The sequence below is a fragment of the Halomonas sp. genome, from assembly GCF_029263665.1.
Classification (GTDB): domain Bacteria; phylum Pseudomonadota; class Gammaproteobacteria; order Pseudomonadales; family Halomonadaceae; genus Halomonas.
Window position 1 is genome coordinate 230,687 of the sequence record NZ_JAJUFQ010000004.1, and the last position, 57,671, is coordinate 288,357.

The 57,671-nt window shown below is 55.1% G+C and carries 55 protein-coding genes (2 of these 55 running past the window's edge); 29 read left to right on the forward strand and 26 right to left on the reverse strand.

Annotation, left to right across the window (positions count from 1 at the left end; translation table 11 throughout):
- From Q1K07_RS05865 to Q1K07_RS05880, 4 genes are all read left to right on the forward strand, one after another.
- Positions 1-863, forward strand: partial view of a Na+/H+ antiporter NhaC family protein gene (locus Q1K07_RS05865; protein WP_300309172.1) — the 3' portion only. 517 nt of this gene lie to the left of the window's left edge; the window shows 863 of its 1,380 coding nt (coding positions 518-1,380); its start codon lies off the left edge, out of view; the stop codon is at positions 861-863.
- A 68-nt stretch (positions 864-931) separates the two neighbouring features.
- Positions 932-2,347, forward strand: coding sequence for an FAD-dependent oxidoreductase (locus Q1K07_RS05870; RefSeq protein WP_300309173.1), 1,416 nt, complete (start codon positions 932-934; stop codon positions 2,345-2,347).
- A gap of 70 nt (positions 2,348-2,417) precedes the next feature.
- The gene (locus Q1K07_RS05875; RefSeq protein WP_300309174.1) at positions 2,418-3,449 is read left to right on the forward strand and encodes a histone deacetylase family protein; all 1,032 of its coding nucleotides are present in this window, start codon (positions 2,418-2,420) and stop codon (positions 3,447-3,449) included.
- 209 nt (positions 3,450-3,658) lie between these two features.
- Complete coding sequence (locus tag Q1K07_RS05880; RefSeq protein ID WP_300309175.1) at positions 3,659-5,020, forward strand: APC family permease; 1,362 nt, start codon at positions 3,659-3,661, stop codon at positions 5,018-5,020.
- A gap of 79 nt (positions 5,021-5,099) precedes the next feature.
- Here Q1K07_RS05880 and madM read toward each other — a convergent pair whose 3' ends face one another.
- The 6 genes from madM to Q1K07_RS05910 form a co-directional block, all read right to left on the reverse strand.
- Positions 5,100-5,864 carry a malonate transporter subunit MadM gene (gene madM / locus Q1K07_RS05885; RefSeq protein WP_240349306.1) on the reverse strand — a complete coding sequence of 255 codons (765 nt, stop codon included), beginning with the start codon at positions 5,862-5,864 and terminating at the stop codon, positions 5,100-5,102.
- Positions 5,861-6,262 carry a malonate transporter subunit MadL gene (gene madL / locus Q1K07_RS05890; protein WP_300309176.1) on the reverse strand — a complete coding sequence of 134 codons (402 nt, stop codon included), beginning with the start codon at positions 6,260-6,262 and terminating at the stop codon, positions 5,861-5,863. The genes madM and madL overlap by 4 nt, the downstream gene beginning before the upstream one ends.
- Before the next feature lie 259 nt (positions 6,263-6,521).
- On the reverse strand, positions 6,522-8,060 hold the full coding sequence (locus tag Q1K07_RS05895) for a malonyl-CoA synthase (protein WP_300309177.1): 1,539 nt from the start codon (positions 8,058-8,060) through the stop codon (positions 6,522-6,524).
- 134 nt (positions 8,061-8,194) lie between these two features.
- The gene (locus Q1K07_RS05900; protein ID WP_300309178.1) at positions 8,195-9,553 is read right to left on the reverse strand and encodes a malonyl-CoA decarboxylase; all 1,359 of its coding nucleotides are present in this window, start codon (positions 9,551-9,553) and stop codon (positions 8,195-8,197) included.
- 231 nt (positions 9,554-9,784) lie between these two features.
- Positions 9,785-12,880, reverse strand: coding sequence for a MexW/MexI family multidrug efflux RND transporter permease subunit (locus Q1K07_RS05905; RefSeq protein WP_300309179.1), 3,096 nt, complete (start codon positions 12,878-12,880; stop codon positions 9,785-9,787).
- Entirely contained in the window at positions 12,877-14,007 is a 1,131-nt protein-coding gene (locus Q1K07_RS05910) for an efflux RND transporter periplasmic adaptor subunit (RefSeq protein ID WP_300309180.1), read from the reverse strand. The genes Q1K07_RS05905 and Q1K07_RS05910 overlap by 4 nt, the downstream gene beginning before the upstream one ends.
- Positions 14,008-14,152: 145 nt before the next feature.
- Here Q1K07_RS05910 and soxR point away from each other — a divergent pair, with 145 nt between their 5' ends.
- Positions 14,153-14,617, forward strand: a complete 465-nt coding sequence (gene soxR, locus Q1K07_RS05915; protein WP_366945030.1) for a redox-sensitive transcriptional activator SoxR — start codon at positions 14,153-14,155, stop codon at positions 14,615-14,617.
- Between the two features lie 768 nt (positions 14,618-15,385).
- Positions 15,386-16,945, forward strand: coding sequence for a hypothetical protein (locus Q1K07_RS05920; RefSeq protein WP_300309181.1), 1,560 nt, complete (start codon positions 15,386-15,388; stop codon positions 16,943-16,945).
- A 209-nt stretch (positions 16,946-17,154) separates the two neighbouring features.
- Here Q1K07_RS05920 and Q1K07_RS05930 read toward each other — a convergent pair whose 3' ends face one another.
- The 3 genes from Q1K07_RS05930 to Q1K07_RS05940 all read right to left on the reverse strand — a co-directional run bounded on the left by Q1K07_RS05930 (position 17,155) and on the right by Q1K07_RS05940 (position 18,851).
- Positions 17,155-17,733 (reverse strand): SCO family protein, encoded by a 579-nt coding sequence (locus Q1K07_RS05930; protein ID WP_300309182.1) that lies wholly within the window; start codon positions 17,731-17,733, stop codon positions 17,155-17,157.
- 24 nt (positions 17,734-17,757) lie between these two features.
- Positions 17,758-18,198: a copper chaperone PCu(A)C gene (locus tag Q1K07_RS05935; RefSeq protein WP_300309183.1), complete on the reverse strand. Its 441-nt coding sequence runs from the start codon at positions 18,196-18,198 to the stop codon at positions 17,758-17,760.
- Positions 18,199-18,509: 311 nt separating this feature from the next.
- Positions 18,510-18,851 carry a hypothetical protein gene (locus tag Q1K07_RS05940; RefSeq protein WP_300309184.1) on the reverse strand — a complete coding sequence of 114 codons (342 nt, stop codon included), beginning with the start codon at positions 18,849-18,851 and terminating at the stop codon, positions 18,510-18,512.
- Between the two features lie 353 nt (positions 18,852-19,204).
- On the opposite strand from Q1K07_RS05940, the gene Q1K07_RS05945 reads away from it, so the two are divergent.
- Positions 19,205-20,548 carry a hypothetical protein gene (locus Q1K07_RS05945; RefSeq protein WP_300309185.1) on the forward strand — a complete coding sequence of 448 codons (1,344 nt, stop codon included), beginning with the start codon at positions 19,205-19,207 and terminating at the stop codon, positions 20,546-20,548.
- A 60-nt stretch (positions 20,549-20,608) separates the two neighbouring features.
- Here Q1K07_RS05945 and Q1K07_RS05950 read toward each other — a convergent pair whose 3' ends face one another.
- From Q1K07_RS05950 to Q1K07_RS05970, 5 genes are all read right to left on the reverse strand, one after another.
- Positions 20,609-21,562 carry a spore coat U domain-containing protein gene (locus tag Q1K07_RS05950; RefSeq protein WP_300309186.1) on the reverse strand — a complete coding sequence of 318 codons (954 nt, stop codon included), beginning with the start codon at positions 21,560-21,562 and terminating at the stop codon, positions 20,609-20,611.
- A gap of 8 nt (positions 21,563-21,570) precedes the next feature.
- Entirely contained in the window at positions 21,571-24,009 is a 2,439-nt protein-coding gene (locus Q1K07_RS05955) for a fimbria/pilus outer membrane usher protein (RefSeq protein WP_300309187.1), read from the reverse strand.
- Positions 23,981-24,706: a molecular chaperone gene (locus Q1K07_RS05960; RefSeq protein ID WP_300309188.1), complete on the reverse strand. Its 726-nt coding sequence runs from the start codon at positions 24,704-24,706 to the stop codon at positions 23,981-23,983. The genes Q1K07_RS05955 and Q1K07_RS05960 overlap by 29 nt, the downstream gene beginning before the upstream one ends.
- 39 nt (positions 24,707-24,745) lie before the next feature.
- Positions 24,746-25,258, reverse strand: a complete 513-nt coding sequence (locus Q1K07_RS05965) for a spore coat U domain-containing protein (RefSeq protein WP_300309189.1) — start codon at positions 25,256-25,258, stop codon at positions 24,746-24,748.
- Between the two features lie 421 nt (positions 25,259-25,679).
- A complete protein-coding gene (locus tag Q1K07_RS05970) occupies positions 25,680-26,126 on the reverse strand; it encodes a helix-turn-helix domain-containing protein (RefSeq protein WP_300309190.1) in 447 nt (148 codons plus the stop codon).
- Positions 26,127-26,284: 158 nt separating this feature from the next.
- On the opposite strand from Q1K07_RS05970, the gene Q1K07_RS05975 reads away from it, so the two are divergent.
- Both Q1K07_RS05975 and Q1K07_RS05980 read left to right on the forward strand, forming a co-directional pair.
- A complete protein-coding gene (locus Q1K07_RS05975; protein ID WP_300309191.1) occupies positions 26,285-27,529 on the forward strand; it encodes an MFS transporter in 1,245 nt (414 codons plus the stop codon).
- A 398-nt stretch (positions 27,530-27,927) separates the two neighbouring features.
- Entirely contained in the window at positions 27,928-28,188 is a 261-nt protein-coding gene (locus tag Q1K07_RS05980; protein ID WP_300309192.1) for a hypothetical protein, read from the forward strand.
- 166 nt (positions 28,189-28,354) lie between these two features.
- Here Q1K07_RS05980 and Q1K07_RS05985 read toward each other — a convergent pair whose 3' ends face one another.
- The 6 genes from Q1K07_RS05985 to Q1K07_RS06010 form a co-directional block, all read right to left on the reverse strand.
- Positions 28,355-28,732 carry a VOC family protein gene (locus tag Q1K07_RS05985; RefSeq protein ID WP_300309193.1) on the reverse strand — a complete coding sequence of 126 codons (378 nt, stop codon included), beginning with the start codon at positions 28,730-28,732 and terminating at the stop codon, positions 28,355-28,357.
- A 42-nt stretch (positions 28,733-28,774) separates the two neighbouring features.
- The gene (locus tag Q1K07_RS05990; protein ID WP_300309194.1) at positions 28,775-30,082 is read right to left on the reverse strand and encodes a TRAP transporter large permease subunit; all 1,308 of its coding nucleotides are present in this window, start codon (positions 30,080-30,082) and stop codon (positions 28,775-28,777) included.
- Positions 30,082-30,624, reverse strand: a complete 543-nt coding sequence (locus Q1K07_RS05995) for a TRAP transporter small permease (protein WP_300309195.1) — start codon at positions 30,622-30,624, stop codon at positions 30,082-30,084. The genes Q1K07_RS05990 and Q1K07_RS05995 overlap by 1 nt, the downstream gene beginning before the upstream one ends.
- 68 nt (positions 30,625-30,692) lie before the next feature.
- Positions 30,693-31,742 (reverse strand): TRAP transporter substrate-binding protein, encoded by a 1,050-nt coding sequence (locus tag Q1K07_RS06000; protein ID WP_300309196.1) that lies wholly within the window; start codon positions 31,740-31,742, stop codon positions 30,693-30,695.
- 37 nt (positions 31,743-31,779) lie between these two features.
- A complete protein-coding gene (locus Q1K07_RS06005; RefSeq protein WP_300309197.1) occupies positions 31,780-33,312 on the reverse strand; it encodes an AMP-binding protein in 1,533 nt (510 codons plus the stop codon).
- A gap of 118 nt (positions 33,313-33,430) precedes the next feature.
- The gene (locus Q1K07_RS06010; protein ID WP_300309198.1) at positions 33,431-34,192 is read right to left on the reverse strand and encodes an enoyl-CoA hydratase/isomerase family protein; all 762 of its coding nucleotides are present in this window, start codon (positions 34,190-34,192) and stop codon (positions 33,431-33,433) included.
- Between the two features lie 170 nt (positions 34,193-34,362).
- Between Q1K07_RS06010 and Q1K07_RS06015 the strand changes: the two genes are divergently transcribed.
- Entirely contained in the window at positions 34,363-35,160 is a 798-nt protein-coding gene (locus Q1K07_RS06015) for an IclR family transcriptional regulator (protein WP_300309199.1), read from the forward strand.
- A gap of 111 nt (positions 35,161-35,271) precedes the next feature.
- On the opposite strand, the gene Q1K07_RS06020 is transcribed toward Q1K07_RS06015, so the two are convergent.
- Complete coding sequence (locus Q1K07_RS06020; protein ID WP_300309200.1) at positions 35,272-36,288, reverse strand: hypothetical protein; 1,017 nt, start codon at positions 36,286-36,288, stop codon at positions 35,272-35,274.
- Positions 36,289-36,409: 121 nt separating this feature from the next.
- Positions 36,410-36,817 carry a VOC family protein gene (locus Q1K07_RS06025; RefSeq protein WP_300309201.1) on the reverse strand — a complete coding sequence of 136 codons (408 nt, stop codon included), beginning with the start codon at positions 36,815-36,817 and terminating at the stop codon, positions 36,410-36,412.
- Between the two features lie 710 nt (positions 36,818-37,527).
- Here Q1K07_RS06025 and katG point away from each other — a divergent pair.
- A complete protein-coding gene (gene katG, locus Q1K07_RS06030) occupies positions 37,528-39,645 on the forward strand; it encodes a catalase/peroxidase HPI (RefSeq protein ID WP_300309267.1) in 2,118 nt (705 codons plus the stop codon).
- 207 nt (positions 39,646-39,852) lie between these two features.
- Here katG and Q1K07_RS06035 read toward each other — a convergent pair whose 3' ends face one another.
- A complete protein-coding gene (locus Q1K07_RS06035; RefSeq protein WP_300309202.1) occupies positions 39,853-40,266 on the reverse strand; it encodes an EVE domain-containing protein in 414 nt (137 codons plus the stop codon).
- Between the two features lie 458 nt (positions 40,267-40,724).
- A complete protein-coding gene (locus tag Q1K07_RS06040; protein WP_300309203.1) occupies positions 40,725-40,979 on the reverse strand; it encodes a DNA-binding protein in 255 nt (84 codons plus the stop codon).
- A gap of 447 nt (positions 40,980-41,426) precedes the next feature.
- Here Q1K07_RS06040 and Q1K07_RS06045 point away from each other — a divergent pair, with 447 nt between their 5' ends.
- The 6 genes from Q1K07_RS06045 to Q1K07_RS06070 all read left to right on the forward strand — a co-directional run bounded on the left by Q1K07_RS06045 (position 41,427) and on the right by Q1K07_RS06070 (position 48,048).
- Positions 41,427-42,467 (forward strand): calcium/sodium antiporter, encoded by a 1,041-nt coding sequence (locus Q1K07_RS06045; protein ID WP_300309204.1) that lies wholly within the window; start codon positions 41,427-41,429, stop codon positions 42,465-42,467.
- 268 nt (positions 42,468-42,735) lie between these two features.
- A complete protein-coding gene (locus Q1K07_RS06050) occupies positions 42,736-43,116 on the forward strand; it encodes a hypothetical protein (protein WP_300309205.1) in 381 nt (126 codons plus the stop codon).
- A gap of 509 nt (positions 43,117-43,625) precedes the next feature.
- Positions 43,626-43,931, forward strand: a complete 306-nt coding sequence (locus tag Q1K07_RS06055) for a right-handed parallel beta-helix repeat-containing protein (protein WP_300309268.1) — start codon at positions 43,626-43,628, stop codon at positions 43,929-43,931.
- A gap of 1 nt (position 43,932) precedes the next feature.
- A complete protein-coding gene (locus tag Q1K07_RS06060) occupies positions 43,933-44,163 on the forward strand; it encodes a hypothetical protein (RefSeq protein WP_300309206.1) in 231 nt (76 codons plus the stop codon).
- A 305-nt stretch (positions 44,164-44,468) separates the two neighbouring features.
- A complete protein-coding gene (locus tag Q1K07_RS06065; protein ID WP_300309207.1) occupies positions 44,469-47,111 on the forward strand; it encodes a T6SS effector BTH_I2691 family protein in 2,643 nt (880 codons plus the stop codon).
- 10 nt (positions 47,112-47,121) lie between these two features.
- Complete coding sequence (locus Q1K07_RS06070; RefSeq protein ID WP_300309208.1) at positions 47,122-48,048, forward strand: DUF6708 domain-containing protein; 927 nt, start codon at positions 47,122-47,124, stop codon at positions 48,046-48,048.
- A 37-nt stretch (positions 48,049-48,085) separates the two neighbouring features.
- On the opposite strand, the gene Q1K07_RS06075 is transcribed toward Q1K07_RS06070, so the two are convergent.
- Together Q1K07_RS06075 and Q1K07_RS06080 are read right to left on the reverse strand one after the other, a co-directional pair.
- Positions 48,086-49,162 (reverse strand): phage portal protein, encoded by a 1,077-nt coding sequence (locus Q1K07_RS06075; RefSeq protein ID WP_300309209.1) that lies wholly within the window; start codon positions 49,160-49,162, stop codon positions 48,086-48,088.
- Positions 49,159-50,928, reverse strand: coding sequence for a terminase family protein (locus Q1K07_RS06080; RefSeq protein ID WP_300309210.1), 1,770 nt, complete (start codon positions 50,926-50,928; stop codon positions 49,159-49,161). The genes Q1K07_RS06075 and Q1K07_RS06080 overlap by 4 nt, the downstream gene beginning before the upstream one ends.
- 156 nt (positions 50,929-51,084) lie before the next feature.
- On the opposite strand from Q1K07_RS06080, the gene Q1K07_RS06085 reads away from it, so the two are divergent.
- From Q1K07_RS06085 to Q1K07_RS06140, 12 genes are all read left to right on the forward strand, one after another.
- A complete protein-coding gene (locus Q1K07_RS06085; RefSeq protein ID WP_300309211.1) occupies positions 51,085-51,906 on the forward strand; it encodes a GPO family capsid scaffolding protein in 822 nt (273 codons plus the stop codon).
- 15 nt (positions 51,907-51,921) lie between these two features.
- Positions 51,922-52,944 carry a phage major capsid protein, P2 family gene (locus Q1K07_RS06090; protein WP_300309212.1) on the forward strand — a complete coding sequence of 341 codons (1,023 nt, stop codon included), beginning with the start codon at positions 51,922-51,924 and terminating at the stop codon, positions 52,942-52,944.
- Between the two features lie 12 nt (positions 52,945-52,956).
- On the forward strand, positions 52,957-53,637 hold the full coding sequence (gene gpM / locus Q1K07_RS06095; protein WP_300309213.1) for a phage terminase small subunit: 681 nt from the start codon (positions 52,957-52,959) through the stop codon (positions 53,635-53,637).
- Between the two features lie 98 nt (positions 53,638-53,735).
- Entirely contained in the window at positions 53,736-54,206 is a 471-nt protein-coding gene (locus tag Q1K07_RS06100; RefSeq protein ID WP_300309214.1) for a head completion/stabilization protein, read from the forward strand.
- Positions 54,206-54,418 carry a tail protein X gene (locus Q1K07_RS06105; protein WP_300309215.1) on the forward strand — a complete coding sequence of 71 codons (213 nt, stop codon included), beginning with the start codon at positions 54,206-54,208 and terminating at the stop codon, positions 54,416-54,418. Before Q1K07_RS06100 ends, Q1K07_RS06105 begins: the two co-directional genes overlap by 1 nt.
- 40 nt (positions 54,419-54,458) lie before the next feature.
- Positions 54,459-54,806, forward strand: a complete 348-nt coding sequence (locus tag Q1K07_RS06110) for a putative holin (RefSeq protein ID WP_300309216.1) — start codon at positions 54,459-54,461, stop codon at positions 54,804-54,806.
- Positions 54,803-55,093 (forward strand): phage holin family protein, encoded by a 291-nt coding sequence (locus tag Q1K07_RS06115; RefSeq protein ID WP_300309217.1) that lies wholly within the window; start codon positions 54,803-54,805, stop codon positions 55,091-55,093. The genes Q1K07_RS06110 and Q1K07_RS06115 overlap by 4 nt, the downstream gene beginning before the upstream one ends.
- 1 nt (position 55,094) lies before the next feature.
- Positions 55,095-55,673, forward strand: a complete 579-nt coding sequence (locus Q1K07_RS06120) for an N-acetylmuramoyl-L-alanine amidase (RefSeq protein ID WP_300309218.1) — start codon at positions 55,095-55,097, stop codon at positions 55,671-55,673.
- On the forward strand, positions 55,670-56,041 hold the full coding sequence (locus Q1K07_RS06125; protein ID WP_300309219.1) for a hypothetical protein: 372 nt from the start codon (positions 55,670-55,672) through the stop codon (positions 56,039-56,041). Before Q1K07_RS06120 ends, Q1K07_RS06125 begins: the two co-directional genes overlap by 4 nt.
- A 117-nt stretch (positions 56,042-56,158) precedes the next feature.
- Positions 56,159-56,647, forward strand: a complete 489-nt coding sequence (locus tag Q1K07_RS06130; protein WP_300309220.1) for a phage tail protein — start codon at positions 56,159-56,161, stop codon at positions 56,645-56,647.
- A complete protein-coding gene (locus Q1K07_RS06135) occupies positions 56,640-57,098 on the forward strand; it encodes a phage virion morphogenesis protein (protein ID WP_300309221.1) in 459 nt (152 codons plus the stop codon). The genes Q1K07_RS06130 and Q1K07_RS06135 overlap by 8 nt, the downstream gene beginning before the upstream one ends.
- 61 nt (positions 57,099-57,159) lie before the next feature.
- Positions 57,160-57,671, forward strand: the 5' portion of a protein-coding gene (locus Q1K07_RS06140; RefSeq protein WP_300309222.1) for a phage baseplate assembly protein V. 40 nt of this gene lie beyond the right edge of the window; the window shows 512 of its 552 coding nt (coding positions 1-512); it begins with the start codon at positions 57,160-57,162; its stop codon lies beyond the right edge, outside the window.

Below are 57,671 nucleotides of genomic sequence, written 5' to 3' on the forward strand. Positions count from 1 at the left end.
TGATCGAAAAGAATGGCCTGGCACCGGATGGCGCTGGCGTGCTGGCCTATATTCAGGCCATCCCCTTCATGTTCTATCCTTGGCTGGCTGTCGCCCTGGTCCCCTTGGTCGCCTATGGCAAGATACCGCTGCTGGGCCCCATGAAGCACGCTGAGCTGCGCGCCCAGAACGAGGGCAAGTGCGTACCTCCCGGGGCCAAGCATATCGACGACGAGATTGCTCATCTGCAGGCCAGTGACACCACCGAAAGCAGCATCTGGATGTTCCTGTTGCCGATGATGTCGCTGGCCTTCTTCACCTGGTGGTTCGATCTCGACTTCCTGATGGGCATCTTCGTCACCCTGGGCGGCATGATCGTTGCCTTCATCGCCTTGAAGAAGCTGACCCCGGGTCAGACCTTCGACAATATTCTCGAAGGCTTCAAGTCGATGCTCGATGCGCTGGCGGTACTGGTCGCCGCCTTCCTGTTCAACGAGGTCAATACCACACTGGGACTGAACGAATACATCATCAACAGCGTCCAGCCACTCATCAATGCCGAGATGCTGCCGTTCATCATCTTCACGCTGATGGGCTTCGTCTCCTTTGCCACTGGCTCCAACTGGGGCGTGTTCGTCATCATTCTGCCGATCGTCACCACTTTGGGGCAGAACCTCGGTGCCGACATGACGCTGGTCATCGGCGCGACCCTGTCAGCCAGCACCTTTGGCAGCCACGCCTGTTTCTATTCCGATGCCACGGTCCTGACCGCACAGGCCAGCGGCTGCACACCTTTCCAGCATGCCCTCACCCAACTGCCCTATGCCGCACTAGCCGGCTGCCTGGCAGCCGCCATGTATCTGGTGCTGGGTTTTGTCATGTAAGGGCAGGTTGATTCAAGGGCTAGGGTATTCAAGGAACCATTCAAGGACCGTTCATCCAGGGAACCGCCATGAACACAGAACACACCTCTCACAACATTTACTGGGACGACTCACAGGGTGAGTCCTGTGCGTCGTTTGCCAGGCTGGAAGGTCCCCTGCAAGCCGATGTGGTCATCGTCGGTGGTGGTTTTACCGGACTCTGGAGCGCTTATTACCTCAAGCATGAAGCTCCGCAGCTGGAAGTCGTGGTGTTGGAAGCCGAGCGCTTCGGACATGGTGCGTCAGGACGCAATGGCGGCTGGGTGGTAGGTAACCTCGCAGGACTGGAGCGTCATCTGCATGGCTTGGATCGCCAGCAGCGCCAAGCCTGCTGCCGCTTGCTGGCCAACAACGTCGACCATCTCGGCGCCACACTCGCCACAGAAGGTATCGATGCGGATTTTCATAAAGGCGGGGCACTCTATGCTGCCGCCCGCTACCCTGCGCAGGAATCGATCCAGCGCCACTACCGAGAGCATTTACTGGAAATCGGCCACGCTGAGCAAGACTGCGTATGGCTCAATGCCGATGAGCTCAGCGCCATGGCACGCATGCGCAATCCTTATGGCGGTATCTGGCATCGCCAGGTCGCCACCATTCATCCGCGCAAGCTGGTCAATGGCCTGGTTCAGCGTCTGGATGCCATGGGAGTGCGCCTGTACGAACATAGCCGAGTCATGGCCTTTGCTGAACGGCGAGTGAGTACTCACGAGGGCAGTGTTTCCGCACAGACGATCGTGCAGGCTACCGAAGGCTACAGTGAACACCTGGGCCATGTGCGCCAACACGTCATTCCCGTACAGAGCCTGATCATTGCCACCGAGCCTCTCAGTGAATCCACCTGGCAGGAAGTGGGACTGCACGACCGCCCGACCTTTGCCGACGCCAGCCGCCTGATCAACTACGGCCAGCGTACCCGCGACGGCCGCCTGGTCTTCGGCGCCCGCGGTGCCTATCGCCTGGGAGCCCATCCGCGTCATGACACGGCCATCAGCGCCAGCGACATGGCCATGCGCCGTGACCTTCTCGTCGACATGTTTCCTGCCCTGGAAGGTGTGAACATCACCCATGGCTGGGGTGGTTCGCTGGGTCTTTCACGCAGTTTCCGGCCCCACGTCGTACTGGACCGCAAGCAAGGACTCGCTAACGCGGGAGGCTATGCCGGGGAAGGTGTCGCCGCAACTCACCTGATGGGACGCACGCTCGCTGACATGATTCTTCAACGCGACACCGAGCTGACGCGCATGCCATGGGTGTTCGACAATCATTCACTGACACAGGTGGTCAAGCGCTGGGAACCTGAGCCGGTGCGCTGGCTGGCCGCGCAAACCATTCTCTTCAGCTACGCTGGCGAAGAAGCCCTCATGCGCCGTCAGCGTCACATTCCTGTGCTCAGCAACGGACTCACGCGCCTGAATGATGCCTTTGCCTCAGTCATCGAGTAACCAGCCCTCACGGAAGCATGGTGAAAAAACAACCAAGGGGCCTTCCCCTGACCTATACGGAGACACTTGAATGCTGATCATCCATAGTGACAAGACCCGCGACCGCCGCACCCAGACCGAGCTATGCGGTGGCCAACTGGTTGCCCCTTTCGAGTGCCCCGAACGGGTCGATTACATCATCGAGCGCGCCCGCCAGGAGCAACTGGGTGAGATTCGTGCACCGCAATCCTACGACCTGGCGCCGGTGCTGGCCATTCACGACCGTGACTATATCGAGTTCCTGCGCGGAGCATGGGAGCAATGGAAAGCCGATGGCCATGAAGGCGAAGCCATCCCCAATATCTGGCCATCACGACGCATGCCCGGTCGGCACCTGCCGCGCAATATCGAAGCTCGCCTGGGCTATTATGCGCTGGCGGGGGAAACGTCCATCAATGCCGACAGCTTCACTTCAGCCCTGCTGAGCAAGGACATCGCCCTCACCGCCCTGGATCACGTCCTCACCAGCGGCGAAAGCGCCTTCGCTTTGTGCCGCCCGCCCGGGCATCACGCTGCTGTCGATCAGTTTGGTGGTTACTGCTTCATCAACAATGTGGCAGTTGCCGCACAACGTGCACGTGATCAAGGTCGCCAGCGGGTCGCCATCCTGGATATCGACTTCCATCACGGCAACGGCACCCAGGACATCTTCTATACGCGCAATGATGTACTGACGCTTTCGTTACATGGTGACCCCATGGATGAATTCCCCTACTTCCTCGGCTTTGCCGAAGAAACGGGAGAAAGCGATGGCACGGGCTATAACGTCAATTACCCGCTGCCCAGCGGTACCGACTATGCCACCTGGTCGAAGCACCTGGAACAGGCCAAGGCCCGCATACGCGACTTTGCTCCCGAACTGCTGATCATCGCACTGGGTGTGGATACCTTCGAGAACGACCCGATCAGCTCATTCAAGCTCAAGAGCCCGGATTATCTCGATATAGGACGCCGCATTCACGAACTCGGCCTCCCTACCCTGTTCGTCATGGAAGGTGGCTACGCCGTGGAAGAAATCGGCATCAATGCCGTCAATGTACTCAAGGGCTTCGATAACGCCTGAACCAACCAAAGACCACCATGAAGAGGCGGGGCCCAGCATCAGAGCCCTGCCCTTGTCTCATCCTGAATCTCGATGCGCTTCTCTGAAGACGGATATCGATACAGCAACACACCAAGCCCAAGAAGTAAGAAATTAAGAAGACAAGAAAAAAGCACCTGCCAGCAATCACCCATGTCACCTGACATCACCACAACAACAGGTACTGGCATATGACACAGCAAAAAATCTCGACATTGCCCCCGGCCTATACAGGCGACAGTGACCTCAAGCGTATTCTCGGCCTGCCAGCCCTGGTGTTCTTCGGCCTCGCCTACATGGTCCCGCTCACCGTGTTCACGACCTATGGCGTCGTCACCGAAACCACCCAGGGACATGTTCCCCTGGCCTATGTCATTACCTTGGCCGCCATGTTCTTCACCGCCTACAGCTATGGCCGCATGGTCGAACATTACCCGGCAGCGGGATCGGCCTACACCTACACCCGGCGCGCCTTTGGCGGGCGTATCGGCTTCATGGTGGGCTGGGCGCTGCTGCTGGATTACATCTTCCTGCCCATGATCAACTATCTGGTGATCGGCATTTACATGAAGGAATACTTTCCCGCCGTCGACCAATATGTCTGGGTGCTGGGCGCCATCGCCATGGTCACCCTGCTCAATGTCCTGGGGATCAAGCTGGTGGCGCGCATGAACCTGATCATCATCGCCTTCCAGTTCATCTTCCTCGCCACCTTCATTGCCATGTCTTTCAGTGCCATCGGCAGTGATGAAGCCCCTTCCCTGCTGGCACCGTTCTACAGCGAGTCACTGCAGTGGCCAACCATTGTCGGTGGTGCGGCCATTCTGTGCCTGTCCTTCCTGGGCTTTGATGCCGTATCGACCCTGAGCGAGGAAACCCGCCAGCCCAAGCGCGATATTCCGCGTGCCATCATGTTGTGCACCGTGATCGGCGGCACGCTGTTCATCCTCGCATCCTACATTGGCCATTTGGCATTCCCGGACTATGCCAACTTCGGCAGTGCCGACTCGGCAGCCGTGGATGTCATGCGCCGGGTCGGTGGCACCCTGCTGGTCACTTTCTTTACGGCAGCTTATGTTGCCGGCTGTTTCGCCTCGGCCATGGCCTCCCAGGCCAGCGTGTCACGCATTCTCTATGCCATGGGGCGCGATCATGTGTTGCCGGGCTGGTTTGCCGTCATCAGCAGGCGCTACGGTACCCCATTGGGTTCAACACTGATCGTCGGTGCCATTTCCCTGCTCGCCCTGGTCATCAGCCTGGAACTGGCCGCAACCATGATCAGTTTCGGTGCCTTGGTGGCGTTCTCTTTCGTCAATCTATCCGTGATCAAGCACTACCTGGTCGACGAGCACCTGTTGCAACCCAAGCACCTGCTGCGCTACGGCGTGATGCCCAGCATCGGTTTTCTGTTGACCATCTGGCTATGGAGCAGCCTGTCCGGCAACACTTTCCAAGTGGGGCTGACCTGGGTGGCATGCGGCTTCGCATACCTGCTCTACCTGACGCGCATGTTCAAGTACGAAGTACCTGACCTGGAACTCAAGGAAGTGTAATTCAACCTCCTGCTCTCAAACGGCTGACGGGGCGTCATATGACGCCCCGTCAGCCATTCAGGTTTTCCTGCAGAGAACGTCACACCAGGGCGCGGACCGCCAGGAACAGCAAGGTAGGCGCGAGCAGAATACCCAGGCCGGTGTAGAACGTCGCCGTCATGGCCCCATAAGGCACCAGGCGTGCGTCAGTGGCCGCCAGCCCCGCCGCTACGCCACTGGTCGTGCCGATCAGGCCACCAAAGATCATCGCTGAACGTGGATTATCCAGCCCGATCATGCGTGCACTCATCGGCGTCACTACCATGACCAGGATCGACTTGACCAGCCCGGCGGCAATCGACAGAGCAATGACTTCAGAACTTGCTCCCAGCGTTGCACCGGTCACGGGCCCGACAATGTAAGTCACGGCGCCAGCGCCGATGGTCGTGATATCCACCGGGTCGGTATAGCCGAATGCAACAGCGACCGCACCGCCAGCCACGAAGGACACGATCACCCCAGCGAACAGCGCCACGACACCACGAACCCCCGCCTTGCGGATTTCGCTGAACTGCACACCATAGGCCGTTGCGATAATCGCCAGATCACGCAGCATGCCTCCTCCCATCAACCCCAGACCGGAGAACAGGCTGATGTCCGCCAATCCATGCTTGCCCCCCGTGACCACGCCCCCCACCCAGGCCAGCAGCAGGCCAATCAGGATGGCAATGGCAGAACCATGCAACTTGCCACGGGTAAAGCGTGCACTCACCCAGTACGCGGCATACATGGCCAGGCCGATGATGGCGAAGGCAGCAACAAGATGATATTTGTCGAACAGCTCGATCAGTGATTCCAGCATCATTCATCCCCCTCGGTGGCTGCCGCCAGAGAACGACGACTTTCCTCGTCGCTTGTCTTTCCTGCGATCACCGGTACCAGCAACAAGCCGAGTACCACGGCCAGTACACCTGCCAGCAAGGCAACCAGCCCGCCACTGAAAGCGGCTGCAACGTTCTGGCTGGCGGCCATGGCCACCACGATGGGAATGTACATGGCATTCCAGAAATTGATTCCCGAAACCGTCGCTTCGGGCAACCTGTCATGATCCTTGAGCCAGCTAGTGATAAAGATGAGCAGCAGCATGGCAATGCCGACACCACCGAGGTTGGCACCGATGCCCAGCAATTGGCCTAGCAGATCGCCGATGATCAGGCCGACCATCATGCACCCTGCGAGCAGGGCGACTCCGTATATCACCATGGGAATTCTCTCTATTTGTCGTTATTGGTGAGGAGACGTGACGTTTGTCGGTCACCTCATGAGCGCGTTTCTTGGCGTGCTTGTACTTCTCGTCCTTGTGCTTCTAATCCTTCTACTTCTCGTCCTCGTACTGTGGATCCTTGTGCTACTGACCCTGTCCTACGGGCCCTTGTATGGCCAAGCGCCTCGGTCAGGGGAAAGGAGCAGGTCATATCGCCATGCTGTTTTCAGTACCTGCTCCTTGTCGACACCAGCCAGCTCAGGAAGCCACCTCCTCCTGCGGCTGATAGATGTCCGCGTAGCGGTCACGCAACTGGTTCTTCTGTACCTTGCCCATGACATTGCGCGGCAGGCTATCGATGAAGAACACACGACGTGGCTGCTTGTAGCGCGCCAGTTGCCCTTCCAGGCTGGAGACGATGTCCTGTTCATTCAGGGTGTTATTGCTCTGCGGTACCACGACTGCGGTAACACCCTCGCCCAGATCAGGGTGCGGTACTCCGATGACCGCCGACTCCAGAACCCCCGGAAGCTCGTCGATAAGCTGCTCGACTTCTTTCGGATAGACGTTATAGCCACCCGAGATCACCAGGTCCTTGTCACGGCCCACGATGTTCAGATAGCCCTGGTCATCGATACAGCCCAGGTCTCCGGTAATGAAGAAACCATCATCGCGGAATTCGCTGCGCGTCTTCTCCGGCATCCGCCAGTAGCCCTGGAACACGTTGGGGCCGCGCACTTCGACCAGCCCGGTTTCCCCCTGAGACAGTTCAGCTCCACTTTCCCGATCGGTGATGCGTACCTCGACGCCGGGCAAAGGCATACCGACCGTGCCTGGACGGCGTGCACCATCGTAGGGGTTGGAAGTATTCATATTGGTTTCGGTCATGCCATAGCGTTCGAGAATGGCGTGTCCCGTACGAGCCTGGAAGTCTTCGTGGGTCTCCGCCAGTAGCGGAGCCGAACCTGACACGAACAGGCGCATGTTACGCACCACATCGCGGTCCAGGCGCGGCGACTGCAGCAGGCGGGTATAGAAGGTCGGCACCCCCATCAGCACCGTGGCCTTGGGCATGCGCTCCAGCAGCGCATCGATGTCCAGGCGCGGCATGAAGGTCATCGAGGCCCCGGCTGTCAGGGTCACGTTGCAGGCCACGAACAGGCCATGAGTGTGGAAGATCGGCAGAGCATGCAACAGGTGATCATCGGCGGTATAACACCAGGCTTCCACCAGAGAACGACTGTTCGAGGCCAGGTTGGCGTGGCTCAGCATTGCCCCCTTGGCACGTCCCGTCGTGCCGGAGGTATACAGAATGGCCGCCAGATCCTTGCCCTCAAGCTGAGCGACATCCGTGGTGGGTTGCGCGGACTCGGCACGCTCCATCAGGCTGCCATCCTCCTGGGTGCCAAGGCTCGCGACCTCGACCACCAGCCCCCGCTGACTATAGTGCTGAGCCTGGGCCAGTTGAGCCGGCGTGCACACATAAAGCTGCGGCTCTGCATCGCTGAGGAAATACTCGATCTCGGCTTCGGTATAGCCGGTATTCAACGGAAGATACACAGCCCCTACCTGCAGACATGCCAGATACAGCATGACGACCTGCGGACTCTTGTCGACCTGCACCGCAACACGGTCACCAGGCTGAACACCAAGCTCGAACAGTACCGAAGCCAGACGCTGCGACGTCGCCAGTACCTCGGCATAGCGATAGCGCTTGCCATCCAGTGTATCGATCAGACACTTGTCCGGTTGATGCTCAAAATGCGGGAGGAACTGCAGATAGAGGTTATGGTTCATGATGATCTCACTGCTGAAAGTAGGTGATCGTCAAAGGTCGACGATCATTGGCGGTAAGCACTTGGCGGTAAGCACTAGTTGAAAGTGAAAATGGTGAAAAATGAAATAGTCAGAAGCGGACGATATACGCAGTATCAAGCATCCGCTCGCTCATGACGGCGCGACTTCTGACGAGAGGCCAAGCGGCGGATGTCAGATGCGCAGATGACACTGCCCTCTCGGCTGTAGGCCTCGTGGTTCTGCTCGATCTGATCGGGCTGATAACGATAGTTGACCATCAGACCATGAGCCTGACGCAGCCCTTTGGCTGAAGTATCACCCAGCCAGTTCAGCCGGTGCAGGCTGGCACCATTGCCCAGGTGGAAACGTGCTACCGGATCCAGCGGCTGCCCACTACGATGCTTGGCTTCGAGGAAGTAGCGAGCGGCCAGCGGCATCAATTCGGCGCTCAACGCCTTGCGACGTTCTTCATCCGCGTTCCAACCCTGTTCCTTGAGAGCCGATTCCGTCTGTTCGGACAAAGTGATCTGACCTTCACTGCATTGTGTCTCGAGCCAATCGGCAAACCCTGGTACTGGCGACAGAGTGACGAATTCCTTGAGATTGGGCAGCTCACGCTTGAGCTCCTGCACGACCTGCTTGATCAGGAAGTTGCCAAAGGAGACGCCCTTCAATCCACGCTGGCAGTTGCTGATGCTGTAGAACACTGCGGTGTCAGCTTCATCAGGATGCAGCGCTTCCGAAGAAGCGAGAATTCCCTGAATGTTGTCGGGAATCCCCCGGCACAAGGCAACCTCGACGAAGATCAGCGGTTCGTCCCCAGCGGCGGGGTGGAAGAAAGCGTAGCAGCGCCGGTCCTGCGGACCGAGCCGCCGACGCAGGTCATCCCAGTCGTGGATCTCGTGGACAGCTTCATACTGGATGACCTTCTCCAGTACCGCGGCGGGCGTATTCCAATCGATGTTTTCCAGCACCAGGAAGCCGCGATTGAACCAGGAGGCAAACAGATGGGCGAAATCGGCATCCAGCGGTGCCAGCTCAGGATGCTGCTTGAGCAGCCCCAGCAGATCCGCGCGCATCTTGACCAGTTCGATGGTGGCGCCAGGAGAAAGATTGAGGCGCCGCAGCAAGTTCTGTCGAGCCGGCTCACAGGCGGCAAACAGGCGTTGCAGGTTGGCATTGCCTGAGTCCTCGCGGTAAGCCTCATAGGCACTATGCACGGCGTCAGGATCAGCAGCGTACTGGTCTGCCAGCAAGGTGAAGAACGCCACCCGCTCATCCTTCGACAGCTCCGCATAGCGTTCCAGTGCCTGCTGGGCCACCAGGATGCTCGAGGCCTCACCATTACTGTTCATCAGGGCATGACAGGCCGCTCCCAACTGGGTCAGCGGCGACTCCCCGCTCCCCCCTCGTCGATATGTCGCGATGGACGTCTGTTCACGAGCCCGCCTGGCAGCACGTGACAGCAGATCCTGCAGAAACTTCATGTTCATGTTCATGTCGTGACACCTCGCTGCGCCAGCCATCGAAGCCAGGTCGACACTGCCTGACTGTCGAGAGCCATCACCAAAGGAATACTTCAGCACACATTGTTATATATAACAGACAGTGTCTACATATACATAGGTCAAATGCCACAACCGCGTTTCCGCGGTCGTGGCATTCATGAGCAAGTTTCTAATAGTGGATACCCAGGCAAATAATGCAGGAGAAGTCAGCCGTCTTCAGTTGCCGTCCGCAGGATTCAGCAACATCTGTTCGGCTTCGGCTAATTGCTGGCTACGCGGGCTTTGAAGCCGGTGATCCCGGCCAATCAGGGCATATAGGGTCGGTAACACAAACAGGGTAAACAAGGTACCGATCAACATGCCACAAACAATGACCACACCAAGTCCGAAACGACTATTGGCCCCGGCCCCTCCAGCGAATACCAGAGGGATCAAGCCCAGCACCATGGCGGCGGTCGTCATCAATACTGGACGCAGGCGAATCTGGGCGGCACGCAGAATTGCCTGAGAGCGGCTCAATCCTTCATGCACCTGCAGCTCGTTGGCGAATTCGACCATCAATATACCGTGCTTGCTGATCAGGCCAATCAGCGTCACCAGACCTATTTGGGTATAAATGTTGAAGGTCGTCCATCCCAGGGCTAATGGCAGCAATGCCCCACAGATCGACAATGGCACGGTAATCAGGATGACCAGGGGATCGAGCAGGCTCTCGTACTGCGCCGCGAGCACCAGATAGATGACGATCAGCGCCGCCATGAAGGCCCACATCAGCGTGTTTCCTTCCTGGATGTACTGGCGTGACTCGGCCTTCCAGTCATGGGAAAAGCCCGGAGGTAGCTGCTGCACCTGTTGTTCAAGAAAGGTGACAGCCTGACCCAGCGACACGCCGGGTGCCGGAATTGCCTGCATAGTGGCAGCATTCTGTTGGTCGAACTGAGCAAGACGGTTAGGTTCCACCTGCATCGACACATCCACCACACTGGAAAGCGGCACCAGGATTCCACTATCAGTACGCACAAACTGTCGAGCCAGTGCTTGCGGTGTCAGACGCTGATGTCGGATGCTCTGGGGAATGACATCGTAAGATCTCCCCTGCAACGCAAAGCGATTAATGTAATTTTCACCCACCAGGACAGCCAACGACTTGGCGATGTCATCCATGCGAATCCCCAGGCTATTGGCTCGCGAGCGGTCGACGCTTACCTTGACTACAGGATTGTTGTAATCGAGATCGCTATCAACGACTACGAATAGCCCGCTGCTACGAGCGCTTTGCTTGAGCTGTTCCATCGCTTCGAATACCACACGGTGGTCCTCGGCGCTGCGCAATACCAACTGTATCGGCAACCCTCCACTGGATCCCGGCAAGGCGGGTTCCTGAAAGACAAAGATGCTGTTGCCTTCAACTTCACCAACCGCTTGCTGTAGCGTGCTGGTGATTTCTGCGCCGGAGCGTTCACGCTGCTCCCAATCCGACAGGATGACACCGCCAAAGCTTTCAGCCGGCCCGTTCGTGCCATTGATCATCCAGGTGCTGGTCGCTTCGGGGAGACGGCCCATGATGGCATCGAGCTTGTCAGCAAAGCGCTCGACATAGTCAAGATTGGCGTGCTGCGGTGACTTGATGGCAGTGAGTATCGAGGCCTGATCCTCAGCGGGAGCCAGTTCACTCTGTGGCAACTGATACAGCAGCGGGAGACTTGCACATACCATCAATGCCACACCTGCCGCTATCCACCGGTGGCGCAGAGAGACCTCCAGTACTCGCCCATACTGCCGCATCAAACCTGCGAATACCTGATCCGAAGTTTGCGCCAACCAGCCCTGGTGCTGTCCCTCGGGAAGCAATACCGAGCTCATTACCGGGGACAATGTAAGCGCTACCACACCTGAAACGATCACGCTTCCCGCCAGCGTCAAGGCGAATTCCTTGAACAGTGCCCCTGTCAGCCCTCCCATCAGGCCTATCGGTGCGTATACCGCAGCTAGCGTAATGGTCATTGCAATCACGGGCCCTGCCACTTCACGGGCTCCAAACAGTGCAGCGACTATCGGTGAACGCCCGGACTCAATATGGCGGTGCACGTTCTCTACCACCACAATGGCATCGTCCACCACCAGGCCAATCGCCAAGACCATCGCCAGCAGAGTCAGCAGGTTGAGGCTGAAGCCAAACGCCAGCATCAGTGCAGCAGCACCCAGCATCGACAACGGGATCGTGACCACCGGAATCACGACACTGCGCAATGATCCCAAGCACAGAAAGATCACCACCACCACGATCAGCACGGCTTCCAGCAGCGTGTGCATGACTTCATCAATGGAGGCCTGAATAAAGCGCGCAGTCTCATAACCCAGGCTGGCTTCAACCCCAGGCGGTAACGTCCGATCCAACTGGGTCAGCATCTGGCGAAGGCCGCTGACAATGGTCAGCGGATTGCCGGTAGGCGTGGGAAATACCCCGACGAAAACCGCAGGTTTACCGTTCATCTGGCCACTGCTGTCGCTGGATGCAGCCCCTAGCTCAACGGTTCCCACATCACGCAGACGCACCAGGCTCTGGCCATCATTGCGAATGACCATGTCGCGAAACTGTTCAACGCTGGCAAGGTCAGTATCGACGCGCACATTGGCCATCACATACTGCCCTTTCACTGTGCCCGGTGCGGCCTGATAGTTGTTGCGGCGTATCGCATCGGCGACATCTGCGGCCGTCAGGCCATGTCCCGCAAGACGATCACTATCCAGCCACAAGCGCATCGCCAGACGCTGCCCGCCATACGACGCCACCTTGGCCACACCTTCAATGCTGGCGAACATTGGCTCGACGACACGTAACAAATAGTCATTGATCTCGGACACCGACAAGGTACTGCTGGCAAAACCCACATAAGCCAGTGCGGTGTCGCTGCCCGCCGAACGTTCAATCACTGGGTCGAAAGTGTCTTCCGGCAGTCGATAGCGCACCTGGTTGACCTTGGCCATCGTCTCGGTCATGGCTTGAGTGGAGTCACGGTTGAGCAGCATACGCAGACTGACTTGGCTACGTCCCTGGGTCGAGGACGACGTCATGTAATCGATGCCCTCCACTGAGGACACCGCTTGAGCGATGGGCTGGGTGACAAAGCCCTGCATCAGCTCTGCCGAGGCTCCGGGGTATTCGGTTGTAATGGTGATCGTAGCGTTTTCCAGCATCGGGTACTGACGTAGCGGCAACTTGTTCAAGGCAAACAGGCCTGAAAGTACCATCAGGCTACTGATGACCAGTGCCAGCACCGGACGCTGTACAAAGTGATCGGTGAAGGTCACTGAACATCCTCCCTGGTGGAGGAGGATTCGAGTGTGGCAACGTCACGTGATGCCTGCAGAGTGTCATGTTCCAGTGGCTCAACGACCATGCCATCACTGAGCTTGAGCTGTCCGGAGGTGACGACTCGATCACCTTCATCGAGACCCTTGTCAATCGCTACATAGCCTTGCCAACGTTCGCCTGTCTCGACCGCCACGCGCTTGACACTGAGCGACTGCCGTTGACCACGCTCGACGATGAAGACCGTCTCACCGTATGCGGTATAGGTCACCGCAGTTTCAGGCACGCTCAGCACCTCGGCATCATCTGAGCGTGGTACGCGAATACTGACGTACATCCCGGCATGCAGCTCTCCGTCTCTATTGGGCAAAGTTGCTTGAACCTGCACCATACGGGCAGCATCGACGAGAGGGTCAATGGCATCGATGACGCCACGGAAAGTGCGCCCGGGATAGGCATCAACTTCCAGCTCTACCGGCTGACCTGGCCGAAGTTGGGGTATCGCCTCTTCATCCAGGGCGAAATTGGCATGCATTTGATCAGCATCAACAAGGCTGGCGATGGTGTCACCGGCACTCAGATACTGGCCAAGATGCACCCGACGGATACCAATGGTTCCAGAAAATGGCGCTCGAATGGCCTTCTGCTCAAGACGCGCTTCAACCTGCTGCAACTCACCACGCGCCATATCCCTCTGGGCTTCTGCATTATCGCGCTGCTCGGGAGTCGTAGCGCTTTGCGCCGCCAGGCTGTTAAGGCGTTGCAACAAGGCTTGCGCATTACGCAGCTGAGCTTGCAGGCGTACCTGCTCGGCACGTTCTGGTGCATCGTTTATCTGGACCAGCACCTGGCCTTGCTCGACCTCCTGGCCAGAGTCGAATTCCAGCAGAGCCACCCGACCGGATGTTTCCGCTGCGACCTGCACCTGTCGAATAGCCTCGAGTTCACCGATACCAAAAAATGCACGAGGTGGGGTGCGACGCTTTACTTCTGCCAGCGCCACCTTGGTCGCAGGCCAGGCATTTTCTGCTGATGCATCGGGCTGTTCCGACAAGAACATAAAGACCACGATGACAACGGCCACAATAGCTATCATCACGCCTGCTTGAGCGACGCTTTTATTCATCACTGATATCCTCATCTCGCCCAATGTCAGTCCCGGCAACTCTCTTCTTTTTCCGAGGAAACCTGCTCGTACCACAGCCCGTACAACGGGGTTGCAAGTCATGGAGTCGCGGACTATAAAACCTCAAGCAAACTTGAGGTCAAGAATGATGAAGACAACTGCATCAGGAAATTCGAAACGGGTATTGAGCGTAGGGGAAGTTGCTCGGCGTAGTGGCGTGCCGATATCTACCGTGCACTTCTATGAAGCCAAGGGATTGATCAGCAGCACACGCAACGCCGGCAATCAGAGGCGCTTCGCACCTGTCATGCTACGTTATATCGCCGTCATCAAAGTGGCCCAGCGCGCAGGTATTCCGCTGGAAGAGATTCGTCAGACACTGGGCAGCTATCCACCTGGCAGTAAATTGACCGCTGCACAATGGCACGAAATCTCATCACTCTGGCGTGACATGCTTGATGAGCGCATCAAGAGACTCACGCGCTTGCGAGACGAAATGGATCGCTGCATCGGTTGCGGCTGCCTATCGTTGGAAGATTGCCCATTACGCAACCCCAATGATGTTCTTGGAGAGAAAGGACCTGGGGCCAGGATACTGGAACGACCCTAGGCTTTGTCTGAAAAGTGCCTGCGCTCGGTCATGCGGCGTTGAGCCGGAGCGTAGACAACAGTCGAAGGCTGGCCCGAAGGGCGAGCGAAGCGAGTCAATCGGCCTCAAAATGCTCATTTACGACCGGTAAACTACGCTTTTTCACCCGATTTCGCCTTGCTCGACCATCGCCCGCCGACTTTTGAGACAAACCCTAGGGCTTCTCGAGCCTCGTCAGCCATTGCTATTTAGGGCATGACAAGCTGTTGTCAGTCGGGTCTACGATGTCCCCCTCAGCGCCAGCAGGACCTATCGGGCCACATTAAGCAGAACGAAAAAAGAGGTTACCGGCATATATAAGTAATATATGAAATCATATATTGAAGCTGATATTCCTCATTCACTGGCCATGACGACAAAGAAAACTTACAATCTGATACCTTTAACAAACTGAAAATAATAGCCAGTTATATAAAATAAATAATATTTATATTTATTGATCAACGCATATCCAGATACCTATTTTCTGGTTCAAGGAAGCATTATTTCAATCACAATCATCCCAAAAGACAAAGATGCTTTATTGAAAAAATACTCAAGGCGCCTAGCGACGTTGTTCAGTAAAGGGCATTACAAAAAACATTCACCTTGCTTTCATCTGGACAACCTAGACTAGCAAGGATGAGCAGCTTCTCGTAGTCTCCCAGAGGGCCGAGCCATGCTGTCGAGACTGGGTGTGCTATCAGACATCCAACAATAAACCCAAATAGCTTTCATGGAATTTAGGCTATGTATAAAAATATCGCAACCAGGATTACGGCTGCAGACTCATCAATGCAGAAAGGGATATATGATGAGGCATCATTACACTACAGTGCTGTCCTTGATGATCTGGATAACCTGCTTCCAGATCTGCATATTCGCTTGGCAGAATCTCTTGTACGGGAGAGAAGATTTTCTGATGCAAGAAATACGATAGATAGGCTGCTTAAATATTATCCCAACCATCAGGGCGGGTTGAACTTCATCGACATCATTGCCAGTGAAGAAGCAAAGAAGTTCTGCGTCAAGATAAAAAACACAAAAAATCCACAGCGCCCACCAATCTTTCACCTCAACAAGTCTGTCCATGACACCATCATCAAGGGAAAGGATCTGGCTTCTTTCCAGCTTTTGGGCTGGGCAAGAAATCTGAAAGAACATGATGTTTCCATATTGGTGGATAACGGATGTATCACGTCGTATCCATTAAACGCCAACAGGCCCGATGTTGTTAAATTTTTCATTGACAAACATGGAATTAAAAAAGAATCCATAAGCCATCTATGCGGCTTCAAACATACTATCGATCTAGGTGGGAATAAGAATATAAGAATTGGTCTCTCCATTAATGGAAAAGCTGATTGGTACCATGAGATTGATATACAGCCCGTGCGCCAGGTCATCGAGGGTAAGGATGGATGGCTGTTCTTGACCAATCATGCAGATTCCACTGTCAAGCAGCATACAGGGGAGATATTGTTAAATGATTCCACTATCACTACCTGGAAGAATTTTTCAAGAAATTTCAATAAAAAGAAAAATGCATTATATGTAATATCCAACTCCAAGGAGAAGGTATTTCCTGAACTTTATCCGTACCCACAAGGTAAGATTACCATTACGGAGCAAGTCGAAGAGATATTCCGTGACTTTGGCGTAAACTATATCAATCCTGTTGAAAAATGCAGGAATGATAGAAATAGCTATTATAGAACAGATACACACTGGAGTGACCTTGGTGCCTTTATCTGCTTCAAGGAATGCATGCACAGATTAGGCTACCAGCATGACTATGATCAATACTTCTCTTTCTTTGAAAGAGAAGTATATGGTGACCTGGGGTCCAAGCTTTATCCTCCCGCCAAGGATCCTAAGAAGACGTTGAAAATGATAGGTCTGCTACGCTCCAGACTGGCTTTCAACAACCAGATTCCTGGCGCCGGTAACGTCAGGGTGTTCACAAACCCCAATCCAATGTTTGACAAGAACATACTCATGTTTGGGGGCTCATCCTTGAGTGCCGGCAACTTCTCTAAATTCTTTTCACTTTTCTTTTCCCGGGTAGTCGCCATCAATCTTCCTGGCAGCTACGTACAGGAAATTGCGGATCATGAACAGGCTGACCATGTCATTGTGCAAACAAATGAGCGTTATCTGATCCAGCCTGGGCGGGTATATGAAAACTTGTCGGAAGCAAAGCCTCTGGCCGCCTCATCCAAACTGGAAGGCCAGGAGAAGTCTCGTATACTCAGGGAATTAAGAAAGACTGCCGGCTTTGGTTTCTACAAGAAGATCATCATGGGGTGATCGATCACCAACATGCCCATTGCTCCTGGTGGGCATGTTGGTGTGCGCTTCGAGACTCTCGCGCTTGCGAGACAAAATGGATCGCGGCATCGGTTGCGGTTGCCTATCACTGGCGGAGTGTTCATTACGCAATCCCGAGGATGTTCTTGGGCAGGAAGGGGGCGGGCCAGAACACTGGAACACCCCTAAGTAGGCATCCTTCCCATGCATCAGCTTCCTTCGGCAAGCGCCTCGAGATCCGATACCACCGCTTTCATTGGATCGTCGTCACGAATCAGGAGTTGCGCGTCCCCTTGGCGGTTGAAAGCAAAGGTTGCGCTGGAGTGGGTGACATCGTAATTGCCGCTCTCGTCCTTTTCTCCATATCCATAGGAGACACGATAACGATTGGTAATGGCATCGATGTCGGACTTGCTACCTGTCAGCCCGATGAACTGTGGTCCGAATGCCTCCGTGTATTCCTTCATGATCTCCGGAGTATCCCGAGTCGGATCAACCGAAACAAACAACACTTGAATGTCTTCGCGAGCCTTGTCATCAACCTGTCTGAAAGCAGTTGCAAGCCGGGCCAGCGTAATCGGGCAGACATCCGGACAGTGGGTATAGCCAAAGAACAGCAGCGTGGTCTTGCCACGAAAGTCTTCCGCATCCACTTGCTTGCCATTCTCGTCGGTCAGGTGGAAATCGAGAGGTGGCATCATCTCGGAGATATCCGTTGTCTGCCAGGACTGGTCACTGCACCCCACCAGCCAGAAGGATACGAGCGCAATGCATAACCACTTGTACATATGACTATTCCCCGAACCGTCCCATTACATTGATACAGGGGAAACCACGTCGAAATTCACCGGCAGCGGCTCCTCTCCAGCAAACTGCAGTACGATCTCGACCTCATCCCCTATCGCCAGGGGCTGGTTTCGATTCATCAACATCAGGTGATAACCCTTCGGTGCAAACTTGATGGTCTCTCCCGGCGCCAGCTCCAGTTCATGCACCATCTGCATACTGGCCACACCATCCTTGTCCATGCTGAGATGCATGTGAACCTGATCGAAGGCCGGACTTTCCGCTCCTACCAAGGTCACAGGTTCGTCACCAGTATTATGCAGATTGAAGTAACCTGCAGAAGGCGATGCCCCGGGCAGCAAGCTCACCTTGGCTTCAGTCACTTCCAGGTCTGCTGCCTGGGCAACGCCTGCAAGCAGCATGGTTGCCATCATGGCCCATAGCCATGAGTGAGAAATACGACGCATGTTATTGTTTCTTGTACTCGGCATATCTCGCTCCATTCAGTGCACAAACAACATAGATAGAGCGATACGATAGCAGATCCACGCATCCGCAAAGCCCAACCTGAGCACGTCATATTGTCGCAGTCTGGATGAATGCCGGATCAACCAGGAAGACTCGACACCCTGTCATTGGCATGGTCAGCCGGCATGACACGCCAAGCTATCGCCAGTCGAAAGAAAACCACCTGATGGGTGCTGCTAGAAAACGAGTGGAAGGTGGAAAGGTTGTCGTTGCAGAAATCACGCAAGTGACAGAACCCGCGTACCAAGTATCAACAGAGCGCCGATAGGCCGCAGTTTGTTGTGTAACGAGTCGAAGTGACATCCAGCGTCACACGATCATTGACCTTGTCATAGAAGAACGAGGCATAGCCCTGCGGGGAGGTTGGCGTCTTGTACAAGCCACACACACCATAGCCGTGATTGACCTTCTGCAGGTACTTTACCTCGACCATCGGCTCGGGTGTATTGAGCTCTGCCGCCAGGGCACGCTGAATGTCGCCACTCAGACGGCTTTCCGAGTAGGCCTGGCCACCGAAGATCGCGCCACCAAGAATCACGAAGGCAGCAAGCGGGATGGCAACATTGAATGTCATGGCACGAGAATAACGCATGCCTGCATGCTAGCCGGATGATATCGCCAGGCACAAGGCGGCAGGATGTCGCATATAGAGGGGGCTTCACCTCGCCTCTCATCTTTCACCTCTGCCGAGCACAGCCATGGCCAGGGTCTTGCCTTCAGCCAGCGGATGGCGGATTCAGCGACGAGAAGCACTATTCATCAGGGCATCGTCATCTCAAGACTGACTAAAAACACAGACACAGTAAACATTATCAATTACATAAAAACACCTGGCGTATACAACAGAATACTCCCGTCATTCTAGTGACAAAATATAATATTGATCAATATATTCACGTGCTCACGCAAACTGCATAGATTATATTTTTCTTACAGGGATGAAATATGAAAGTATCTATTATCGGGACAAGTAATTCAGTTATAAAGAATGGCTATACCCAGGCATTGAGAGAAAAATTTGAAGTTCATAACTTATCTTCTGGAAGAAACCCCATATTTTTTCATATCAAGCAGTTGCTCAATAATGCCGAATCCTTGATGTCAAGTGACGTCATCATCATTGACCACTATGTCAATGATATTAACTTCTATTGTAACCATTATCAGAAGAAAAAAAGAATCAACAATTACTTCTACCATATCAACAACTACTATAAACTTCTTTCCATGCTTGGAGTACCCGTCATAAATGTCATGTTTCCTATCCGGTTTCTAAAGCCAGGAGACAACAATCACATGAGAATAAAAAGAATTTCAAAAAGATACGGACATAACGTCGTCGACCTTAATGAAACCAAGATAGAAAAGACGCATTACAAGGATGCGGTACATATCAAGCCACAAAAGTCTTTTATTTTTGGTGAGCATCTTTCAGAATACATACTGAATCATTACTCGAAAAGCAAGTCACAAAATATGCATCATGAACCTTCTGAAAGATTCAGAACGCTTGATTCATTGAAAAACAGCCCCTATATGGTCCTGTCTGCTGACAAAGTAAAAAGTCAGTCCGACAATGTATCTCTAGAAAACTTCACCAATAGCCTGATATCGCTTGAGTATCTTGATGGTGCTTCTACAGGCGGCGGAATCAAATACGCGTTACCTAAAGCATTCGAAGATTCCGAGCTATTATCCATCGGCTATATCAATCTGGCTGAGAAGCCTCATGGTATCTCGATAAATGACAAGCATGGCAAGTCACACCGTTACACGCTCAATGGAAAACTTTATTACCATGAGTCCTTTGACGACCCGATAGAAATAAAAGACCTTGTCCATATAAAGACACATGCGGACACCAGCGTTGGCCAGTTTTCCAACCTGATGGGAAGGCGATCCATGGGGCCTCCCGCGTTGCCCGCCAATATCGTAGAACTACTGGTACACAACCCGGCCATTACCATGGAGGAGCAGGCAGCTTCTGCTAAAGACATTCCGGCAGCCATGGATATGGAGGCTCTGCGTCAGAGGTGGCTCATATCAAAGCCGGCCTCCAAGGCATTTACCTTGTCGACGTTCAGTTCATTGAAATCCAAGGTGAAGAATAATCGAGAGTCAGCCGACGTCCTGCGCGAAACAGCGTACATGTTTGAAGAGATCGGTGATCTGACCACCGCCAATGCCATCATGAAGCAAGCCGCATTGCTCAAGCCCAATGCGCCAGTGATAAGAAAGAAGCTCCAGGAATATCGCTCTCTGTTGGGTGCCGACGCAAAAACAGCCTGATGCTTCGGGTTACCAGTGAATGGTGATGTCACGATGCGCCAGTCTGAAGCGAACAATGCATCAATAAGTGACGGTCACCACGACGGTATCCGTGTATGTTCCTGGCGCAGGCGTTGTTTGTGACGGTACGCGGCCATATACGGTCAAGTTCTGCGTGGCACCGGCGCCGGTGCCACTCGCTGTGTTGCTTCCAATGGTGTTGCCCCAGGGTTGGCTGCGGGCAGCGTCCTGATAGAGACCATAGGTAATGGCCTGCTCTCCCAGCATCATGCGACGCTGGGTAGGACCATCACCATTGAGTCCATTGTTCAGGCCGACGTTGTAGGTCGTGCCAGAAGTGCAGTTCACGGCGACAGCGCCCGTGGCATCCACGGCGGCATCCAGCACACCATGATTACCGAAATTGATGTCCTGCGCAGTGACATTGCAGTTAGGCGTGACGTTTGCCTGCACACTGAAATTCGAATTTGTAGGGTTTTGTGTCAAACCATCGCAGCTGGCTGCGCTGGTCGTGCGCCAGTTGAGCTCTACGTTGGCGCCAGCAAACGTGGACGTATAGACACCCGGCGAAACCCCTTGTTGATCCCCCGCAACCCGTGCATAGATCGTGCGCGAGGTCGAAACAGACCCCAGGATCGGCACCGATAGCTGCAGGAAGACAGGTGTTCCGAGGGCTGACTGTGTTCGCGATCCCCAAGGTGTTGCACGGGCGGCATCCTGGAAGAAGTTGTAATTCAGTCTGGCATTATCAGGACCAAGCATGTGGCGAACCCCAGAAGTTGATCCACCTGTGCCTGCATTGAGGTTGAGACAGATACGGAAGGTCGCGCCAAGCGTGGAGTTGCAGGTGATATTCACGTTTCCTGTGGTGTCAACGGCACCACTGGTCAATGTGTCGACATTGCCGAAGTTGACGTTGGTTACACTGAAGGAGCAATTATTCAACACTTGGGCCACTGCCGACATCGGCAGCAGGAGCATGAAGAGCAATGGAATGATGACAGGACGCAACATGCAACTCCTCATTCGATCGGACGACAGATCACATCGGGAATGGTGACTTGCTCACCTTCGTGGGGTATATAGCCAAATTCAGCGAAGCAGCGTCCGCGGGTGGGCTGATCCACGATGATTCGGTTGTGCGAGTCAAGCCCCGTGATAAAGGCCTGGCCACCATAACCAATGACAAAACCTTCCGCGGCCCCCTCCATCTTGCCAACCGATCCCGTTTCCAGGTATTCCCCCACCGCATTTTGCAGGATGACAAGCGCAGCCCGGGCGTCGGTATGAACATCAAAATCGACCACGGTACCGCTGCGATCGGCCGGGACCGTAATCTCACGAGTACTGCCGACCGTGGCATCGATGGGAAGATTTCTTGGGTCAATCGAGATCTGGTTGCGTTCGTAGGAGCGCAGATCAGACAGCAGCAGTTTACCCTTGCGGTTGGTACGCCCCACAGGACGGTTTTCATACTGCACATCAACCCCCCCAACGCCGGTATCGACGATAGTGAAGGCGTCATCGATCCGGTCCGACAGGAAGACATCCTGGCTAGCGAAGACGATGGCTCCGTCTATCTGCCCCGTGGCACGATAAAGATCGTCATACTGCTCAACGCCAGCTTCAAGACGGGCAAAGGATGGACGGTAACTGATGGCCGCCGCTCGGTTGGTGACCTCTCCCTCAGTATCGCGAAGGCGCCAGCCAACGCTGCCGACCTCCGACCTCTCCGGCTTCACCAGGTCCGTCGTCACCGAGGTCCCGTCGGAATCCGAGGAAACACCGGTCGAAGCATAGATATCTCTGCCAAGGGGTATCGAAAGGCCGACAAAAACGCCGAAGGAATCCCTATCTTCGAGATCCGTGAAGGCTGTGGCAAAGATGGACGCCCTACCGATCGGACGGTTCAGGGAAAGACCGAGGATCTGCGAACGATCTTCTTCGACAGTCTCAACCTGGGTATAGCTGACATTGAGCGTTGAGGGGTCGAACGTCAAAGGAGCAGAGATGGATACCTGATCAAGCGCGCGCGGTGGTGCAGCCGTATTAATGCCATCGTCCAGGAACGAGGAAGCATCAGCCGTTACACCGGCAATATCGTTGTAGTCTCCGAACGTGCGCTGTGTTCGCGCAAAAAGATGCCAGTCCCAGAACTCGAATTCGACACTTCCAGCCACTTGAAAGCCTGTCTGACCGTCAACACGGCTTGTTGATCCCGCAAGGGAGCCCACACCATAGGAACCAAGGCTAAGCGCCGTTCCAGCTCCACCATTAACGAGCCCGCCTCCTCCCTCGGCATGGCCCTCCAGAGTGAGCTGATCCGAAAGCCCGTAGCGAAGCGTACCAGAGGCCATGAGGCTCCCGTCATAGTCACTGGACTCAATCCCGTAAAACCGGCGGGCAAAGCCGGCTTCTGCCGAGTAATCCCAAAGCCCTGACGCCAGGAGATTGGATGAAGCGAAGAAAGGCGTCTCTGAGGTAGCCTCTCGCCCCAGTGCGTCGCGTACCACCACCCGAGCTGTCCCGCTTCCCGTCACCACCGGCAGGTTGGTCACTTGAAACGGGCCAGCCGGAATCTGCTCGGAGACCCGGCGGGCATTGTTGACATAGACGTCGACCGTCGAAGGTACCGCCGCGGACCCAGATAGATCGGGCAATGGCATGGTCACAAGATCCGGCCGCAATCCAAAATTGCGCTGGACTTGGAGACCACCAAGCCGGGTTGGACGCGTCCAATTCAAGCCACCGGAGATGACATCACCCGCCCGAAACGAGGTTAACCATTCAGGATTCGAATAGGACCAGGTCGTATCAAGGCGCGTGGAATCGTAAAGCTCGTTCGACGAGACACTGGCAACATATGAATTCGTGAACACGCCGAATGGGCTGAAGATACGGCCTTCGAACCAACCCGATACACCTTCGAAGTCCCACATGTCATCAATGTCATCACCACCGGTGCTGGTATAAAGCGTGTAATTCATGAGCGCACCAAGACTGCTTTGGGCATCGGTCGAAGGAGGCTCGTTCCACGCCCTTTCATGAGCTTCGATGACTCGTTCGGAAAGTGCATCGAACTCAGCGGAAAAGTGGATGCTTTGACTGGCTTCGTCGTACTCGAAGGACACCCCGGCAAGCTGGGCGACATCGACTAGCCCATCCGGCCCAATGGCCTTTTCAGGCGCCCGGATACCCACGTTGCGTAGCTGGTCGGGGGCGATCGCAAGCCCCCCGTCAGCATCCTGTCGAAAGACGGCAGCCAGGTCGGTCGAGGTGCCGTTGATAAAGACTTCGAGCTGCAGGTCCCGGGTACCATGCGAAAACGAACTGGCCGAATCAAAACCCATGACAGCAGGAGGAATTGCCCCGGCAAACGCTTTTTGACCGTACAACGGCGCAAGAAACCCAATCGACACTGAAAGCAGAATGCTAGCCGCCGCTGATACGTGCGGTCGCATCAAAACGTCCTGTTTCGCTGTCCGCTGTTATTGTCACCGCCCCTTCTGATATATCTCTGCGGCTCATTTCCGGTACAAACCAGCTGGCTGTCGAACTCCCCAGCACATAGCCGACAAGACCCTCGTGCTGAGCCACGACCGTACCGTCAGTGCTCAAGGAGAGATTCGATACCTTGAAGCGGCGATCGCCATCATTGCGAACCGAAACCATGTAACCATTTTGTCGCTTCTCGACAGACCATGAAGGAAGCGCATCCTGAATATCAGGATCGGCGAAGAATACGGGGATGGAATGGCGCACCACGAGAGTGACCGTGCCGGCATGTTGTCGCGAGGGCGATGGCAGCTCATCCACGACCAGTCGATAGCTTTCCTCCGCCTGTACAGGCTGTTTCGTTGTACGCACGATACGCACGATATTCTCGCCACCAGGCTGAAGCGTCGTAATGGGAGGACTGGCAGCCACATCGCTTGCTGTCTCATAGACATCGTCACCATTCTGCTGGGTCCAGCGAAACACCCGAATCTGGACATTGATCGGTCGTTGCGCGTCATTCCAGACTCGGATCGTGGATGCCGACGTCGGAGCACTGAGATCAAGGATGACGGGTGCGACACGCAGCGATGCTGCAACTGCAGGAGTCACTAGACTGAACGCCGTAATGAGGCACATGGCCAATATGACGATTGATCGCATCTTTCTCTCTTTGATCAGCTCAATTTTTGGTCAGATCGATCAGTAGGTCACGGTGACAGTGACGACATCGGTATAAGTGCCTGGTGCTGGAGCATCCTGCCCAGGGACCTGGCCAAAGACGGTATATACTTGTTCAGCACCTGTGCCGGTGCCCGAAACAGTATCAGTGCCAATCGTGTCGCCCCATACATCGGTATGGCCAGCATCGGTATAGAGAGAATAAGAGACGGTCTCGGAGTCAGGCCCCGTCATCAAACGGGTAGCCACTGATGCGCCTGTACCCTGTCCTTCATTCAGCCCGATATCGTAAGTCGTGCCGTTTGTGCACTGAACAGCAATGTCACTTGAGGCCTCGATCGCCGTATCAATCACACCAGTGTTGCCAAAATCCAGATCTGCTGCAGAGTTGATCTGACACTCGGCGTCGATGGTGATTTGAACATTGAACTGTGTGGTTGCCGTCTGGGCAGCGGAGTATCCCGCCGAAAGCATCAAGATGACCAAAAGGCCACTACGAACATGAAAGCGACGAACATGAAAATTGGTCCGCATACTTATCCCCTTGATTCAACGCTACCTGCCGGAAGGTAACGATCATGAGCGCATGACTACCGGCACACCCAGCTCAATCCATAACGCGCCATACGGAGCTCTTAATGCCACCAACCATTGGAATGAGTCAAAGATCAGCAGATGAACATCACTACCCATACTTTTGCCCTAGAAAGCAGTGTAGCAAAGAGCTCCACCAGCACCATTAAATCCACTCAGATAGATAAATAGATAGTGAGCCTACCTTGCCAAGAGACTGAAGGGGGGAGGGATAAGAGTCCGTCAGCCGCTACGTGACCAGTGGCCATGTTGGCAGTCACCACTGCCAATGGCCAAGCTCATCATTGCATTGACTGATCACATAGATGAGATAATTCTTATATTGGTGATTAATACAGAATGATGTACCGACAATTTAGTGTCACGGCAATTTCTTGACCACGGTTTCAGATGAAGTCACTGCACTTCCATCCCCCGATTGCGGCGTCATGTAAGGGATAGGTTGTCCCGTTGCCTTATCCATGAGAATCGAATGCTGTTCGCTGTGTGAAAACAAATACTGTTCACCCCACTGACGCAAAGCAACTACCACAGGAAAGAGACTTTCTCCCTTGGCTGTCAGCACATATTCCTGATAAGCCGTGCCATCCGATGCTGGCCGAGTCTCCAGGATATCGGCTTCAACCAGTCTGCGTAGACGCTCGGACAGAATATTGCGGGCTACCCCCAGGCTGCGCTGGAAGTCACCAAAGCGACTCACGCCGTCAAAAGCATCTCTCACGATCAGCAGTGACCACCGATCACCGATGACATCGACAGAGCGTGCCACTGGGCAAGTTTCATCAATCGTAGATTTTCGGCGAGCCATGACGGTTCCCTTTCATGCAGTTTCAGCGACCAATGTAATTTCAGCGATCTATTCAGCTTTAGCGACCTATTCAGCCCTGGCGACCCATATGGTTGCATTTTAAAACCACCACAACTACTCTCCAACCAGTTTTAAATCAAAACCAATGGAGAGTCATCATGAAGACGGCCCCAGCACTCCCCATCTCTCGGTGCGATGATTCAGAGCACATCGTGCACCATGCCATGCCGCGCAGCTTGATACTGCTGTTCGCCGCAGCCAGCGGTTCAAGTGTCGCCAATGTCTATTTTGCACAACCACTGCTGGATGCACTGGCCCTGGACTTCTCTATCAGCCAGGCCGCGGTCGGAGGTGTCATCACCGCGACCCAGCTTGGCTGTGCCTTGGCTCTGTTGTTTCTCGTCCCATTAGGTGACCGGATGAATCGCCGCCGTCTTATGGCCTGGCAACTCCTGGCATTGGCAGCGGCGCTATGCGTTGTCGCACTGGCACAATCCGTTCCTGTCCTGCTGGCAGGCATGTTGAGTGTTGGTCTGCTCGGCACAGCAATGACCCAGGGATTGATTGCCTACGCGGCCAGTGCGGCAGCACCTCATGAGAAGGGGCGTGTCGTTGGCGCAGCACAAGGTGGTGTGTTTATTGGGCTGCTGCTGGCCCGGGTGTTCGCGGGTAGTGTCAGTGACCTGGCTGGCTGGCGTGGCGTTTATCTGTGCTCCGCTGCCTTGATGTTGGTACTCGCCCTGCCACTCTGGCGATGGCTGCCAACGCTGGGTTCCTTGCCAGGCTCCATGAGTTATCCACGATTGATAACCTCGATGCTGGGGTTACTGCGGGAAGAAAGGATGCTGCAGGTTCGCGGTGTACTGGCACTGTTGATGTTCGCCGCCTTCAACATCTTCTGGAGCGCCCTGGTACTACCGCTTAGCCGGCCACCCTATGAGTTTTCCCATACTGCCATTGGAGCCTTTGGTCTAGCCGGAGTGGTAGGCGCCTTGGCCGCCATTCATGCTGGCAAATGGGCTGATCATGGCTTCGGGCAGCGCACCAGTTTCGCTGCGCTGGTGGTATTGTTGCTGGCCTGGTGGCCACTGTCCTTGATGGAATGGTCGCTGTGGGCGCTGATCATTGGCATTGTACTGCTGGACCTGGGCGGGCAGGCGCTGCACGTCACCAACCAGAGCATGATCTTTCGTACTCGGCCGGAAGCACAAAGCCGTCTGGTCGCCCTTTACATGCTGTTCTATTCGATTGGCAGTGGCCTGGGAGCCATCAGTACGACAGCCACTTACGCCTACGCCGGCTGGCAAGGTGTGTGCATTCTGGGAGCATTCGTCAGCCTGTTCGCGCTGATATTCTGGGCCGTTACCCGAAGACATGCATCGAGTGCTGCTGCTCAGCCTTGATACAGCAACGCAACTCAGGCCCGAAACATGATCACCATGCCATCCCGCAGCTGTCACTGAAGGCCACAGGATGAGGTACATGATACCCTATGCGCCCTTTCGCTGAGGAAAGGGAAGGACGATGAAAGCAAGGAATCCCGAAGGCACGCCGCCCAAGGGATCAAGAACAAAAACTCACGGAAGTAGTTTTTCATACCTTTGTCAGGAAGACACAAAAGTCTTAGCCAGTATATTTCCTGCATGGACATACCGGTAAAGGCCAGAAACGAGGGCAAATAGACTCTCGAAAATCACTCCACCCTGAAGGCGTTGAGTGCTTGCCTTCCATTGAAGGGTGTTATAGACGCAGAGGAATGAATTGAATTATGGCCGAAATCAGAATCGACTTAGAGGATGGGATGGAGCCCGTCAGGCTGACCCTTGATAGTCGTGACACAAAACGCTTCAACGAGTTTATGGCCAAGTGTCAGGGGTACAAGGTTCACCTGGAGGCCCTGGAGCAACAGAATGCCGAGTTGCAGGAAATGAACCAGCAGCTCAATGAATTCTCTATCGAGTCACTCCACGTGATCCGGAATGTTCACTTGTCTCTGGCCTCCCTGGATATCTACCCTAAACTGATGTCTCTTGATTTTCGCTTTGGCGAGATTGGGCAGTGATACACTTCATGATCAATCGAAAGAACCAACAAATACGATAAATGGATTCACTTCGATGGTCAGAACCAACGCCGTCCTCACCTCATCCAAAACCGCCCTTCGGGGCGGTTTTGGATTTCCTTCATACCAATCCCTGAGCGCTTCAGAGCATCAGTATTCCAAGGCATCAGACCTCACTATCCTCCATGTCCTGACCGAAGCGCAGTCGGTTGCCATCCGCATCCTTTAGCTGCATTTCGCGCATTCCCCATGGCTGGGTCACAGGCTCCTGTTCAAGCACCACCTTGTTGACCTGAAGCTCCCGGGCCAGGGCATCAATATCTGCCACCATCAGGTAGACGAGCGCCCCGGCAGCACTCTCGGGGTGCTCAGTGAGAAACAAGGTGACTTCGCCTCTGCTGACTGACACGAACCATGGCATACCGGGTTCAAACTGATGCTCCCAATTCTTTTCGAAACCTAGCATGCCGCAGTAGAAGTCACAGCTACGTGCTGCATTCTCGATTTGAAGTACCGGAATGGTACTGAGCATATTTGGCGTCATGTTCACTCCCGGCCAGCATGGCGATTTAGTCTCACATTCAGCCTACATGGTAGCTTCATTCATGAATCGGGGCAGGAACGTTGCCAGATCGGGGAAGACAATCAGCAACAATGCCATGAGCGCCATGATCAGAAACATTGGCGCCGCCGCCTTGGCAATGAATGACAGACTGTGATTGGTCAGGCCTTTCATGACAAAAAGATTGAATCCCACAGGAGGGGTTATCTGGGCCATTTCGACCATGACCAGCACAAAGATGCCGAACCACAGCAGGTCAATGCCAGCATCATTCAGCATGGGTGTCACCACAGCCATCGTCAGCACCACGGCAGAGATACCATCCAGAAAGCACCCGAGCACGATATACACCAGCATCAATGCGATCAGCAGCATGAACGGTGAAAGCTCCAGAGAACCGACCCACTCGGCCAGGCCCCGCGGCAATCCGGTATAGCCCATTGCCAATGTCAGAAAAGAAGCGCCAGCCAGAATCAAGGCAATCATGCAGGATGTCCTTGCCGCCCCGAGCAGACTTTCCATCAGCGAGGCAACGGTCAGGCTGCGCTGGATCGCTGCAAGCAGCAAAGCCCCTACCACACCGAGCGCAGCAGCCTCCGTGGCCGTGGCAAGACCGGAATACATTGAGCCGATCACGGTAATGATCAGCAACGCCACAGGAATCAACAGCCTGGACTCATACAGGCGATGCTTCATCGTCATGCTGGGTTCTTCAGCAAGATCCCGCTTCTTCCATATCCCCCAGCCAACAACATAGGCCGTGAATAACGCGGCCAATATCAAACCGGGAAGAATGCCGGCTATGAACAGTTTAGGGATGGACTGGTTGGTAATGACGCCATATACGATCATCGTCACCGATGGCGGAATCATCAAGCCAAGAGTTGAAGCCCCTGCCAGGGTCCCCACACTCATGAATTCTGAATATCCACGCTTGCGAAGTTCCGGCATGGACATCTTTCCCACGGTGGTCAGCGTGGCGGCGGAAGAACCGGAAACCGCCGCGAACAAGGTGCAACCAATGACATTGGTATGCATCAGCCGTCCCGGCAACCAGCCAAGCCAGGGACTCAAGCCACGAAACAGGCTTTCCGACAGTCTAGTGCGGTAGAGAATTTCACCCATCCATATGAACAAGGGTAGCGCTGTAAGCGTCCAGCTGGTGGATGACGTCCACAATGAGCTGTACATGGAAGCACCTACCGGGCGCCCGGTAAAGAATGCAATGCTGATGATGGCCACACCGACAAGGGACAAGGCGACCCAGACACCGGAGCCCAGCAGCAGGAAGAGGATAAGTAAAAGCGCAATGGCCAGTTCAGTGAAATCCATTACAGGCTCCTCACGACAGGATGAGCTCCGTGGCGATTGGCACGTAAGGAACAAATCAGCGCGATCAGCGTACGGGTGAAATGATCTACTATCGAGATGGTGAAGGCCGTGGAACCAAGCGCCAGCATCGCCTGGGGTATCCATAGCGGCAGCGCGTCCTGCCCTGACGAGATGTCGCCAAACTTCCAGGACCAGTAAGCGGCATCGAAAGCATTCCATGTGATGAAACCTGCAATGCTGCCAGCCACCAGCAGGCACCACAGTTCACCAAGGGGACGCCAGCGTCCAAGCCTTTCCACCAGAAGACCAACACGGATGTGGCCGCCGTCATGGAAGGTATAGGCGGCAGCAAGAAAGGTACTGGCCCCCATCAGATATCCGGCATAGTTCGTGGCACCAGGCAAGGAAAGACCACTCCAGCGCAGCACGACCTGAGCAACAATCACGACCAGCATGGCGAAAATGCAGAGTGCCGCAAGATACCCGAAAATTCGATACAGCCTTTCCAGACACCTGGCCATTCGATGAGAAGATATGTTCATGGAAGCAACCCTATTACCATCAGCCAAGTGAAGCCCCACTCCAGGGAATGGGGACATGAACCGCACCATCACTGCATGGCACGATATTCCTCTACCAGTTGCTGGCCTTGTTCACCGGCTTTTTCCAGCCACTCTTCCTGCATCGCTTCGCCGATACGCTTGAATTCGGCCTGCAGCGCCTCGTCGGGCTGATGAATGGCCACACCCTTGTCGCTCAGTTGCGTCTTGAGGTCATCGGTCAGCGCCCGGGCTCCCTCCTCGCCCCGCTGCTCAGCCTCCTCGGCAATGGCCAGGATCTGTTGCCGTGTGTCCTCATCAAGAGCATCCCATCGTTCCTTGTTGACGAAGACATGGCTGAGCACGAGCCAGGCCTTGGCATCATAGAACTGCGGGAGGTAATCCCACAGTTGATGGTTGTAGACAGGGTCTCCTGAGGAAATCAGCGACTGCACCATCCCGGTGGCCGCGGCCTGTGAGAGTTCAGCTTCTTCGATCAAGGTTGGTGTCATGCCCATCAGTTCGGCAAAGCGTGCGGTCGCGGTGTTGTAGGCACGAAACTTGAGTCCCTCGGCATCTTCAGGGGACTGGATCTCACGATCGAAGAACAAGCCTTGTGGTGGCCAGGGGATGTGATAAAGCAACTGCAGATTCTGCTCGGCCATCAGTTCATCCAGTACGGGTCTGGTGACATCCCATAATCGGGCCGATTCTTCAAAAGAGTTGGCCAGAAAAGGGACCGAATCGATGCCAAAGATTGGATTCTCGTTCTGGTGGGCCGAGAGTACATGGACACCAATCTGTGCCTGGTCACGCTGTACTGCACGCTTGATCTGATCGCCACTGAACAGCGACCCGCTCGGATGGACGCGGATGTCCAGCTCACCATCCGTGGCTTCTCGCACCTGACCGGCAAACCAGGTGACATTCTCGGTAATATAGTTGTCCGCAGGTTGTGGCGAAGGCAGGTCCCAGACCTCACCATAAGCAGCACCGCAGACTGTCAGGGCCAGCAAGGCTGCAACTGACGCCTTGCCCAATGCATGCACACTGCTAGTGGCCATCTTTCTATGGCTTGTCACGGAAATGGACGGTTGCTTGCTCTTGTCGTTGTTATCCATTGTCTTCCTCTGTGTCTCTATCAATGAAACTGCTGGATCAATAAGACTGCTGGCTATCCCAGGCCTCGCTTGTGTCTGTGGATAGACCATGCTTGATGATGCGCTGGCTGGGTGTTCGCTCGAATTCGTCCACAAGGACGAGATAGCGTGGGCACTGATAGGCTGCCAAGCGCTCCTTCAACCACAGGTGGAGCTCCTGAAGTTCGATGACATGGCCACCTTTCGGCTTCACAAAGAGTTTGATGTCCTGCTCGCCGATGTCGGCTTCGACACCAATCATTGCGCACTCCTCGACACCAGGGTGCTGCTGGGTGACTGATTCCACTTCCCAGGCGGAAACGTTCTCACCGCGGCAACGTACGCTGTCGGTGATCCGTCCCAGGAAATGAAGGAAACCCTCTACATCGATCCAGCCACGGTCACCGGTATGCAATTTGCCGTCCACCAGCGCCTTGCTGGTCGCTTCTGTATTGCGGAAGTAACCATCGAACAGCACACCTGGCTGGGTTTCACGAACCACTACCTGTCCAGGCTGACCTGTCGCTACTGGCTGCCCTTGCTCATCCTGAATGGCGATATCCAGCCAGGGAACGACACGCCCAACTGAGCCAGGTCTCCCTTCGTCATTGACCGTGGTCAGACTGGAGGCTTCGGTCATCCCATAGCATTCGCGAATTTCAAAGCCGAAACGTTCCTGCAAGATCGACCAGATCGCACTTGGACAACCGCCTCCCCAAGCAATGCGCACATTGTGAGACGTTTCCAGGTCACTGGGGGGTTGCTTCAGCAATATCTGCAGCACTCCACCCAGATAATGGATGTGGGTCGCCCCACTGGTATTCACCTGCTCCCAGAAACGACTGGCGCTGAAGCGCTCGGTCAAGCTGAGCTGTACATCGAAGAACAACGGCAACAACAGCATCTGGGCACCGCCAATGTGATAGAAGGGTTCCCACTGGAAGAAGTTGTCACCAGGCTGGATGGAACTGAGCAGTTCGACACTCTTGAGGGCATAGGCCATCATCGCGTGAGTGACACGCACACCCTTGGGCTTGCCTGTCGTGCCGGAGGTATACATCAAGGCATATAGCTGCGACATGGCAGGCGCTGGTGCATCCAGGCGTTTCCTGCTGCTCAGCAGTTCGGCCAATGAACCACTCTCTTTCCCGAGGGACAGAACCCTGCCCGGCAACATTGCCTGGCTATCGACAACGACCGGCCACAAGTCAGCGTCAACAAAGAGTACCGAGGGATCACAGTGCTCGAGGATGTATTTCAATCCACTACCACGCTGACGAGCATTGACCGGAACCCAGACAATACCCGCCTTGGCCAGTGCAAACAGGACAGCGATAGCTTCCGGGCCGTTGTTCATCATGACTGCAGCACGCTCGCCAGGGGAAATCTCCAGATCCTGGCAAAGGGTCGCAGCAAGTGCCTCCGCCTGCTGGTCGAGCTGCCCGAACGTCAGCGGACGCTGGTTGAAAGTCCCGAATACGCGATCCGGATCGCGCGTGGCGATATCACGCAATGCATGGATGAAGCTGGGGTCGTTCAAGCTGAATATCATGGCAATCCGGTTGTCCTGTGCTCTTGAAATACCATTCTTGAAATACCGCTCTTGACACATCATCTCTGGCATATCGCCACTGGCGCTTCCTGCCTGCACCAGTGATCCGCCCTCTCCCTCAAGCGCTACGCCGCTTGAGAAAACGTTCCATCATGCGTGCCGGCTCACCCGAGGCGTATGCCTCGCTCTGGATACGAACGCCCGCCTCGAGACAGTCACGGAAACCAGGCTCGGTGATTTCCTTGAAGCGTTGACGATCCAGTCGCATGGCAACAGGAGGCTTGCCGGCAAGCTCCTCCCCTAATGCCACGGCTTCCGCCAACACCTGCTCTTGCGCTACTAGTCGATTGATTAGACCAAGCGCATGCGACTCATCAGCCTCCATCAGGCGGCCGCTCAGCGTCAGGTCAATGGTCCGCGCCAGCCCCAAGTGCTCGCGCATGATCCAGGGGCCAGTGGTACTGGCGATACCCGAGTTGATCTCCGGCTGCCCCATGCGCACGCCGGCATGGGCAATGCGAAAATCACACAGTAGTGCTACCTGGAATGCCGAGCCGGCAGCTACGCCATTGAGTGCCGCGATAATAGGCTTTGGACTGCTGCGTAGCGTGTCGTAGAGCGTCTCCCACTCTCCAACCCAGGTGACTGCGCGATCGGAATCAAAGGAGCGCGTTTCGTTCAGGTCCTGCCCAGCGCTGAAAGCCCTGTCTCCAGCCCCTGTGAGCACAATGGCACCGAGCGATTTGTCATGAGAAAAGATCTCCAGGGCAGCAATGAGCTGTTGGCGCATTTCGCTGTGCCACGCATTGAGCACCTCAGGACGATTGAGAGTAATGATGCCTACGCGACCTTGCTTGTTGCTGAGAATATGTTCCGACATGATTGCCTCTCGGTAGTTTGTCTTATTTACTGGAACCAACATGATTGCAATGCAATCATCAATGATCTACATTTAATCAATGTAGTTAAGATGCGAGTAATGTAAAGCCCTAAGATTGCCCAGATAGAGACTCTGCTTGTCAGAAGAATGAGGAAATAGGGAGTAATACCTTGAACAGAAAAGAGAAAAACAAGGGTGAGGAGCAAAACGAAAAAGTGGATCGCTTGCTGGTCAAGAGCGTCGTCAAGGCATTCCGCATTCTTGAGGTCTTCGACGCCGAGCATCCGGCAATGAGCGTCAAGCAGTTGGCTGAACGTTGCGACATGGACCGCAGCGCAGCCCAACGTTTCATCCATACCTTGATGCAACTGGGCTATCTGCAGCGCAATGAGGAGACACAACTGATCGAGCCCAGTGTGCGTACACTGGACTTTGCCGCGCACTATCTGCACGCGCACCCTTTGGTCGACAAGGTGCGTCCCTATCTATTGAATCTGAGCAAGGAAACGGAAGGGTCTGTCAGCCTGACGATTCTTGATGGTCAGGATGTTGTCTATCTTTCCCGCCTGGTGAGCCGAAACATGCTGGATACGGATATCACTATCGGTTCGAGGTTACCGGCTTTCTGTACCGCACCAGGATTGGCCATGCTGTCGCAACTGGAAGAACAGGAAGCCGTGGCCGCTCTGGAACACAGCGAACGCAAGCCTTACACCCCCAATACCGTGCATGAGCTGCCGGCTATCCTGGAGCGCCTCACCCAATTCAAGCACCAGGGCTATGCGCTATCGATAGAAGAGTATTTCCTCTCCGATATCTCGATTGCCGTGCCCGTGCTGGATAGACATAACCGTCCCCAGGCAGCGATTAGCGTCTCGATGTCTCGAGCGAGCAGCATGCCCGAGGAAATGGAACGAAACCTGTCGCACCTGCTGATTGCAACGGCACGACAGCTGTCGAGGCTGTGATCAGGTGACACCGCACATCTCGGGGCACCCTTCCCGGGATGAGAAAAGGGATCACGTTTCCACTTGATCCCTTTTCTCCGTTACCTTCCTGCCACCAATGCTGACCAGGGCCTATCTGGCGATAGCCACCGCATCCTGGTCCAGCGTGACCTTCAGCTCATAGTTGTTCGGGCCGCTATGCGAAGAACCGAACTTCTGTCCGGATGCGTTGATCGTGTACCGCCCCTGAGGCAGCTGGGTATGGATATTCACGTTTCCATTGCCCGCCTTGCCTGCACCATTGGCAACGACACGTCCGGACTCATCGACGACGTCCAATGTCAGGCGGTAAGTATCTTCATCTCCGCCCGGATAGGTAGAAGTGGTGATCACCACCTGGCTCTGCTCTGCCACTTCGAAGGTCAAGACTTCACCGCGAGCGCGAATCTTCACATCAGTGGCAATGCTCTGAACCTGCTGTAGCTCCTTGCTATCCGCTGAAGAGGCATCAGTGGCACTGCCTTCATCCGCTGCTGTAACAGCACCTGCAGCAGAGGTTGACGCTGCGGAACCCGCTCCCAGCGTTGCCACCGCGCCGCCTCGCACAAAAGCGTTGGCATTACCTTCACGATCGCGACCTACGAACTGCAGGCCTTCGCCATCACTGACAGCGCCATCCACTTCATTGCCCTGAGCATCCAGGCCGGCCACCGACACGGAGTAGCCATCACCCGGTTTGCCTCGGGTACCAAAACGATTGGCCTGAACCTGTAGAACATAATCCCCGGGCTCCAGGCGCTGCTCAAGTTTCAGACCACCCGTATTGCCATTGCCTTCTCCTCTGGCGATGACCTGGCCCCGGGCATCCATCAGCATGGCTTCGATTCGGTAGCTATCCGCAAAGCCCGGAGCGGCTTCGCTCTCGAAACGATAGGTCCCTGCATCCTTGACGGAGAAGTCATGAGCGTGGGCGGATCCGAAGGTAAAGCTGCGACTCTGAGCATCGTTCTTGCCCTGCAGGTATCCCGACAGATCGAGTGCCTGACCTTGATCGCGAAATCTCTGTTGCGCAGCACTATCAGCCATGGCCGCCGTGTTGAAACACGTGGCAAGCGCCAGCAGTGCGACAGGAAGAATGACCTTGTTCATGAAGCCTCGTCATATTGGGGTGAAGTAAACACACCATGCATCAGGCATGTTGTGAAGAGTCCATCGTTACCAAGGATATAGAGACCAAGGACATAGAGACCAAGGACATAGAGACCAAGGGTCATGGTTGCCAAGGATCATAGGAACCAAAGTTCCACAGGTGCCCTTCCGGGTCCCGGCACGAGTATAGCCGCCCTCCATATCCCTGGTCTTCCGGTTCCATCATGACCTCTGCGCCCGCATCAACGGCTCTACGATAGTGTGCATCGACATCATCAACAACAATATAGGGACTTTGAGTCCCCACACCACCAACGGCACCGGGAGTCTTCTGCAGCTCATCAAACGGGCCGTCACGAACGGGGCCAAGCATGATCATGTCGCCGTTCAGCGTTAGCTGTGCATGCTCCACCTGCCCATCGTCATCGGTGACCACCAGATGCCGTTCAAAACCGAATGCCTTGCACAACCATTCGGTTGCCGAGGCAGCATCCTGATACCTCAGGGTTGGAATGATCCTGGATGACATGTCGTCCACCTCCTCTGATCAAGCAAGGCATCATGTTGCGGTTCGTCGCGATGCCCCCTTTGTCGCGCGAGCAGGCATGGCCTTTCATCTATATCTCTATCATGAATAGTGTATGCCTATGCCGCAGGAGTATCTTCACTCGCACAATCGCGTATATGGCAAGGTGGCTCCATGATGCCGGGATAAGGGCAAATCTCAGTGCTGCGACCCAGGCGACCCATACAGGTCGCAAGCCTGGAAGGTTCCTGCTGGTTTGGCAAGGCACTTTATTGTAGAGCATATATAATGCCTTTTATCTTCCGTGGCTTTTTATCTTCTGTAGCCCCTTCCTTTCATCTATCTATTTTTCATGAATAGTGTATAAAAATACTGTAATAAAACAGTATAAAAATTAATAAAAAAGTAATTCAAATGCACAAACAAGACATAAAAAAACATTAACAACACATTGTTTTTATTGATTTTATTATGCGAAAAACACAAATAATTTATTTCTATTTAAGTCATAGAGCAAATGTATCAATAAATCATTATCGAAGCCGATATAGTAGAAATCCCAATTAAATTAATTAGGATTTCTCAGGAGCAAGATCATGCAAGGGAAGACAACATCTCTGGTGATGGCCATTGCGCTGGCATCCAGCGCGGCTGCAACTGCGACACCCATCGGCCAATCAGGCCATGGTCATTCCAGACCTTCTGACGCCCCCATGTCCAGCCCTTACTGGTGGCCAGAGACACTGGACCTGCGTCCACTGCGCCAGCACGCTGCAGAAAATAACCCGATGGACCCAGGCTTCAACTATGCCAAAGCCTTTCAATCACTCGACCTGGAAGCCGTAAAGGCTGACCTGCGCGAGCTGATGCATGACTCTCAGGACTGGTGGCCAGCAGATTATGATCACTATGGCCCCTTGTTCATCCGCATGGCCTGGCACGCCGCCGGAACTTACCGCATCTTTGACGGCCGTGGTGGTGCGCGTGGAGGCCAGCAACGCTTCGATCCGCTCAACAGCTGGCCGGACAACGCCAGCCTCGACAAGGCTCGCCGCTTGCTGTGGCCGATCAAGCAGAAATACGGCAATAACATTTCCTGGGCCGATCTCATGGTGCTGGCCGGAACCACAGCCTTGGAAGACATGGGCTTCAAGACCTTCGGCTTTGCCGGTGGCCGTGTAGATGATTGGGAAAGCGACATCACCTACTGGGGCAGCGAAAGTAAATGGCTTACCGATGATGACCGCTTCAGCAAGGATGGAGAAGTCAAGCCACCGCTTGCTGCCGCTGAAATGGGCTTGATCTATGTGAACCCGGAAGGTCCTCACGGCAATCCAGACCCGCAACTGGCCGCCGACCACATTCGTGCCAGTTTCGGCCAGATGGCCATGAATGACGAAGAAGTGGTTGCCCTGATTGCCGGCGGCCACACCTTTGGCAAGGCCCATGGCGCGCACAAGACCTCCGAGTGCGTAGGTGCGGAACCCGCCGCAGCCCCAATCGAACAGCAAGGCCTGGGCTGGAAGAACACTTGTGGCAAGGGCCATTCCGAAGACACCATCACCAGTGGTCTGGAAGGCGCCTGGTCAGTGAATCCGACAGCCTGGACCCAACAATTCCTCGACAACCTGTTCGGCTATGAATGGGAACAGACTCGCAGTCCCAATGGCGCGGTCCAGTGGAAGCCAGTCGGCGACAAGGCTGACAACCTGGTACCCGACGCGCATGACCCGAGCAAGCGCCATGCGCCGATGATGTTCACGACCGACCTGGCACTGAAGGTGGATCCGAAATACCGCAAGATTGCCGAGCGCTTCCACAAGAATCCGGAAGAGTTTGCCGATGCCTTCGCTCGCGCCTGGTTCAAGCTGACCCACCGCGACATGGGCCCGGTCAGCCGCTACCTGGGTCCAGATGTACCGGACGAAGACCTGATCTGGCAGGACCCGATTCCGAAAGTGGATTACGAACTGGCTTCCGAGAGTGATATCGACGGCTTGAAGGAAGACATTCTCGACTCCGAGCTTAGCGTTCCAGAACTGGTACGCACTGCCTGGGCATCCGCTTCCACCTTCCGCGGCTCTGACCTGCGTGGCGGTGCCAATGGCGCCCGCATTGCACTGGCACCGCAGAAAGACTGGCCGGTGAACAACCCGGAAGAGCTGACCAAGGTGCTGGATGAGCTGGAAGAGATCCGTGATGACTTCAATGAAAACGACAGCAAGCAGATCTCCCTGGCTGATATGATCGTACTTGGCGGTGCCACTGCCATCGAGAAAGCGGCTGCCGATGCCGGTTACGATATCGAAGTGCCCTTCACGCCAGGCCGAGGCGACACGACTCAGGAACTGACCGATGTCGATTCCTTCGCGGTACTGGAACCCAAGGCGGATGGTTTCCGTAACTACTTCACCGAAGAAAGTTTCTGGAACCCCACAGATGCACTTGTCGACAAGGCGGATCTGCTGACCCTTACCGTGCCGGAAATGACCGTGCTGGTCGGTGGCATGCGTGTCCTCGACGCCAATGCCGATGGCAGCGAAGCCGGGGTCTTCACTGACCAGCCGGGCACACTCAGCAACGACTTCTTCATCAACCTGCTGGACATGTCTACCCAATGGCAGCCTGCCGAAGAAGAAGGCCTGTACCAAGGGCTCGACCGCAAGAGCGGTGAGGTCAAGTGGACCGCAACACCGGTAGACCTGATCTTTGGTTCCAACGCCGAACTGCGCGCCGTCTCCGAGTTCTATGCTTCCGACGGCAATGAAGAGAAATTCGTCAACGACTTTGTCGCCGCCTGGACCAAGGTCATGAACCTCGACCGCCCATAACACGGCTACCCTCACTGAAAAAGGCGGCGTCCGGTGACGCCGCCTTCTTGATGCCTGCCATCTCCCCTCTGCCGCCTTGCCCCACAAATCCTGCCACTCTAGCCCCTGACGCTTAGACACAGAGGATTGGCGACCTGACTTTTCTGTTTTCGACCACTTCTCCCCAATATCCAACCTCTCAGCAGTCCCCCTTCATGGCAATGGGCATCACAAATCAGCCAGTTCCATGACAATATTCCACTCTTCATCGGTGACGGGCTGCACGGAAAGACGCGCATTGTTGACCAGCGCCATTGAGGAAAGACGTGGATCCAACTTCACCTGAGCCAGCGAAACGGCACGCGGCAAGGGCTTTACTGCCTTGATATCGACGCATTCCCAGCGAGTATCATCGGTAGTGCTGTCGGGGTGTGCCTCAGCGACAACCTCAACAATACCGACAGCTTCTTTTCCATGATTGGAATGATAAAGCAGGCCAAGATCGCCCTTTTTCATCAAGCGCATATTGTTGCGTGCCTGGTAATTACGTACACCGTCCCATTCTTCGCCTCGCTCGCCCTTGGCAACCAGATCATCCCAGCCAAATACATCAGGTTCGGATTTGAACAACCAATACGCCATCAGCTCACCCTCTTTTTCATTCGTTTATGCTTTCTCTCACCCAAGGCCGGGTCTGCCACACAACATGCATTTATCTCATCCATACCGGCTCGCAATTGATACGGGGTACGGTCCCAAGCATGAGCCATGGGTGCAGGCTGCACCAGTATGCTGTATTGGTCCAGCTGCGGTGGGGACCGATGGCCGGCGAGCTGGTCACTACGGGTGATGCGGTCACGGAAGTTGTCCACCACCCAGAATTCCTTCAGCGCAACCCAAACGCAAAAATGAGATCAAGCTTTCACTTGATCCCGTTTTTTCAATTCTGTGGCGGAGAAAACCCCATCGAATAAGAAACAAAATCAGCTACTTAAATGCAATAACTCATTTTTCCAACAATAACCCCAATCTCTAATTTGCTATTCCTTAATACTGGGTGATAGCCCTCGACCCAGTAGCTCAAGCAGCCTTCTCCCACATCAGGAAGCATGATGAGTCAGGTCGTGAAACTGAATACCGGTCGCCCTGATGACGGCAGTCATTGTCCGTAGCGTGGGATTCCCCTTGGGGGACAATGCCCGATACAAACTTTCACGTGAGACCTTGGCACGTTCGGCCACCACGGCCATACCTCCCTGAGCCTCCACCACGTGGCGCAATGCAATCAAAAAGGCTGACTCCCCTCCTTCCTCGTCCAACTCATCAAAAGCTGTACGCAAGTAATCAAGCGCCATGGCGGGATCATCAGCCGCTGGCCCCCCTTGGTGTAATAGACCCTATAGCCGGGGCCATAATCTATACGTAGCTCCAGCGCACCATTTCCCACAGCTTTTTCCGAGTCCCCCCATCTTTTATGGCAATTCCGTCGTTCCCTCCTCTTTTCCTAGGACTGCCACAGAACGTGATGAGTGAACTCAGTCTATCTGCCACTCCGGTGATGGGTGGATGAAAACCCAGAACCATGAGTAGTGGTGATAAACAGATAGTTAGTGGAGATATCCAGCATGTCCATAAGTCGCCATATCCCATCCAGGAAGACGTATCGATGAGCACTACACACTGTAGTGCGATCAAGGGGCTATGCTCATGCATGCGATCCGTAGCTAGGCTTGTGAACCTTCAAGCGTTCAAGCTGGGCATAACTAAACTATGGCCGTCACGGCTCAAGAAATGGAGTGCATATGATGATGGTTCTTGGGTTCATCGTTGGTCTGGCACTGCTGATTATTGGCGCCGAGGTTCTGGTGAGAGGCGCATCACGATTGGCGGTACGGGTTGGTATCTCGCCATTGATCATTGGCCTTACGGTAGTGGCCTTTGGCACCAGTTCCCCGGAGCTAGCAGTGAGCTTGAAGGCGGCCTTCGATGATCAGGCTGGCATCGCCATAGGAAACGTGGTGGGCAGTAACATCTTCAACGTGTTATTCATCCTCGGAATTGCAGCGTTGATTGCGCCACTGACGGTGGCCCCACAACTGATTCGCCTGGATATTCCATTAATGATAGCTCTTTCGGCATTGCTCCTGGTGCTGTCGCTCGATGGTCTGCTAGGGCGTCTAGACAGTCTACTGCTAGTGACTAGTTTGGCGGCATACCTGGTGTTTCTGTTCTTGCATAGTCGCCGTGAAGCAGCGCCATCCCCTGAGGTAGAGGCACCGCCCTTGCCACGCAATCTGGTCATGGTGTTCGGTGGTTTGGTGTTACTGGTGCTGGGCTCACGCTGGTTCGTTGGTGCAGCGGTTGAACTGGCAGGTGCGCTGGGGGTCAGCGAACAAGTGGTGGGGTTAACGATCGTTGCTGCGGGGACTTCGTTACCCGAGGTGGTAACTTCGATCATTGCCGCACTACGCGGTGAGCGCGATATCGCAGTGGGCAATGTGGTGGGCAGTAACGTCTTCAACATTCTGGGAGTACTTGGATTATCCGGAGTACTAGCACCTTCTGGGATTGCCGTCTCCACGGCCATGCTGAGTTTTGATATACCGGTGATGATAACAGTGGCGCTGGCTTGCCTGCCGATCTGCCTGACTGGAGGGACAATCAGTCGTTGGGAAGGCGGAGTGCTGCTTGGCTATTACTTTGCTTATACCATCTACCTGGTGCTACAGGTGACGCACCATGATGCTTTGCATGGGTTCAGCACAGTAATGATCTATTTCGTACTTCCTCTCACTGCCCTGACGCTCACGGTGCTGGTATTGCAGGAAAAACGACGGACGTAGCTTGTCTACCTGGAGCTTTCTCTGGTCAGAAGAATCAGGTAGATAGAAATGCCCTATTTTGCATGAAAACCTTCCCTCCTGATTACCCTCGTCAGCCCAGTCTTGACCGGGCTTCACCCACTATGTAGGGCGCATAAAAACTGACAGCTTTCGCTCGCAGGCGGGGTGTCGACGGCACGCCAGGGGCACTGCCTACTGGAATGGTCTCATCTAGTCTGGGATCTGGCGAAGGTGATAAGGTCGCTCTGGATCACATCAGGAGAGAGTAATGAAGCAACGCATCGAGCTGACGCTGGAGCGCATCGATGCTGTCGCAAGAGAGATGGCCGAGCAGGATGAAATAGATAGAGCCCACTCCTTCGCCACGGTCAAAGTACTACTCGACTGGCTGAGAGAAGTGAACCGAGAATACAACCACGACAACGACAACAGCTACGCAAGTGAGAAGCTGTTAATGATCGAATGGAGCACGGCGTCTATTGCGGGGCTGGACCACGGCAATGGGCACGAGGATAGCTTGCACTTGAGCTGGCTCGATGGCGAAGCCAGTAGTGCCGGATCTGAAAACGCAAAAATGGGATCAAGCTTTCGCTTGATCCCATTTTCTCAATTCTGTGGCGGAGGGGGAGGGATTCGAAACCACCTCTAGAGCCTCTACACAACCAAAATACGACATATCCTATTGATTTTTAATGAAACAATCACCAATTCCCTTCGTTTTCTATTCCCAGGGTGTTCCCGTGGTCAACAGAAGATCTGCTTGTTACGCGTGCAGGCGCATGCCATACGCGAGGAAATCCTAGAATCCGTGGGGGGCTCGGAAAAAGGTAACAAAGGTAACGTCTTTCCAAAAACAAACTTAACCAATTGATTTATATAAATTTAAAACGACTGTTCAAAAGGTAACAAAAAGGTGATGGAAAGGTAACGCGTTACCTTTTTAGAAGGTGACATTCCTATTTTCTTCAATCCATATAAATCAGTCACTTAGCGATGCGTTACCTTTTGCGTTACCTTTTGCGACCTTTTAAAGGTAACGAAATAACCATTACAAAACAGTGAGTTAAGAAAGAAAATCCGCCCTGTCACCTTTGTTACCTTTTTCCGAGTACCCCCACCCTTTCTGAACCATGTAAAGAGTGCTGAGCTAAGATATGGCTGTGTTTCTCTTCAACGGTCGAGCAACGTCAGGGAGCAGAGATGTCCACAGGAATTTTGATTGAAGAGTGTTATAACCCAGTGATAGTAGGCAACAAGTTCTCAGGATTTGATACAGGTGTTGAGATTCGCAGGTCTCGAAACGCAACCGTATCTAGAAATAAGTTTCTTGACACAGAAACTGGGGTAAAGGTTCGACACACATCAGGGCTCGTTGCTGAAGACAACGTTGAAGGCCAGACCTTCTTATTAAACCCTATTACAGCAGCTGTGCGCATGGCGTTGATGAATAGAGGAGATTCTTAAAATGCCAATGTTCGATATCAAGGATTCAGAAGACATTGAATTAACTAGAAATAAGTCAAAAAAGGGGCAAATGGCAAAGGTTGAAAGAGTTAAAGGTTTCAAAGCCAAAGACAATGAGGCTTATTCGAACGATAACCATGATGAGATCATTGAGCTGAAACCTAATTTTTTTGGAATCGGCATAAACCTCAGAGCACTGACAAGAAAACTCAAGAAGATTTTCCATCTCTAGTCATAACGAAGAAAACTGCATGATTTCGCATGATTTTAGATATCCCCGCTGCCTTAGACAGGGCCAGTCATTGCGGAATATCAACCTATATGCATGAGTGCAGGAAAAGCGACAGGTTTAGCGCGCAGGCGGGGCGGGGTGTCGACGGCGCGCCGCGGGGTACGGCTGGAGCCAGCTCAGGAAGACCAGCCAACGCAGGACACTTCTGAAAGTGCACTCCATCCTATTGCCACTGCCGGTTGGTTGTTATACAGCTTGAACATGCGATGATGTGTGATAGCAACCTTCATGGAGGAGGGCCTAGCGTGACGTTCACCATTGACCCAGCAGCGATAGCCGCTGCAGTGGAAGCCAACTCTACGGTTGGCACTAATGATGGGGACTGCCCCTTTTGTAGCCGTGTAGGGCTCCCCATTCTCCCCGTGCGCTATGCCGTCGTTGATCGCAATAAAAGTGCATGGAATGAAGACCTTCCCTGGCAAATGGCCAGCCGAGTCACTGATCACTGCTCAGTAGATCCCGGCCCAGCACGTTATGTGCTGCGCTTGATGCGCGAAGGCTTTCTCTATCTGTACGATGAAGCCCGCCAGCGTTGGCAAGCTTGGATGATCACCACTGATTCACGTCTGTGTGAGTTTCCTCCAAAAGGTGAACCTCCAACAGCCAATGAGAATGAGCATGTCGAAGCTCCCTGCAACATCGCCACGAACAACATCTCCGCTTTGCTGATCAGCATTCCCGACGCACAGCAGGCAGGTATCGTTCACGTCGCATATTCGGATCACCAATGGACGAACGCCATGCTGGATACCATGGCCGCCAATGAAGACGGAATCCGTGATCGTGTGATGCAGCCGTTCGACGTTGCCAGCTGGATCGCTGATCAATCAGCAGACTCTGCTATGCCACCGCAAGATGTTTCCCGCTTCGTTCCCGAATACAGCGGTCGCCCTCAAGAAGACCTTCTGGAGGGCGACTGTTTTCCGTACCCGGGCTTCCGTGCTCAAACTTTTCTAGATCCCGAGCAACTGCTTGAGCGCATGAACTGGATTGTGCGCGATGCACCGGAGCTGAAGGACAAAGGTGTAGTGCTAGCGATCGATGACCCGATTGGTATCACCGCGTCACTGAACCAGTTCCGCAACAATGCCCAACGTCGGCTCAACGACTATGTCTACGATACAGACAACGTCGAGAAAAAGATGACATCGGATATTATCCTGGGTTTTCGTGAAGCCATTCAAAACCGGAGAGCCGAACAGGTAGATACATATCTGGAAAACGGACCGGAAATGCCATTATTCGGCCACCAGAGACTCGCAGATGACTTCGACGCTCTGCCGGAAGAACAGCAACAGGAGCTATGGGCCAGGTTCAGCAACCTGGAACGTGAGCGAATCATTCGAGGACGTGAGGAACTGGCAGAAGATCGAGCGATAGATCATCGAGCACATGCCATTGAACAGAGCTGGGCCAAGTACCTAGAGCGTTATGACGAAACGGCACGTGACACCTTTGCTACCGAGTACAAAACCGATATAGACAATAAAAAGGCTACTATCGACGAGTTAGCAAAAGTGCACAGTCAATGGTTGCTATCCACTGCTGTAATGGATGCCATGTACAGCTACGACCTTCAAAGCCTGGAGGATGGCGTGGCCTATGAAACAGCAGTGGCTGCCATGATTACAGGTAGCAGCAACACGAAAGATGGTGATGAGACTATCGAGGCGTTGCTAGACCGCCCCATCAGTGATCCAGACTCTTTGATATGGCGCGCGTTCTACCTCAATCATGAGCCCGCCATCGAAATCGCTACCGAATATACTGCGGGGGATGCAGTCACCTGGGGCCGACGAGTTATTGGACCTCTCAAGACCTTGCTGGGTATCGACAGTGAAAAACGCACACCTCTGGAAAACCTGATTGCTGACACTACGGGTGTCCTGGCCAAAAAACTGGGGGTCGTCCATGCCACTGAGATTACCAACAACGGGATAGCGCGACTCCTGCATGGCATCAGTTGGGGACGTTACGGCAGTGATTTGCAGATACTACATTTCAACGCCAACCTCGGCCAATTGTCGAATCTCTATGACAGCATACTATGGAGTAATGAAGTCGCCGTGCACGCTATGAGGGGCAACCACACGCATGCCTTCCCCTTCATGAACTTACCAGGCACTCAAGGAAGCCAGCCTCTATGGGCATTCTCGACAACCGAGCTTGGGGCCGATGCGATGGCAGCTGTCCAGCATAATGCAGACCTCGCCTTGGAAGAACGCCGCCAGTCCATCAAAAACGCCATGACTCCTGGCACCTGGTTCGGGGTATTCGCCTCATCACTGGAAGTCTTTAATGTCGCCATGGCATGGAATCAACTGGGAAGTAATACCAGTTACACCAGCCAAGCGGAAAGAGTCAGTAACTTTGCCGCATCCACCGCTTTTCTAGTGAGCTCACTGGCCACCACTACCTCTGCGATCATCTATGGTGCAGGAGAGCCTAAGAGTCCTATTTATCGAGCTGTAACATGGGGATCAGCCGCGCTGGTTGCAGTAGGCTATTGGACGTTTTCTGTGTGGTTCTTTATCAAGGGCGTCGATGCTCGTCACAATGATGATTGGGCGATGTCAGTAATCTACTTCAGCTCTGGTGGAATATTCGCTGCTGCAGGGGCAACATCGCTGGCTGCTGCTGCACAGCGTGTCGGGGTGATAACTGGGGCAGAAGCTATGATAGGTAAGTTTGTCATCAGCCGTGCAGGCTGGGCAATGGTGGCCTCCAGGTTAGGTTGGATCGGCCTCGCGTTAGCTATATTGACCGTAATGATTCAAAAGGATGCCCTAGAGGAATGGCTGGAGCGCTGTGTATTTGGCACAGGGGCTGAGAAATTTGAGAGTCTTCAGGCCGCACTCGATAAATTCTATGAGATCAGCAATCAATAGGGATTGTTTTATGCTGCATGAATATGCACTGAAGATTATGTACAAGGACCGTGATCGTGATTGGTTCTCGGACTCCATAAAAATGGATCAGAATATCAGCGATGCACTTTCCCATGACCAACCTGCAGCTGAAAAAATTTATACACCTGGTGCTATTTATAGAAAAAACAATGTTTACCTAGAAACCACTCATGTCGATGAGAGGAGCCAACGTGGTCTATTTACTGCCATGATGGGGCTACCTTGTTTTGCAGTTATTGCATGGTCTTTGATCTTCTTTTTTCAAGTTATTGGGGATTTTTCAGATGGCGTTGATTTTTGGTACTTCTTACTTTTGGCCATTATAGTCGTAACAATAGTTGCATTTATATTTCTTCTATTGAATCTCAATGTTAGCAAAGACTGGTTCACCTATCGTCATGGCGCGATTCGTTTTAACCGAAAGACTCGTCAGGTGCACGTATTCTATTCTCCTGATCTTGGAGGCCCCAGAAGCTATAACTGGGATGACATGCTAGCTTTCGTTAAAAACACCAAAGGTGACCGCTATGCAGTGGCGATGATTGCCGCCGATCCGGAGCGCCAACGCTATTACGATAGCTTTGCGGTAGGAGATGAAGTCCATGGTCGCGAGGACTGCCTAGCCTGGTGGGAGTATATTCGCCGTTTCATGGAAGATGGGCCTGACAGCGTCCCAGAGCCTGACTGGTACCTTACCGACAACCTTTCACTCAAGGAATCTTTCCAACGCTGGTTCCTGACACGTGAACTGAAACAAGACAGAGCTCGCGGGATGAATACTGGTCCAGCAGTGTCTCGGATGATCCTGCTATCCCCGTTCCTGACGCTATTTTCGTTTGGGCACTTTATTTCGATGCTCACCAGCAAACGGGTGACTTGGCCCGAGGATATTCGCAAAGCCTGTGAAGAGAAGTAAGTCCAGCGCCCGAGGTCGATGACATCGGGCGCTTTTTTCAGGATGCAGCTATTCCCCTTCCCTCACTGCTGTCCAGCGAATACGGCTGGAAGCGCACCACTTCCTCCCCCACGTGATCGTTGATTTCGCTGAGCGTGGCCTGCAGCGGTTCAAGCTCGTTGGTGACGAAGACCCTGGCCGCCTTCTCTACATCACCAAAGCCGCCGGTGTTGTTGGGAATAATGCCCATCAGCTGCGGTGGGATCCGGTGACCGGCGAGCTGGTCATCGCGAGTGATATTTTTGATCGAGGTAAACTCGTCCTTCGCAGCGACTTCCGAGATGGGAATGATCTGGATGCCATCCTTCTTACCGTGGGGGCTATAGAGGAATAAGTTGCGGAAGTTGCCCACTCCGCGGGACTCCTTCAGGGCGGCACGCATGGCATCAATGTCCTCCTGATTCTGGGCCGCGTCCGAAACATACATGATGAAGCCAGCATGACTGCCATTGAGGTAGTACTTACGGCGGAACAGCGTGGCGTTCTCATTAAGGTAGATCGACTGCAGTGCACCCAGGTAGTCGGGAACACCATAGACCTCCTGGTTGATATCTGGCTCCAGGAGATGAATCACACTCCCCTTTGCGAACTCACTACGGTCGGACCAGTTCGGCACCCAGAAGTAACGCTCGAGATCGGCCCCACGGCGTACATACTTAGCCCGGGCAGGTCGCAGCTGCAGTAGTTTGCCGAGACGCCCGCGAACCTGCTCGAGGTAGCAGTTCCCGAACACCAAGTAATCGGTCACCAGTGCACTGAAAGCCTGACGGCTGAGCAGAGGATGCGGTACGAACGACCGCACCAGGATGTTGCGCTTCACCTGGATGGCCGAGCCATGATGAGCCGTGGCGCGATAGGTCTGGGCCAGTGCCGGTAAGTCGACCGGCGGCTCATACCACTCGGAGCCCAACATCCAGCAGCCGGTATAGAAGAAGTCATAGCCGTCAGTGACCGGTACCGGATCCCCAAAACTGAAGGCCTCGGCCTTCGCCGGTACCGAGACCTGATCGGCATCAGCGTCGACACGATAGGCCGGCACGCGCACGCGGGGCTTTTCTGCAAGCGGCTCACTCATCCAAACATCTCCATCAATGATCGTCCGGTGCCATGATCCACAGGCCCGTCGAGGGGTTCGTTGTGCAGGGCATGCATGGTCGCCCAGGCCAGGTCAGCATGACCGGTCAGGTTGTTGCGCCCTGCGGTGTAGGTGATCTGGCGACCCGACGCGGTAAGTTCACGGCGGATGGCCATGAACGACTGAGCGAGATCCGCCCAGCCAGCGTCGAACTCGAGTCGCCCCTTGTTGATGATCTGCTGTGCCTGCATGACCAGGCGGGCCTTGATCTCAGGGGTGTAGCGGTAGCGGGTAACGGTGGGAAAGAACTTGGCGACCAGCTGCGCGACGGCTTCACCGAGGCCCGAGGTATCAATACCGATGAAAGTCACGTTGTAGCGACGCGTCACGCCACGGATGAATTCCGCCTGAGCCTCATAGTCGCGCCCCTTGAGTCGGTGCTTCTCCAGGATCCGGTGCTTGCCGTGCATGGAACGCGGTGGAGCCACCACTACCAGCCCGGCCCCATCACCCTCCTCCCCATCACCGGCAGGGTCGTAACCAATCCATACCGGATGCTCGCCATAGGGACGTGGTGCAAACGGCTTGATGTCCCGCCACACATCCCAGCTGTCGACCATGCACTTCTGCATCATGGCCAACGGGAAGGCACTCTGTGTATCGTCAACGAACTCGCACATCAGCAGATTCGCGAATTCATCATCGCTGTACTCGAGACGCAGCTGGTCGATGTCGAATAGGTCACAACCACCGGCAATAGCATCTTCGATGGTCACGATCTGGCGCCACTGGCCGTCCGGTCCCCGCGCCCCGCCTTTGAGCGCGGCATGGGTCACATCGATCGTCACCCGGTCCGCCTTCTTGCGACGCTTGTTGAAGCGCTCCCCCGTCCAAAAGGGATAGGCTTCATGAGCTACGCTGGAAGGCGTGCTGAAGTAGGTCTGACGCCACTTCTTGTGCATCGCCATCCCGCTGGTCACCTTGCGGAACTGCTCGAAGCCGTGGATCCAGAAATACTCGTCCAGGTACGTGTCGCCGTGGTAGCCCTGTGCCGTTTTGGCATTCGTCCCCAGGAAGTGGAGCTCCGCGCCATTGGCCAGAATGATCGGATCCCCCTTGAGCTCGACACCGGTGACCTCCTTCACGAACTGCACGATGTAATGCCGGAAGATGTGCGCCTGGGCCTTACTCGCTGACATGAAGATCTTGTTCTTGCCAGTCTCCAGGGCATCGGCGATCGCCTCACGGGCGAAGTACCAGGTCGCACCGATCTGGCGTGACTTCAGCAGGTTGCGGATCCGTTCATGTTGCCCAGCGCGGTACCAGATACGCTGGTAGTCGAATAGCGAGACCTCGAAGGCCTCGACGATCTGAATCACACCTTCGTCGCCGACATCATTGCGCGCAGGCTTGCGTTTCGGCCCGGCATTGCGTCGCTCAATGTTGGGATTGAGGTCACTCTCCTTTCCGCTGTCCTGGTATTTGTGTACACGGGCCAGCCGCTCGATCTGGCGGCCCAGCAGGTCCAGCTCCTTGAAGTCCTTACCTTCCTTCTGCTCCTTACATATCAGTTGCACCATGCGGGCTTCGAGGGCGCCTTCGACGCGCTGAGTGGGCGTGGCATCGTCCCAGGCATCACGTTTTTTCCAGCTATCGATAGTGGCCCGCGGAAGCTCGAGGAACTCGGCAATACGCGCGATTCGCCACCCCATCCAATAGAGGTGTCTTGCGGACAGGCGGCCGCCGTCGTCATTGGTATCAGTCATAGGAGTCATGCCGCCCAGCGTACCCGCGCGCACGGTCGCGCCCTCGCGTGGCTCGGTGTAAGTGGGCTCCACCACACCCGCAACGCATTGAGCCTCAACGCCTGTACGCGGAACCTGACGGCAACGACCTCCCCCTATCCCAGCCGAGGACTCCACATGCCCTGGCATTGCATTGCGAAAGAAGGCGCCACAACGGACGGACGCATCATCAGCGCCGAATGGCTCAGCCAAATGGCCAAGAATTTCGACCCAGCCAAATATGGCTGCCGCGTCAATATGGAGCACATCAAGGGCCTGCTGCCCGATGGCCCTTTCAAGGCCTATGGTGACGTCACGGCGCTGAAATCCGAGAAAGACAACGAAGGAAAGATGGCGCTGTATGCCGAGATCGACCCAACCGATGAGCTCAAAGCCATGGTCGAGAAGCGCCAGAAGGTCTACACGTCGATGGAAGTCGACCTCGACTTCGCGGGTTCCGGAGAAGCCTATCTGGTAGGGCTTGCCGTCACTGATTCCCCCGCCTCATTGGGCACGTCCATGCTCATGTTCAGCGCCGAGCAAGGTGCCAACTCTCCGCTCGCCAGCCGCAAGCAGCGGCCAGAGAACCTGTTCTCGGCGGCGGTCGAGACCGAACTCGACTTCTCCACTCCAGCACCGGAGCCCGAAAAGGGACCGAGCCTGACCGAGCGCATTACGGCCCTGTTCAAGAAACACGATGCCAAGTCTGCCAAAGGGCACGAGTCCTTTCGTGCCGAGCTAGAGCAGACCCTTGAGCTATTCGTCGAGAAGTACCAGGCACTCGCCGATGATCTTGCGAACCGTCCGACCACTGAAGCCTTCAACGAACTGAAAGGGGCTCACGACGAGTTGATGCGCCGCTTCGACGAACTCTACACCCAGCTCGACAACGAGCCGGCACCTCACTATCACCGCTCCCGCGCCACCGGCAACGACGGCGGCATCGTCACCGACTGCTAAGGAACCGACTCGCTCATGCGCAACGATACCCGTACACTCTTCAATCAGTTCTCCGCCCAGGTGGCAAAGCTCAGCGGCGTGCCTGACGTTACCCAGAAATTTGCCGTCGACCCCAGCATCCAGCAACGCCTGGAGAAGCGCATCCAGGAGTCGAGTGAATTCCTGTCCCGCATCAACATGATTGGTGTCGATGAGCTGAAAGGTGAGAAGCTCGCTCTGGGCATCTCCGGACCGATTGCTGCTCGCACCAATGTCAACCAGAAGGATCGCGAGACCCGCGACCTCTCGACGCTGGACGCCAGTGGCTACGAATGTCACCTCACCGAGTTCGACACTCACCTCGGCTACGGCAAGCTCGATGCCTGGGCCAAGTTCCCCAACTTCCAGGCGATTGTGCGAGACACCATCGTCCGTCAGCAGGCCCTGGACCGGATCATGATCGGCTTCAACGGCACATCTGCTGCCGCTCAGACTAACTCGGCTACCAACCCGATGCTGCAGGACGTCAATATCGGCTGGCTACAACACTACCGAAATCAGGCTCCTGCTCGAGTGCTCAAGGAAGGCGCCACCACAGGCACCCTTCAGGTCGGCAAGGGCGGCGACTACGAGAACCTCGACGCCGTGGTCTATGACGCGGTCAACGAGCTGATCGAGCCATGGTTCCGTAACGCTACTGATCTGGTCGCCATCGTTGGTCGCAAGCTGATGGCCGACAAGTATTTCCCTCTGATCAACCAGAACCAGCCACCCACCGAGCAACAGGCCATGGATATGGTCATCAGCCAAAAACGTATCGGTGGCCAGCAAGGTCTCCAGGTGCCGTTCTTCCCCGACAACGCCATTCTGGTCACCACGCTGGATAACCTCTCGATCTACTGGCAGAACGGCGCCCGCCGCCGCTACGTCACCGAAAACCCGAAGCGCAATCGCATCGAGAACTACGAGAGTTCGAACGATGCCTACGTGGTGGAGGATTTTGGGGCCGGCTGCCTGATCGAGAACATCGAGCTGGGCGACTTCAGCGGCAGCGCTTGATAAGGAGCCATCATGACCAGTCCCGCTCGTCGTCACTTTCAACGCGTCTCCGCCGTACGAGCGGCGGATGATGCCGGTGAAGCGCCCATGCAGGGTGATGCTTATGAGCTGATGCTAGCAGCTCTCTTCGAGGACTATCGCCGCCTCAAGTCGACCCAGTCCATGGAGCGCAAGGCCGAGATTAAGCGAGAGATCCTGCCCAAGTATGCCGACTACGTCGATGGCGTACTCGAAGCCGGTCAGGGAGCTCAAGACGACGTACTGATGCGCGTCATGCTGTGGCGTATCGATGCCGGAGATATTGCCGGCGCCTTAGTCATCGCACGCTATGCCCTTGCCCATGATCTCAACCCGCCCGATCAATTCGAGCGCTCTACTGCCGCCATCATCGCCGAGGAAGTCGCCGACCAGAGCCTGAAACTACTTGACGAGGAAAGTGCCGATGCCCTGCCCTTGCTCAAACACCTGATCGACGTCGAGATCATGACTCGCCAGGCCGACATGCACGACCAGGTACGCGCCAAGCTCTTCAAGGCACTGGGCTACGCCCAGCGCACGGCGGGTCAGTTGCACGAAGCACAATCCAGCCTGGAGCGCGCGCTGGCACTCAACAGTCGTGTCGGGGTGAAGAAGGATCTCGAGCGCCTGGAGCGCGATATCAAGAACGCCAGCGACAGTGACACTGCCAGCTGATACCGAGTCGCACGCCGACGTCAGGGGGCGCCGGATGAGAACAGGCCGAATACAGACCTGCTCGACCTCCGGCCCACCCCCTACTATCAGGAGCTTCAATGAACAGTTTCGTCTCGACCGGCACCACCAGTTCCCCCTCCGTGGAGCCAGTAAAGAATAATGGCTTCTGGCCCGACATCGACCCCAGCGATTTCCGTGAGCGCCACCGCCTCGACGGCACCATCACCTCAGCCAGGGTGGAAGGCGCCCTGCTCGCAGCCATCGCCACCGTCAACCGCGTATTGCGGGAATGGCAAGCTCGGCAAGTCGAATCCGGCCATGTCCATATCGATGACGTCCCCCTGCCAATCTGGCAAGCACCAGGTGTCTATCAGGGACTCTACCAACGGGCCATCTATTCGACAGCTCACGCCAGCTTGATCGAACGTTACCCCGACTACGACACCACCAACAGCGGTCACGACCGTGCCGACAGCCTGGCTGAGTCAGCGGACAGCTACCGCCGTGATGCCGTCTGGGCAATTGCGGAGATCGAAGGCCGGCCACACTGCACCATCGAGCTGATCTGATGCCTCGCACGGTACATGCCCAGCAATACGACACCCTCGATGCCATCTGCTACCGCGTATTTGGTCGGACGGCTGGCATTACCGAGCAGGTGCTCGAACTCAATCCAGGGATTGCTGATATCGGACCGGTCTTGCCCCAGGGCACACCAGTGACATTGCCGGATAGCCCACCACTACCGCAGCGCACGGGAATCGTGCAGCTGTGGGACTGACACCGCCCCCGTCATGGGAGCGAAGGAAGCAGAGGACTCCATGGCCGAACCCAGTTCCACCACCTTCGCCGGCATCACCACGCTCGGTGCCACCTTGTTCGGGCTGATGCCAGGTGTCGATGCCAATGCCGTCATTGGTGCCCTGTGTGGTGCTGTCCTGTTCTTCATCAGTTCGAAACAGGAGTTCGCCCTTTGGGTCCGGATCACCTATCTGCCGATCTCGTTCGTCATCGGCTACCTGGGAGGACCTTCCGTACTCGGGGACTACCTGGAGGCGTCTGCGGTGTCGGCCTTCATCGGCGCCGCTGTCACGGTCACCGCCGGGCAGAGGTTCATTGACGTTGTGCGCACCGTCGACCTGAAAGCCTGGCTAGGAGGAAAGAAGTGAATGTCTTCATGATCGACATTGCGGTGGTAGCCGCCCTCGTCATCGTGGGGCGCATCCTCACCTTCCAGCGCAAAGGCAGTCGCTACCGCCGTGGTGTCTCGTTCATTGCCTGGCTGGTGACCTGCGCCAACTTCACTTTGATTATCAAGCTCCCCGGCATGCCGCCCCCCGAACCCGTTACTGCCCTGCTGGCCGCCTGGCAGGTGGTCTTCGCCACCTTGTTGCTGCGCCACGGTGGCAACCTAGCCCACTTACTCCGCTCTCTGCACTTGATTCGGAGGCACTGACATGAACACCCCTTTACCTCATTCCGCAGCACTGCAGATTCGGTCACTATTCATCAGTGCCGGCCACTCGATGACCGATCCTGGTGCCGTGGGCGTTGGAGGCATCTCAGAGGCGGATATCGTTCTCAACTTCCGAGATCGGCTGTACGACTTCCTCTCTGATCGCATCGTGTTGGCTCGCGACGGCAAACCGGGTGTCAACTTGCCATTACGCCAAGCCTGCGAGATGGCCAAGCGGCACGACATCGCAGTCGAATTCCACTGCAACGCAGCCGCCTCGCCTCATGCCACCGGTACAGAAACCCTGTCGGCACCAAAAGATGACGCGTTCGGAGAACGCCTCTGCGCCGCTATCTCCAGGACACTGGGCATCAGCAACCGGGGCGATAAAGGCGAAGCGGATGGCCAACACTCCCGACTCGCCTTCGTTCGCGCCGGCGGCGTCATCGTAGAGCTGTTCTTCCTCACCAACCCAGATGACCTGAAGGCATACCGTCAACACCTCGATGCCTTGGTCGAAGCCGTGGGGATAGAACTCATCAACCGTGTCTGTGCCAGCGCCCATGAGATCGCCGCATGAACCGTAGCCGACTGCTTATCGCTGTCATGGCGCTGGCTGCCAGTACCGCTACGGGCTGGTTGGCACGAGGATGGTTCGAGGACGGCCAACGCCTGACCACCGAACGTGCCGTTCAGCAGACCATCGATGCCGCCCTGGAGCGCGAATCGACCATCGCCCGCACCGTCGAGGCTAGGCTTGCCGAGCTCGAGGCTAACGAGCGTATCATCGATCGAGGAATCATCCATGAAATCGAGAAGCCCATTTATCGGCGCGTCTGCCTTGAGCCTCGTCTTGTCCGCCTGCTCAACGACGCCGCCACCGGACGCGCCCCCATTGCAGCAGACACTACTGGCCCCCTGCCCGGCGACTCTGCCGCTATTGACTGATGGCACCGCCCGGGACGTAGCGCTGACGTTGCGCAGCTGGGCCAGCCAATACCATGGCTGCGCCACGCGCCACAACGGCCTGGTCGAGGCCCTGAACCACCCACGAGATGCCCGCCGATGAAGAAACTGCACCTGCTGCGCAAGCACATGATGGCCGCGGTGCCAGCACTCACCCGGGACCCCGGCCGCCTACTCACTTTCGTCGAGGAAGGCAGCATTGAATTCCACCGTGGCCCCAACCTGTCCCACGAATATGCCTTCACCGCCCAGTTGGTTCTGACGGACTTTGCCGAGGACCTGGACACCGTCATGCTGCCGCTGCTGCAATGGCTCGCCGAGTATCAGCCAGATGTGGATCCGAACGAAGCACTGAGCTTCGAAGCGGAGATCCTCAGCAACAATGCCGTGGATCTCGCCCTGCGTCTGCGCCTAACCGAACGCGTCATCGCCAAGGTCGACTGCGAAAATGGCCGCATCGAGGCCGAACATGTCACGATACGCTTCGAGCGCGATATCTGCCCCGCTGCCCAGTGGCAGCTATTCACCCGTGAGCCTGGCGACGATGACTGGACACTGACCAGCGAGTGGGAGGCATCCCGTGGCTGATAACTTGCAGCAATTGGCTGACTGGGCAGGCCCGTTGTTGGTCCGTCTCAGTGCCAAGGAACGCCGGACTCTAGCTCGATCTCTCGCGCAAGATCTGCGCCGTGGCCAACGTGAGCGCATCAAGGCCCAATACAACCCCGACGGTAGCGAGTACGTACCGCGCAAGCCCCAGAAATGGCGAGCTCGCCAGGGAAGTATCCGCCGTCGAGCCATGTTCAGTAAGCTGACCACAGCCAAGTGGCTGAAGACCACCGTCCGAGGTGATACCGCAGTGGTGGGTTTCTTCGGTAACGTTGCGCGTCTTGCAAGGACACACCAATACGGCTTGCGCGACCGGATCGACCGTGGCGGCCCCACCATCGAATATCCCCAACGCGAACTGCTCGGTTTCACTGAGGCAGACCGTACGCGGATCCGCGATGCCCTGATCGAGCATCTCGGGTCGGTGTAAGTCTCCGCAATCACACCCACTCCCGCTTCGCCTACCCCGGCTCCATCCGCACGATAGCGGCATGGACCTCGTCGAACTGCTACGCCTCATCCACAACCTGATCCGCCTGGGGACTATCGCCCAGGTGGACCATACCCGTGCCCGGGTGCGCGTCCAGTCAGGCGAGCTACTGACCAACTGGCTGCCCTGGATAGAGACGCGCGCCGGCACCACTCGTGACTGGGATCCACCCACCGAAGGCGAACAGGTTGTCGTGTTCTCTCCTGGCGGCGATCCCGCTACCGGCTTCGTCGTCACCGGTCTGTTCTCCGACGCCCACCCGGCGCCGTCGGATAGCGCCGACCTCTGGCGTCGTCTGTTTCCCGATCAGGCATTGTTCGAGTACGACCACGTAACGAGTCGGCTACGTATCAACCTGCCCGGCTCCATCGAGATCAGCGCCCCAGGTGGCACTTCCTGGATCGGTGACATCAACCACCAGGGAGACATGAATCGTTCAGGGGCTTACAGCCAGCAAGGTGGCACCCTGACTCACAACGACAAGAACGTCGGCCACGATCATGCGCACTCAGG

Excerpts from the sequence above, each read along its gene's own strand:
- Q1K07_RS06060 (WP_300309206.1), top strand. The coding sequence starts at position 43,933 with ATGCCAATGTTCGATATCAAGGATTCAGAAGACATTGAATTAACTAGA.
- Q1K07_RS06000 (WP_300309196.1), bottom strand. The coding sequence starts at position 31,742 with ATGGATAACAACGACAAGAGCAAGCAACCGTCCATTTCCGTGACAAGC.
- Q1K07_RS06110 (WP_300309216.1), top strand. The coding sequence starts at position 54,459 with ATGGCCGAACCCAGTTCCACCACCTTCGCCGGCATCACCACGCTCGGT.
- Q1K07_RS05945 (WP_300309185.1), top strand. The coding sequence starts at position 19,205 with ATGAAAGTATCTATTATCGGGACAAGTAATTCAGTTATAAAGAATGGC.
- madM (WP_240349306.1), bottom strand. The coding sequence starts at position 5,864 with ATGATGCTGGAATCACTGATCGAGCTGTTCGACAAATATCATCTTGTT.
- Q1K07_RS05965 (WP_300309189.1), bottom strand. The coding sequence starts at position 25,258 with ATGCGGACCAATTTTCATGTTCGTCGCTTTCATGTTCGTAGTGGCCTT.
- Q1K07_RS06050 (WP_300309205.1), top strand. The coding sequence starts at position 42,736 with ATGAAGCAACGCATCGAGCTGACGCTGGAGCGCATCGATGCTGTCGCA.
- Q1K07_RS06045 (WP_300309204.1), top strand. The coding sequence starts at position 41,427 with ATGATGATGGTTCTTGGGTTCATCGTTGGTCTGGCACTGCTGATTATT.
- Q1K07_RS06005 (WP_300309197.1), bottom strand. The coding sequence starts at position 33,312 with ATGATATTCAGCTTGAACGACCCCAGCTTCATCCATGCATTGCGTGAT.
- Q1K07_RS05920 (WP_300309181.1), top strand. The coding sequence starts at position 15,386 with ATGTATAAAAATATCGCAACCAGGATTACGGCTGCAGACTCATCAATG.
- Q1K07_RS06085 (WP_300309211.1), top strand. The coding sequence starts at position 51,085 with ATGCCCTGGCATTGCATTGCGAAAGAAGGCGCCACAACGGACGGACGC.
- Q1K07_RS06010 (WP_300309198.1), bottom strand. The coding sequence starts at position 34,192 with ATGTCGGAACATATTCTCAGCAACAAGCAAGGTCGCGTAGGCATCATT.
- Q1K07_RS06035 (WP_300309202.1), bottom strand. The coding sequence starts at position 40,266 with ATGGCGTATTGGTTGTTCAAATCCGAACCTGATGTATTTGGCTGGGAT.
- Q1K07_RS06080 (WP_300309210.1), bottom strand. The coding sequence starts at position 50,928 with ATGACTGATACCAATGACGACGGCGGCCGCCTGTCCGCAAGACACCTC.
- gpM (WP_300309213.1), top strand. The coding sequence starts at position 52,957 with ATGACCAGTCCCGCTCGTCGTCACTTTCAACGCGTCTCCGCCGTACGA.
- Q1K07_RS06125 (WP_300309219.1), top strand. The coding sequence starts at position 55,670 with ATGAACCGTAGCCGACTGCTTATCGCTGTCATGGCGCTGGCTGCCAGT.
- Q1K07_RS05930 (WP_300309182.1), bottom strand. The coding sequence starts at position 17,733 with ATGTACAAGTGGTTATGCATTGCGCTCGTATCCTTCTGGCTGGTGGGG.
- Q1K07_RS06025 (WP_300309201.1), bottom strand. The coding sequence starts at position 36,817 with ATGTCATCCAGGATCATTCCAACCCTGAGGTATCAGGATGCTGCCTCG.
- Q1K07_RS06075 (WP_300309209.1), bottom strand. The coding sequence starts at position 49,162 with ATGAGTGAGCCGCTTGCAGAAAAGCCCCGCGTGCGCGTGCCGGCCTAT.
- Q1K07_RS05870 (WP_300309173.1), top strand. The coding sequence starts at position 932 with ATGAACACAGAACACACCTCTCACAACATTTACTGGGACGACTCACAG.
- Q1K07_RS06070 (WP_300309208.1), top strand. The coding sequence starts at position 47,122 with ATGCTGCATGAATATGCACTGAAGATTATGTACAAGGACCGTGATCGT.
- Q1K07_RS06105 (WP_300309215.1), top strand. The coding sequence starts at position 54,206 with ATGCCTCGCACGGTACATGCCCAGCAATACGACACCCTCGATGCCATC.
- Q1K07_RS05960 (WP_300309188.1), bottom strand. The coding sequence starts at position 24,706 with ATGCGATCAATCGTCATATTGGCCATGTGCCTCATTACGGCGTTCAGT.
- Q1K07_RS05995 (WP_300309195.1), bottom strand. The coding sequence starts at position 30,624 with ATGAACATATCTTCTCATCGAATGGCCAGGTGTCTGGAAAGGCTGTAT.
- Q1K07_RS05955 (WP_300309187.1), bottom strand. The coding sequence starts at position 24,009 with ATGCGACCGCACGTATCAGCGGCGGCTAGCATTCTGCTTTCAGTGTCG.
- madL (WP_300309176.1), bottom strand. The coding sequence starts at position 6,262 with ATGGTGATATACGGAGTCGCCCTGCTCGCAGGGTGCATGATGGTCGGC.
- Q1K07_RS06090 (WP_300309212.1), top strand. The coding sequence starts at position 51,922 with ATGCGCAACGATACCCGTACACTCTTCAATCAGTTCTCCGCCCAGGTG.
- Q1K07_RS05985 (WP_300309193.1), bottom strand. The coding sequence starts at position 28,732 with ATGACGCCAAATATGCTCAGTACCATTCCGGTACTTCAAATCGAGAAT.
- Q1K07_RS06100 (WP_300309214.1), top strand. The coding sequence starts at position 53,736 with ATGAACAGTTTCGTCTCGACCGGCACCACCAGTTCCCCCTCCGTGGAG.
- Q1K07_RS05895 (WP_300309177.1), bottom strand. The coding sequence starts at position 8,060 with ATGAACCATAACCTCTATCTGCAGTTCCTCCCGCATTTTGAGCATCAA.
- Q1K07_RS05950 (WP_300309186.1), bottom strand. The coding sequence starts at position 21,562 with ATGTTGCGTCCTGTCATCATTCCATTGCTCTTCATGCTCCTGCTGCCG.
- Q1K07_RS05975 (WP_300309191.1), top strand. The coding sequence starts at position 26,285 with ATGAAGACGGCCCCAGCACTCCCCATCTCTCGGTGCGATGATTCAGAG.
- Q1K07_RS06120 (WP_300309218.1), top strand. The coding sequence starts at position 55,095 with ATGAACACCCCTTTACCTCATTCCGCAGCACTGCAGATTCGGTCACTA.
- Q1K07_RS05990 (WP_300309194.1), bottom strand. The coding sequence starts at position 30,082 with ATGGATTTCACTGAACTGGCCATTGCGCTTTTACTTATCCTCTTCCTG.
- Q1K07_RS05875 (WP_300309174.1), top strand. The coding sequence starts at position 2,418 with ATGCTGATCATCCATAGTGACAAGACCCGCGACCGCCGCACCCAGACC.
- Q1K07_RS06130 (WP_300309220.1), top strand. The coding sequence starts at position 56,159 with ATGAAGAAACTGCACCTGCTGCGCAAGCACATGATGGCCGCGGTGCCA.
- Q1K07_RS06040 (WP_300309203.1), bottom strand. The coding sequence starts at position 40,979 with ATGGCGCTTGATTACTTGCGTACAGCTTTTGATGAGTTGGACGAGGAA.
- Q1K07_RS05935 (WP_300309183.1), bottom strand. The coding sequence starts at position 18,198 with ATGCGTCGTATTTCTCACTCATGGCTATGGGCCATGATGGCAACCATG.
- soxR (WP_366945030.1), top strand. The coding sequence starts at position 14,153 with ATGATGAAGACAACTGCATCAGGAAATTCGAAACGGGTATTGAGCGTA.
- Q1K07_RS06020 (WP_300309200.1), bottom strand. The coding sequence starts at position 36,288 with ATGAACAAGGTCATTCTTCCTGTCGCACTGCTGGCGCTTGCCACGTGT.
- Q1K07_RS05970 (WP_300309190.1), bottom strand. The coding sequence starts at position 26,126 with ATGGCTCGCCGAAAATCTACGATTGATGAAACTTGCCCAGTGGCACGC.
- Q1K07_RS05880 (WP_300309175.1), top strand. The coding sequence starts at position 3,659 with ATGACACAGCAAAAAATCTCGACATTGCCCCCGGCCTATACAGGCGAC.
- Q1K07_RS05900 (WP_300309178.1), bottom strand. The coding sequence starts at position 9,553 with ATGAACATGAAGTTTCTGCAGGATCTGCTGTCACGTGCTGCCAGGCGG.
- katG (WP_300309267.1), top strand. The coding sequence starts at position 37,528 with ATGTCCAGCCCTTACTGGTGGCCAGAGACACTGGACCTGCGTCCACTG.
- Q1K07_RS05940 (WP_300309184.1), bottom strand. The coding sequence starts at position 18,851 with ATGCGTTATTCTCGTGCCATGACATTCAATGTTGCCATCCCGCTTGCT.
- Q1K07_RS05980 (WP_300309192.1), top strand. The coding sequence starts at position 27,928 with ATGGAGCCCGTCAGGCTGACCCTTGATAGTCGTGACACAAAACGCTTC.
- Q1K07_RS05910 (WP_300309180.1), bottom strand. The coding sequence starts at position 14,007 with ATGAATAAAAGCGTCGCTCAAGCAGGCGTGATGATAGCTATTGTGGCC.